This is a genomic window from Micromonospora sp. ATLC16 (assembly GCF_057196645.1).
Genome location: NZ_JBXUOW010000012.1, coordinates 1 through 55,900, shown reverse-complemented (window position 1 = coordinate 55,900; position 55,900 = coordinate 1). Strand labels below are relative to the sequence as shown.

Annotated in this window: 55 protein-coding genes and 5 pseudogenes (1 of these 60 cut by a window edge); 22 read left to right on the top strand and 38 right to left on the bottom strand. The window is 71.1% G+C overall.

The genetic code is table 11. The features are described 5' to 3' along the window. The 3 genes in view from AC2CHE_RS07725 to AC2CHE_RS07715 are tightly spaced (at most 3 nt apart) and all read right to left on the bottom strand, a layout consistent with a single transcriptional unit that may run on beyond the window. Positions 1-464: the 5' end (the start) of a glycosyltransferase family 4 protein gene (locus AC2CHE_RS07725; protein WP_484504195.1), read on the bottom strand. 571 nt of this gene lie to the left of the window's left edge; the window shows 464 of its 1,035 coding nt (coding positions 1-464); the start codon lies at positions 462-464; its stop codon lies off the left edge, out of view. 1 nt (position 465) lies between these two features. Continuing rightward, complete coding sequence (locus AC2CHE_RS07720; RefSeq protein ID WP_484504194.1) at positions 466-897, bottom strand: 6-pyruvoyl trahydropterin synthase family protein; 432 nt, start codon at positions 895-897, stop codon at positions 466-468. Between the two features lie 3 nt (positions 898-900). Continuing rightward, positions 901-1,881, bottom strand: a complete 981-nt coding sequence (locus AC2CHE_RS07715) for a zinc-dependent alcohol dehydrogenase (RefSeq protein WP_484504193.1) — start codon at positions 1,879-1,881, stop codon at positions 901-903. 59 nt (positions 1,882-1,940) lie between these two features. Here AC2CHE_RS07715 and AC2CHE_RS07710 point away from each other — a divergent pair. Beyond that, positions 1,941-4,542 (top strand): annotated as a pseudogene (locus AC2CHE_RS07710) (CDP-alcohol phosphatidyltransferase family protein). Positions 4,543-4,651: 109 nt separating this feature from the next. Here AC2CHE_RS07710 and AC2CHE_RS07705 read toward each other — a convergent pair. Then, entirely contained in the window at positions 4,652-5,695 is a 1,044-nt protein-coding gene (locus AC2CHE_RS07705) for a TRM11 family SAM-dependent methyltransferase (RefSeq protein WP_484504192.1), read from the bottom strand. A 334-nt stretch (positions 5,696-6,029) separates the two neighbouring features. Between AC2CHE_RS07705 and AC2CHE_RS07700 the strand changes: the two genes are divergently transcribed. Then, positions 6,030-6,860 carry an NPP1 family protein gene (locus tag AC2CHE_RS07700; RefSeq protein ID WP_484504191.1) on the top strand — a complete coding sequence of 277 codons (831 nt, stop codon included), beginning with the start codon at positions 6,030-6,032 and terminating at the stop codon, positions 6,858-6,860. Between the two features lie 58 nt (positions 6,861-6,918). Then, positions 6,919-7,035, top strand: a pseudogene (locus tag AC2CHE_RS07695) (esterase family protein); the annotation flags it as partial. A 71-nt stretch (positions 7,036-7,106) separates the two neighbouring features. On the opposite strand, the pseudogene AC2CHE_RS07690 reads toward AC2CHE_RS07695, so the two are convergent. The 4 genes and pseudogenes from AC2CHE_RS07690 to AC2CHE_RS07675 all read right to left on the bottom strand — a co-directional run. Then, positions 7,107-8,240, bottom strand: a pseudogene (locus tag AC2CHE_RS07690) (MFS transporter); the annotation flags it as partial. A 379-nt stretch (positions 8,241-8,619) separates the two neighbouring features. Next, a complete protein-coding gene (locus tag AC2CHE_RS07685) occupies positions 8,620-9,525 on the bottom strand; it encodes an ion transporter (RefSeq protein WP_484504190.1) in 906 nt (301 codons plus the stop codon). Positions 9,526-9,656: 131 nt separating this feature from the next. Further along, positions 9,657-10,688: an extracellular catalytic domain type 2 short-chain-length polyhydroxyalkanoate depolymerase gene (locus tag AC2CHE_RS07680; protein WP_484504189.1), complete on the bottom strand. Its 1,032-nt coding sequence runs from the start codon at positions 10,686-10,688 to the stop codon at positions 9,657-9,659. A 252-nt stretch (positions 10,689-10,940) separates the two neighbouring features. Beyond that, positions 10,941-11,210 carry a hypothetical protein gene (locus AC2CHE_RS07675; RefSeq protein WP_484504188.1) on the bottom strand — a complete coding sequence of 90 codons (270 nt, stop codon included), beginning with the start codon at positions 11,208-11,210 and terminating at the stop codon, positions 10,941-10,943. 384 nt (positions 11,211-11,594) lie between these two features. Here AC2CHE_RS07675 and AC2CHE_RS07670 point away from each other — a divergent pair, with 384 nt between their 5' ends. Beyond that, positions 11,595-12,473, top strand: coding sequence for a helix-turn-helix domain-containing protein (locus AC2CHE_RS07670; protein ID WP_484504187.1), 879 nt, complete (start codon positions 11,595-11,597; stop codon positions 12,471-12,473). A 1-nt stretch (position 12,474) separates the two neighbouring features. Then, the gene (locus AC2CHE_RS07665) at positions 12,475-12,663 is read left to right on the top strand and encodes a DUF397 domain-containing protein (RefSeq protein WP_484504236.1); all 189 of its coding nucleotides are present in this window, start codon (positions 12,475-12,477) and stop codon (positions 12,661-12,663) included. A gap of 86 nt (positions 12,664-12,749) precedes the next feature. On the opposite strand, the gene AC2CHE_RS07660 is transcribed toward AC2CHE_RS07665, so the two are convergent. The 4 genes from AC2CHE_RS07660 to AC2CHE_RS07645 all read right to left on the bottom strand — a co-directional run bounded on the left by AC2CHE_RS07660 (position 12,750) and on the right by AC2CHE_RS07645 (position 17,038). Then, positions 12,750-13,529, bottom strand: coding sequence for a M15 family metallopeptidase (locus AC2CHE_RS07660; RefSeq protein ID WP_484504186.1), 780 nt, complete (start codon positions 13,527-13,529; stop codon positions 12,750-12,752). Between the two features lie 40 nt (positions 13,530-13,569). Beyond that, the gene (locus AC2CHE_RS07655; RefSeq protein WP_484504235.1) at positions 13,570-14,751 is read right to left on the bottom strand and encodes a D-alanyl-D-alanine carboxypeptidase family protein; all 1,182 of its coding nucleotides are present in this window, start codon (positions 14,749-14,751) and stop codon (positions 13,570-13,572) included. A gap of 163 nt (positions 14,752-14,914) precedes the next feature. Then, positions 14,915-16,234, bottom strand: coding sequence for a D-alanyl-D-alanine carboxypeptidase family protein (locus AC2CHE_RS07650; protein WP_484504185.1), 1,320 nt, complete (start codon positions 16,232-16,234; stop codon positions 14,915-14,917). Positions 16,235-16,312: 78 nt separating this feature from the next. Further along, positions 16,313-17,038, bottom strand: a complete 726-nt coding sequence (locus AC2CHE_RS07645) for a MerR family DNA-binding transcriptional regulator (protein WP_484504184.1) — start codon at positions 17,036-17,038, stop codon at positions 16,313-16,315. A gap of 176 nt (positions 17,039-17,214) precedes the next feature. Between AC2CHE_RS07645 and AC2CHE_RS07640 the strand changes: the two genes are divergently transcribed. Further along, positions 17,215-19,488 carry an ATP-binding cassette domain-containing protein gene (locus tag AC2CHE_RS07640; protein WP_484504183.1) on the top strand — a complete coding sequence of 758 codons (2,274 nt, stop codon included), beginning with the start codon at positions 17,215-17,217 and terminating at the stop codon, positions 19,486-19,488. Between the two features lie 136 nt (positions 19,489-19,624). Here AC2CHE_RS07640 and AC2CHE_RS07635 read toward each other — a convergent pair. Continuing rightward, positions 19,625-19,804, bottom strand: a pseudogene (locus tag AC2CHE_RS07635) (protein-tyrosine phosphatase family protein); the annotation flags it as partial. Positions 19,805-19,862: 58 nt separating this feature from the next. Between AC2CHE_RS07635 and AC2CHE_RS07630 the strand changes: the two are divergent. Beyond that, positions 19,863-20,558 carry a carbon-nitrogen hydrolase family protein gene (locus AC2CHE_RS07630; RefSeq protein WP_484504182.1) on the top strand — a complete coding sequence of 232 codons (696 nt, stop codon included), beginning with the start codon at positions 19,863-19,865 and terminating at the stop codon, positions 20,556-20,558. Positions 20,559-20,588: 30 nt separating this feature from the next. Here the strand turns inward: AC2CHE_RS07630 and AC2CHE_RS07625 are convergent, their stop codons facing one another. From AC2CHE_RS07625 to AC2CHE_RS07605, 5 genes are all read right to left on the bottom strand, one after another. Next, on the bottom strand, positions 20,589-22,106 hold the full coding sequence (locus tag AC2CHE_RS07625) for a serine/threonine-protein kinase (RefSeq protein WP_484504181.1): 1,518 nt from the start codon (positions 22,104-22,106) through the stop codon (positions 20,589-20,591). A gap of 156 nt (positions 22,107-22,262) precedes the next feature. Next, entirely contained in the window at positions 22,263-22,469 is a 207-nt protein-coding gene (locus AC2CHE_RS07620) for a hypothetical protein (protein ID WP_484504180.1), read from the bottom strand. A gap of 2 nt (positions 22,470-22,471) precedes the next feature. Then, on the bottom strand, positions 22,472-23,527 hold the full coding sequence (locus tag AC2CHE_RS07615; RefSeq protein WP_484504179.1) for a LacI family DNA-binding transcriptional regulator: 1,056 nt from the start codon (positions 23,525-23,527) through the stop codon (positions 22,472-22,474). A 163-nt stretch (positions 23,528-23,690) separates the two neighbouring features. Beyond that, complete coding sequence (locus tag AC2CHE_RS07610) at positions 23,691-24,572, bottom strand: helix-turn-helix domain-containing protein (protein ID WP_484504234.1); 882 nt, start codon at positions 24,570-24,572, stop codon at positions 23,691-23,693. Between the two features lie 138 nt (positions 24,573-24,710). After that, a complete protein-coding gene (locus AC2CHE_RS07605) occupies positions 24,711-24,950 on the bottom strand; it encodes a DUF397 domain-containing protein (RefSeq protein ID WP_281562770.1) in 240 nt (79 codons plus the stop codon). A 253-nt stretch (positions 24,951-25,203) separates the two neighbouring features. Between AC2CHE_RS07605 and AC2CHE_RS07600 the strand changes: the two genes are divergently transcribed. Beyond that, entirely contained in the window at positions 25,204-25,851 is a 648-nt protein-coding gene (locus AC2CHE_RS07600) for a GGDEF domain-containing protein (RefSeq protein WP_484504178.1), read from the top strand. Between the two features lie 90 nt (positions 25,852-25,941). After that, positions 25,942-26,592: a flavodoxin family protein gene (locus tag AC2CHE_RS07595; RefSeq protein ID WP_484504177.1), complete on the top strand. Its 651-nt coding sequence runs from the start codon at positions 25,942-25,944 to the stop codon at positions 26,590-26,592. 70 nt (positions 26,593-26,662) lie between these two features. On the opposite strand, the gene AC2CHE_RS07590 is transcribed toward AC2CHE_RS07595, so the two are convergent. From AC2CHE_RS07590 to AC2CHE_RS07545, 10 genes are all read right to left on the bottom strand, one after another. After that, positions 26,663-27,145: a type II toxin-antitoxin system PemK/MazF family toxin gene (locus AC2CHE_RS07590; RefSeq protein ID WP_484504176.1), complete on the bottom strand. Its 483-nt coding sequence runs from the start codon at positions 27,143-27,145 to the stop codon at positions 26,663-26,665. A 75-nt stretch (positions 27,146-27,220) separates the two neighbouring features. Continuing rightward, complete coding sequence (locus AC2CHE_RS07585) at positions 27,221-27,577, bottom strand: DUF2267 domain-containing protein (RefSeq protein ID WP_484504175.1); 357 nt, start codon at positions 27,575-27,577, stop codon at positions 27,221-27,223. 143 nt (positions 27,578-27,720) lie between these two features. Next, on the bottom strand, positions 27,721-28,251 hold the full coding sequence (locus tag AC2CHE_RS07580) for a hypothetical protein (RefSeq protein WP_484504174.1): 531 nt from the start codon (positions 28,249-28,251) through the stop codon (positions 27,721-27,723). Further along, positions 28,248-28,994, bottom strand: coding sequence for a winged helix-turn-helix transcriptional regulator (locus AC2CHE_RS07575; protein WP_484504173.1), 747 nt, complete (start codon positions 28,992-28,994; stop codon positions 28,248-28,250). Before AC2CHE_RS07575 ends, AC2CHE_RS07580 begins: the two co-directional genes overlap by 4 nt. 178 nt (positions 28,995-29,172) lie before the next feature. Next, complete coding sequence (gene pstB, locus AC2CHE_RS07570; RefSeq protein WP_484504172.1) at positions 29,173-30,036, bottom strand: phosphate ABC transporter ATP-binding protein PstB; 864 nt, start codon at positions 30,034-30,036, stop codon at positions 29,173-29,175. Position 30,037: 1 nt separating this feature from the next. After that, positions 30,038-30,952 carry a phosphate ABC transporter permease PstA gene (pstA, locus tag AC2CHE_RS07565; protein WP_484504171.1) on the bottom strand — a complete coding sequence of 305 codons (915 nt, stop codon included), beginning with the start codon at positions 30,950-30,952 and terminating at the stop codon, positions 30,038-30,040. Further along, positions 30,949-31,941 carry a phosphate ABC transporter permease subunit PstC gene (gene pstC / locus AC2CHE_RS07560; protein ID WP_484504170.1) on the bottom strand — a complete coding sequence of 331 codons (993 nt, stop codon included), beginning with the start codon at positions 31,939-31,941 and terminating at the stop codon, positions 30,949-30,951. The genes pstA and pstC overlap by 4 nt, the downstream gene beginning before the upstream one ends. An 85-nt stretch (positions 31,942-32,026) precedes the next feature. Beyond that, positions 32,027-33,103, bottom strand: a complete 1,077-nt coding sequence (gene pstS, locus AC2CHE_RS07555) for a phosphate ABC transporter substrate-binding protein PstS (protein ID WP_484504169.1) — start codon at positions 33,101-33,103, stop codon at positions 32,027-32,029. 224 nt (positions 33,104-33,327) lie between these two features. Further along, the gene (locus AC2CHE_RS07550) at positions 33,328-33,915 is read right to left on the bottom strand and encodes a phosphate signaling complex PhoU family protein (protein ID WP_484504233.1); all 588 of its coding nucleotides are present in this window, start codon (positions 33,913-33,915) and stop codon (positions 33,328-33,330) included. 211 nt (positions 33,916-34,126) lie between these two features. Continuing rightward, positions 34,127-35,488 carry an MGH1-like glycoside hydrolase domain-containing protein gene (locus AC2CHE_RS07545; protein WP_484504168.1) on the bottom strand — a complete coding sequence of 454 codons (1,362 nt, stop codon included), beginning with the start codon at positions 35,486-35,488 and terminating at the stop codon, positions 34,127-34,129. Between the two features lie 104 nt (positions 35,489-35,592). Between AC2CHE_RS07545 and AC2CHE_RS07540 the strand changes: the two genes are divergently transcribed. The 7 genes from AC2CHE_RS07540 (at position 35,593) to AC2CHE_RS07510 (ending at position 41,537) form a co-directional block, all read left to right on the top strand. Continuing rightward, positions 35,593-36,195, top strand: a complete 603-nt coding sequence (locus tag AC2CHE_RS07540) for a class I SAM-dependent methyltransferase (RefSeq protein WP_484504167.1) — start codon at positions 35,593-35,595, stop codon at positions 36,193-36,195. Positions 36,196-36,280: 85 nt separating this feature from the next. Then, positions 36,281-38,026 (top strand): ABC transporter ATP-binding protein, encoded by a 1,746-nt coding sequence (locus AC2CHE_RS07535; protein WP_484504166.1) that lies wholly within the window; start codon positions 36,281-36,283, stop codon positions 38,024-38,026. Next, on the top strand, positions 38,023-39,774 hold the full coding sequence (locus tag AC2CHE_RS07530; RefSeq protein WP_484504165.1) for an ABC transporter ATP-binding protein: 1,752 nt from the start codon (positions 38,023-38,025) through the stop codon (positions 39,772-39,774). Before AC2CHE_RS07535 ends, AC2CHE_RS07530 begins: the two co-directional genes overlap by 4 nt. A 125-nt stretch (positions 39,775-39,899) precedes the next feature. Then, a complete protein-coding gene (locus AC2CHE_RS07525; RefSeq protein WP_484504164.1) occupies positions 39,900-40,193 on the top strand; it encodes a hypothetical protein in 294 nt (97 codons plus the stop codon). Between the two features lie 3 nt (positions 40,194-40,196). Next, the gene (locus AC2CHE_RS07520; protein ID WP_484504163.1) at positions 40,197-40,457 is read left to right on the top strand and encodes a hypothetical protein; all 261 of its coding nucleotides are present in this window, start codon (positions 40,197-40,199) and stop codon (positions 40,455-40,457) included. Beyond that, positions 40,454-40,831, top strand: a complete 378-nt coding sequence (locus tag AC2CHE_RS07515; RefSeq protein WP_484504162.1) for a hypothetical protein — start codon at positions 40,454-40,456, stop codon at positions 40,829-40,831. Before AC2CHE_RS07520 ends, AC2CHE_RS07515 begins: the two co-directional genes overlap by 4 nt. Before the next feature lie 292 nt (positions 40,832-41,123). Then, positions 41,124-41,537: a hypothetical protein gene (locus AC2CHE_RS07510; RefSeq protein ID WP_484504161.1), complete on the top strand. Its 414-nt coding sequence runs from the start codon at positions 41,124-41,126 to the stop codon at positions 41,535-41,537. A 27-nt stretch (positions 41,538-41,564) separates the two neighbouring features. Here AC2CHE_RS07510 and AC2CHE_RS07505 read toward each other — a convergent pair whose 3' ends face one another. After that, a complete protein-coding gene (locus AC2CHE_RS07505; protein ID WP_484504160.1) occupies positions 41,565-42,932 on the bottom strand; it encodes an NsdA family TPR-like regulatory protein in 1,368 nt (455 codons plus the stop codon). A 140-nt stretch (positions 42,933-43,072) separates the two neighbouring features. On the opposite strand from AC2CHE_RS07505, the gene AC2CHE_RS07500 reads away from it, so the two are divergent. From AC2CHE_RS07500 to AC2CHE_RS07490, 3 genes are read left to right on the top strand one after another with little or no spacing between them, the layout of a single operon-like run. Continuing rightward, on the top strand, positions 43,073-43,210 hold the full coding sequence (locus tag AC2CHE_RS07500) for a hypothetical protein (protein WP_281562751.1): 138 nt from the start codon (positions 43,073-43,075) through the stop codon (positions 43,208-43,210). Continuing rightward, positions 43,207-44,391, top strand: a complete 1,185-nt coding sequence (locus tag AC2CHE_RS07495) for a helix-turn-helix domain-containing protein (RefSeq protein WP_484504159.1) — start codon at positions 43,207-43,209, stop codon at positions 44,389-44,391. The genes AC2CHE_RS07500 and AC2CHE_RS07495 overlap by 4 nt, the downstream gene beginning before the upstream one ends. 31 nt (positions 44,392-44,422) lie before the next feature. Then, positions 44,423-44,854, top strand: coding sequence for a hypothetical protein (locus AC2CHE_RS07490; RefSeq protein WP_484504158.1), 432 nt, complete (start codon positions 44,423-44,425; stop codon positions 44,852-44,854). A 250-nt stretch (positions 44,855-45,104) separates the two neighbouring features. Here AC2CHE_RS07490 and AC2CHE_RS07485 read toward each other — a convergent pair whose 3' ends face one another. Next, complete coding sequence (locus AC2CHE_RS07485) at positions 45,105-45,680, bottom strand: dihydrofolate reductase family protein (protein ID WP_484504157.1); 576 nt, start codon at positions 45,678-45,680, stop codon at positions 45,105-45,107. Between the two features lie 120 nt (positions 45,681-45,800). Then, complete coding sequence (eccB, locus tag AC2CHE_RS07480; protein WP_484504156.1) at positions 45,801-47,177, bottom strand: type VII secretion protein EccB; 1,377 nt, start codon at positions 47,175-47,177, stop codon at positions 45,801-45,803. Positions 47,178-47,288: 111 nt separating this feature from the next. Between eccB and AC2CHE_RS07475 the strand changes: the two genes are divergently transcribed. Together AC2CHE_RS07475 and AC2CHE_RS07470 are read left to right on the top strand one after the other, a co-directional pair. Further along, positions 47,289-48,008 carry a polyamine aminopropyltransferase gene (locus AC2CHE_RS07475; RefSeq protein WP_484504155.1) on the top strand — a complete coding sequence of 240 codons (720 nt, stop codon included), beginning with the start codon at positions 47,289-47,291 and terminating at the stop codon, positions 48,006-48,008. A 27-nt stretch (positions 48,009-48,035) separates the two neighbouring features. Next, positions 48,036-48,287, top strand: a complete 252-nt coding sequence (locus tag AC2CHE_RS07470; protein ID WP_484504240.1) for a hypothetical protein — start codon at positions 48,036-48,038, stop codon at positions 48,285-48,287. Between the two features lie 124 nt (positions 48,288-48,411). On the opposite strand, the gene AC2CHE_RS07465 is transcribed toward AC2CHE_RS07470, so the two are convergent. Both AC2CHE_RS07465 and AC2CHE_RS07460 read right to left on the bottom strand, forming a co-directional pair. Further along, entirely contained in the window at positions 48,412-49,569 is a 1,158-nt protein-coding gene (locus AC2CHE_RS07465) for a fatty acid desaturase family protein (RefSeq protein WP_484504154.1), read from the bottom strand. A gap of 16 nt (positions 49,570-49,585) precedes the next feature. Then, the gene (locus tag AC2CHE_RS07460; RefSeq protein ID WP_484504153.1) at positions 49,586-50,680 is read right to left on the bottom strand and encodes a ferredoxin reductase; all 1,095 of its coding nucleotides are present in this window, start codon (positions 50,678-50,680) and stop codon (positions 49,586-49,588) included. Positions 50,681-50,764: 84 nt separating this feature from the next. Between AC2CHE_RS07460 and AC2CHE_RS07455 the strand changes: the two genes are divergently transcribed. After that, on the top strand, positions 50,765-52,030 hold the full coding sequence (locus tag AC2CHE_RS07455) for a PucR family transcriptional regulator (protein WP_484504152.1): 1,266 nt from the start codon (positions 50,765-50,767) through the stop codon (positions 52,028-52,030). Positions 52,031-52,052: 22 nt separating this feature from the next. Here AC2CHE_RS07455 and AC2CHE_RS07450 read toward each other — a convergent pair whose 3' ends face one another. The 5 genes and pseudogenes from AC2CHE_RS07450 to AC2CHE_RS07430 form a co-directional block, all read right to left on the bottom strand. After that, positions 52,053-53,627, bottom strand: coding sequence for a Na+/H+ antiporter (locus AC2CHE_RS07450; RefSeq protein ID WP_484504151.1), 1,575 nt, complete (start codon positions 53,625-53,627; stop codon positions 52,053-52,055). A gap of 83 nt (positions 53,628-53,710) precedes the next feature. Continuing rightward, complete coding sequence (locus AC2CHE_RS07445) at positions 53,711-54,499, bottom strand: IclR family transcriptional regulator (RefSeq protein WP_484504150.1); 789 nt, start codon at positions 54,497-54,499, stop codon at positions 53,711-53,713. Then, positions 54,496-54,876 carry a 4-carboxymuconolactone decarboxylase gene (gene pcaC / locus AC2CHE_RS07440; protein ID WP_484504149.1) on the bottom strand — a complete coding sequence of 127 codons (381 nt, stop codon included), beginning with the start codon at positions 54,874-54,876 and terminating at the stop codon, positions 54,496-54,498. Before pcaC ends, AC2CHE_RS07445 begins: the two co-directional genes overlap by 4 nt. Further along, positions 54,876-55,655, bottom strand: a complete 780-nt coding sequence (gene pcaD / locus AC2CHE_RS07435) for a 3-oxoadipate enol-lactonase (protein ID WP_484504148.1) — start codon at positions 55,653-55,655, stop codon at positions 54,876-54,878. Before pcaD ends, pcaC begins: the two co-directional genes overlap by 1 nt. Next, positions 55,652-55,900: pseudogene (locus AC2CHE_RS07430) on the bottom strand (hypothetical protein); the annotation flags it as partial. The gene pcaD and the pseudogene AC2CHE_RS07430, both read right to left, overlap by 4 nt.

Sequence of the window (55,900 nt, the reverse complement as noted above, 5' to 3'; positions counted from 1 at the left end):
CCGGGCGCCGGCGACGCCGGGTCCACCCCGGGCGGGGCAACGTGCACCCGTTCGACGGGCAACGGGTACCGCCGCAGCAGCGCGTCGCGGGTCCAGGCGCTGGTGGCCACCACGGCGGTGACCGCGGCCAACGCCCGGGCCTCGGTGTCGTCGTCCCGGGGCAGGTGCACCAGCGCGACCAGGCGCAACCGCCCGGAGTGGGCGGCCAGGACGTCCGGCACCACCGAGCCGACCAGGCCGTCGACCAGCACCAGCGCCCCGTCCGGCGTGCCGGCCAGCACCCGGGCCAGCGCGGCCCGCGCGGCCGGGGACGGTCGCGGCCAGTCACCGGCCACGGCGTGCTCGCGGACCGACCAGCCGGCGGCGGTGAGCCCGGCGCAGATCCGCCGGTCGTAGCCGTTGCCGCCGCTGGGTGACGCCGGGTCGTCGATGTCGCCCGGCAGGATCACGTGCAGGGTCGGCACGTCAGGCGGCACCCTCACCGACGGCGGTCGAGTCGGGCAGCGCCCGCTCGTAGCTGGCCCACGCCACGTGCGACTCGTGCAGGGTGACCGTGATCCCGGTCAGGCCCCGGGCGCCGCCGCCCAGTTGACCGGCGGCCACCCGCCCGGCGAGCCGGTCGGCGATGGTGCGGGCCAGCACCTCGGTGGTGGTGTTCTGCCCGGCGAACGCGGGATCGTCGTCGAGGTTGCGGTAGTTCAGCTCGCCGAGCACCGCCTTGAGCTGGTCGGTGGCCAGGCCGATGTCGACCACGATGCCGTCGTCGTCGAGGCCCGGTCGGCGGAAGGTGGCGTCGACCACGAACGTCGCGCCGTGCAGCCGTCGGGCGGGGCCGAAGACCTCACCACGGAAGCTGTGGGCGATCATGATGTGGTCACGGACGGTCACGCTGAACACGGTTCACTTCCCGTCGTAGGTGATGAGATGGCACAGCGCGGGCAGGTCGCCCCCGCTGAGTCGGGCGAGCACGTCGGGCAGTTCCGCGAACGGCGACCGGCCGGTGATCAGCACGTCGAAGGCCGGGTCGCCGAGCAGGTCCAGGGCGAGTGCCATCCGGTCGGCGTAGCTGCGACTGCCGCGTCGTGCCGGTGCCACCATGCCGACCTGGCTGCTGCGGATGTTCAGCCGTCCGGAGTGGAACGCGCCGCCGAGGGACAGCTGCACCGGCCGGTCGCCGTACCAGCTCAGTTCGAGCAGGGTGCCTTCCGGCGCGAGCAGGTCCAGGCCGCGTTGCAGGCCGGCGGCGCTGGCGCTGGCGTGCACCACCAGGTCACGGCCGCCGCTGGCGGTTTCGGGGGTGGCGAAGTCGGCGCCCAACGCGGCGGCCACCTCGGCGCGGGACGGATCGGTGTCGACCAGTTCCACCCGTACGCCGGGGAAACGGGCCAGCAGGGCGGTCACCGCACAGCCGACCATGCCACCCCCGATGACGGTCACCCGGTCGCCGACCAGGGGCGGCGCGTCCCACAGCGCGTTGACGGCGGTCTCCACCGTGCCGGCCAGCACCGCGCGGGCCGCCGGCACTTCCGCCGGTACGACGGTCACCGCCTCCGCCGGCACCACGTACGCGCTCTGATGCGGGTGCAGGCAGAACACCGTACGCCCGAGCAGGTGCGCCGGGCCCTGCTCGACCTCGCCGACGCTAAGGTAGCCGTACTTGACCGGGGCCGGGAAATCGCCATCCTGGAACGGGGCGCGCATCGCGGCGTACTGGCTGGCAGGCACGCCCCCGGTGAAGACCAGGGTCTCGGTGCCCCGGCTGACGCCGGAGTACCGTGCGCGGACGAGGACCTCGTCGGCGTCTGGTTCCGGCAGCGTCACCGGACGAATCTCACCCGCGCCGGGAGCCCGGAGCCAGAAGGCGAGGGCGGTACGCGTCACCGGATTTTTCTCCTTACCTGCGTCCAGACCGAACCGATCCGTCGTATTTTCCGTAGTCCCTGGTAGGGGTCGTCGATCATAATCACGGAGGCACGGTGTCCACAGTTCGAACCGGTCCGCAAATTGGGCTGATCGTCCAGATCGTGCTGCTGGCGGCGCTCGCCGCGACGGTCGGTCTCGGTGTCGCGGGCTGGCTGTCGGGCCTGGCGTACGGGGCGGTGACCTGCCTGGCACTCGTACGTGCGCTCCGTCACGCGGGCTCGGACCGACTGGGACCGGCCGACTGGGTGACGATGGGTCGCGGACTGCTCGTCGGGGCGGTGACCGCGCTCATCGCCGACTCAATGATCGGCGATCGCCCCGCGCCGGTGGCGCTGCTGGTGGCGATGACGGCGGTGGCCCTGGCCCTCGACGCGGTCGACGGCAAGGTGGCCCGCCGCACCGGGACGACCAGCGCCCTCGGCGCCCGGTTCGACATGGAGGTCGACTCGTTCCTGGTGCTGATGCTGAGCGTTCACGTCGCCCCGTCGATCGGTGCCTGGGTGCTCGCCATCGGCCTGATGCGGTACGCCTTCCTGGTCGCCGGCTGGCTGCTGCCCTGGATGAACGCGCAGCTGCCGCACCGGTACTGGCGTAAGGTGGTCGCCGCGGTCCAGGGGATCATGCTCGCGGTCGCCGCCGCCCAGGTGCTGCCCGGGATGCTGACCGCTATCGTGCTGGTGGCCGCGTTGGGCCTGCTGCTCGAATCGTTCGGGCGGGACGTCAGCTGGTTGTGGCGGCACCGACCGGTCCGGACCGCGCCGGCCCTGGTGGTGCCGGCGGTGCCGACCATGCCGACCGTGCCGATCGGGGTACGCCGGGCCGACCGGGTCGACGAGCGCGACCTGTCGACCGCCCCCGCCCTTTCGCTGCGCTGATCCGGGAGACCCAGTTGTCGATCGCCGACCCGGCGTGCCCGTCCGACGCCGACCAGTACCCAAACGCCACCGCCGACCCGCCGGTCACCAGGCGCCGTCGGATCCTCGCGCGGGTGGCCACGGCGCTCGCCGCGCTGCTGGTGCTGGTCGCGTTCACCCTGCCCAACCGGCCGTGGCAGCTGGAACCCGGCGCGTTCCTGCGGATCCCGCTGGAGGCGCTGCTGCTGGCCGCGCTGCTGCTCGCGCTGCCCGGTCGGCCCCGCCGGGTGGTGGCCGCGCTGGCCGGTGGACTGCTCGGGCTCGTCGCCGTGGTGAAGGTCGGTGACCTGGGCTTCTACTCGTCGCTGGGGCGTCCGTTCGACCTGGTGCTGGACTGGTCGCTACTGGACGAGGCGTTCACCTTCGTGGCCGAGTCGATCGGCCGGCCGGGCGCGATCGCCATCGCGCTCGGCGTCGGGTTGGTCCTGCTGGCCGTGCCGGTGCTGACCGCCCTGTCGGCGGTGCGGCTGTCCGGGTTGGTGACCCGGCACCGGACCGGCAGCACCCGGGCGGTCGCCACGCTGGTGGTGGTCTGGGCGGTGCTGGCCGCCTTCGGGGCGCGGATCGTGCCCGCCATGCCAATGGCCGACACCAACGCCACCATCCTGGTTCAGGAGCATGCCGCCGAGGTCCGGGACCGGCTCTACGACCGCCAGGCGTTCTCCAACGAGGTGGGGGTGGACCCGTTCCGGGACGTGCCCGCCGAGCAGCTGCTCACCGGCTTACGCGGCAAGAACGTGCTGGTCGCCTTCGTGGAGAGTTACGGCCGCGACGCGGTCACCGACGCCGAGTTCGCGGCCATTCCCCGGATGCTCGACGAGAGCGCCGATCGGCTGGCCACGGCCGGGTTCGCCACCCGCAGCGGCTTCCTCACCTCGCCGACGGTCGGCGGGGCGAGCTGGCTGGCACACGCCACCCTGCTCTCCGGCCTGTGGGTGGACAACAACCAGCGCTACCGGAACCTGCTCGCCACCGACCGGTTCACCCTCGGCGACGCGTTCCGGCGCGCCTCCTGGCGTACGGTCGGAGTGATGCCGGCGGTTAACCAGGCCTGGCCGGAGGGTGCCTTCTACGGCTACGAGCAGTTCTACAGCGGCCCCGACCTGGGTTACCAGGGCCCCAAGTTCGCCTTCGCCCCGATGCCCGACCAGTTCGCCATCCACCAGTTCCACGAGCGGGAGCTGGCCGGGCAGCAGGACCGTCCGGTCATGGCCGAGCTGGCCCTGGTCTCCAGCCACTCCCCCTGGACGAAGGTGCCGTCGCTTGTCGACTGGGACACCATCGACGACGGTGAGGTGTTCCGGCGGGGCATCATCGGTACGCCGACGGCGCAGGCCCGCACCGGTTACCGGCACTCGATCAGCTACACGCTGCGTACGCTCATCTCCTATGTGGAGAGGTACGGCGACGACGACACGGTGCTGGTCTTCGTCGGTGACCACCAGCCCGCGCCCGTCGTCACCGGTGAGAACCCGAGCCACGACGTGCCGATCCACATCGTGGCCAAGGACCCGGCCGTGTTCGAGCGGATCAACGACTGGGGCTGGCAGGACGGCCTGACCCCGGACGCCAACGCCCCGGTCTGGCCGATGCACGAGTTCCGCGACCGCTTCCTCACCGCCTTCGGCCCCACCCCCGCCCGCCCCCAAGCCCACCCCCGCTGACCCCCCCCACCCGCTCCGCCCCTACCCCTCTGCCGCGTTGATCATGAGGTTAGCGGCAGTTTCAGAGATCGACATCGCCGTCAACCTCATGATCAACGCGGAGGACGGGTGGGGTGGGGTGGGGTGGGTGGGTGGGTGGGGTTAGTGGGGTTAGTGGGGTTTTTGGGCTATCAGGATGTCGCGGATGATGGCCTGGTCGACGCGGTGGGATAGGGCGCGCCAGGGGCCGGTGTCCAGGACGGTGAGGCCGGCCGCGGCCAGCCGGGCGGCGGCCTCCTCCCGCCGCGCGACGTTGGTGTTCCACGAGATGCCCAGCGCGCCGCCGGGGCGCAGCACCCGTGCCCACCCGGGCACGGCGGCGGCGAGCAGCGCGAGCGGGTCACGGGCCAGGCCGGTCTCGGCGGTACGGCTGCCGTGCTGCACTCCGTACGGCGCGTCGGCCACCACGACGTCGACCGACTCCGGGCGGAAGAACTCACCGACCCGGGTGGTGTCGGCGCTCACCACGTCCACCGACTGCACGTCGCCGGCCTTGTGGGCCTCCTTCGATGCGGCCAGTTCCACCCGCAGCCGCCGCCCGACCACCTTGCGCTCCCGGCGGATCGGCCCGGACTCCAGCACGCGGTGCTTGATTCGCTTGCGCTTGAGCCAGGTGCTCAGAAACGTCTGGTACGCCTCGAAGTCCTTGCTGTCCCGGTCCAGACCGGCGGCGTCGAAGCCGTACATCATCGCCTGGTTGAGGGTGGTGCCCCGGCCACACAGCGGGTCGAGCACCCGGAACCGCCGGGTCAGCAGCTCGTCGGCCCCGTCCGAGGCGAGCAGCGTGAGGTTGAGCAGCAGCTTGGTGAACTGCTCGTTGGTCTTGCCCGGATACTTCTGGATGGTGAGCAGGTCGTCGTCGAAGCGGTCCAGCCGGGTCACCGGCACGGGCCGCAGCAGCTCGCCGACGAACTCGAAGATCGCGTACGCGCTGGAGAGGTTGCCCAGCAGCGCGGCGTCCCGCTCGCTCAGGCCCCCGGCGACCTCGAAGGTGATGTAGCGCGCCCCGCCGACGGTCGCGGTCGCCACGTCACCGATCCGCCCACCGAGCACCGCGTCGCCGAAGATCTCCAGTTCCGCCCGCGTCAACTCCACGGCCGCCCCCGAGTAAACCCGGTTACTCGACGGCAGACTGAGCACCCCATACCTCGCCACGACCGCCCACTATCCCACCCCACCCCGCGCTCCCCCGCACAACCCTCGCCGATCATGCAGGTGTGGCACCCGGAACATCTCGTTTCGGGGCGTTCGTGAGGCACCACAACTGCATGATCGGCGGAACTGTCAGGCGGGGAGGCCGCCGACCTGGGTCCGTCCCCAGCCGATGATCCGGGTGGCCGCTGGTGGTCGAGGACGACGCCTCCACACCGAACGTTAATGGGACTGCCTCGCGTTCAGCGTTGACCGGCTTCCTGCCGGCGTGAGATATAGATGCTCACGCATCAGAAAGGCGCGCCCGACAAGGCGCTCCGGCCCAGGAAGGCGACGAATGGATCCCGTGGCATCGCCGTCAACTCCCCCACCGACACTCACCACCGGCCAGCCACCGAGGTCCGACCGGCGCTGGCTGTCCCGGCTCGTCGCCGGGCTCGCCGCGCTCGGCATCCTGGTCCCGGCGGCACCGGCACACGCGAACTCACTGCCCAACCTGCCGCACAATGCCGGCGGCTACGAGTCGTCGTTCTCGCCCGCCTACGACTACGACACCGACGGCTGCTACGCCGTGTCGGCGATCAGCCCGGACGGGACGATCAACGGCGGGCTGAAGACCACCGGGGCGATCAACGGCAGTTGCCGGGACCGCTCCGATCTGGACATGTCGCAGACGTACGCCCGCTCCAAGTGCAACAACGGCTGGTGCGCGATCGTCTACGCCAGCTACTTCGAAAAGGACCAGGCCGTGCACGGCAGCGGTCTCGGCGGCCATCGGCACGACTGGGAGCACGTCATCTCCTGGGTCGACCAGGCGACCAACCGGGTCGAGTACGTCAGCACCACCCAACACAGCAGTCGGCGCACCTACCCTCGCACGCAGGTGCGGTTCGACGGCACCCATCCGAAGGTCGTCTACCACAAGGACGGCGCGTCGACGCACTTCTTCCGACTCGCCAACAACAACGACGAGCCGCCGGAGAACCATTACCACGTCTGGCACTACCCACCCGTGGTCGACTGGAACGGCTGGCCCAGCACCACGCTGCGCACCCGGCTGATGGACGCCGACTTCGGCGCCGCCACCATCAAGATCAAGGACGGCTCGTTCGAGTACCTGCTCGACGCCGCCAAGCCGGCCGGGATCCCCTTCGACCCGTACGGCTGACCGACCGCTCGGTTACCGGTTCTGGCGTTCGATGCCGCGACGGACGAGGCCACGGATGCCGGAGGCCGGGTACGACTTCCGGCTCGTACTCGGCGACGGTGGCCACAACCCCAACCACGGTGGCGTCCTTCTGCCCGACGCGCTGCGGTGGCTGTGGCGGTCGACCGACACCTGACCTACTCCACTGCTGCTGGCCGCGACGTCCGACGTCGCGGCCAGCAGCAGTGCCGACCCGGCCGCGAAGACTGCCGCGCCGAGATAGACCGTCCCGGGTGACGCATACGTCAGCGACCAGCCGAACACCGCTGCGGCCGTGACCGGTACGACGGTTTCCGCGACGGCGCCGATTCCGGTCAGCGCCCCCTGCACGGTGCCCTGCTCGTCGGCCCGGACGGTGCGGGAGATCCACGACTGCGCGGCAGCACCGGCGAGCGAGCCGAGCACACCGACCGCGCACAGGAGATAGAGCAGCCACGGCACGGACACGAACGCCGTACCGCAGAGCGAGGCGAGGCCGAGGAAGCTACCGAGCACTGCGGCGCGCTTGTCACCGAGACTCCGCACCAGCGGTCCCACCGCCTTGGCCTGGTAGACCGCGCCGGCGAGCGCGCAGACGGCCAGGACGATCCCGATCTGGGCGGTGCCGAAGGCGAACTGGTGGGTGAGGTAGAACGTCCAGGTCGACTGGTGCGTCATCCGCGCGACGTCGGCGCAGAATCTGGCGCGGGCGAGGCGACCGAGCACCGGTCGGCGCAGGACGGCAGCGATGGCACCTACCGGGTTCGCCAGCCGCAGGGTCACCGGGGTGCTCGGGTCACCGGGATGTGACTCCGGCAGGACAAACCAGCCGTACGCGGCGTTGGCGAAGCAGAGCACGGCGGCGGCGACGAACGGCAGCCGTACATCGACGGTACCGAGCAGGCCACCGAGAACCGGACCGGCGACGAAGCCGATCCCGAACGCGGCACCGATCAGCCCGTACGCCTGCGCCCGCCCCCCGGGTTCCGTGACGTCGGCGATGTAGGCGTTGACCACGGTGTCCGTCGCCGCGCAGGCACCAGCGGCAGCGTGGAACGCCAGCAGGATCCACGGGCTGGGCGACGCCGCGTGGGCCAGCCAGTCGACGCCGAGGCAGGTGAGCGACGCGAGCAGGACCGGCCGGCGGCCGAAGCGGTCGGACAGCCTCCCGAGCAGCGGCGCGACCACGAACTGAAGCAGGCCGTAGACCGAGCCGAGCAGGCCGGACCAGAAGACAGCGGCGGCGGCGTCCTCGGTGACCGAGGTCATCAGGGCCGGCATGATCGGCACGATCAGGCCGAGTCCGAGCATGTCCAGGAATACGGTGCCGAGGAGAACAGTGAAGGCGGGGACCTGGCGCATTGCGGCTCCTGAGTGGCGAGAGGGCAGGGCCCCCTCGCGACTCACGGTCTGCCGAAGGCACGGAGGATCAGGATATCGGGGCCGTCAAGCCGTTTTTGATGGTCGTCCTATGGGGTTGCCCACCGAGGGCGCGCCCGGGCGCTCTCGCCGGCATGCACCGGCATTCCGCCCGCGAGCTACGAAGTGTCGGGACCGGTTACGGCACCACCAGCGCCTGGCCCCTGCGCGGCGGGGCCACCTGGCACCCGCTCGCCTAGGCACCGGCCCCGGACTGACACGCGGAGATCACCACGGCGGGCAACGGGTACGGCCGGTGCCCACCCCCCGACGCACCTCAGCCCTCCACACAGATCACCTGCTTGAGGCGATCAGCACCTGCTCACTCCTTGCCGACCCGGCGGAGTCGGCCGTCGTCACGGTCGATGCGCAGCTCGCGTTCCAGCTCGACGATGAGCGTACGCAGGTCGTCGAGGCGTTGACTGATCGCGATCCGGTCCACCTCGTCGGGCACACCGTCCCCGTCGGAGTCGTAGCCGGGGCCAAGTCCCTCGGTCATCTCCAGTCGCCGTGCCTCCTCCATCGAGTTGACGAAGACCGCGATCAGGATGTTGAGCAGCAGATTGACGGTGATCACCACGTAGCTGCCGTAGTACAGCACCGTCCAGGGCGAGAACTCCATCCCCTGCTCGATGAGGTCGGGCAGGGTCTCCAACGACAACAGCACGAACAGCGTCAGCAGCGAGCGGCCGATGTCCCCGTACTGCTCCGGATAGACCTCGCCGAAGATCAGCCAGCCGGCCATGCCGTACACGTAGAGCGTCACCACGGCCAGGGCGAAGAAACCACCGATGCCGGGCAGGCTGCGCCACAACGCGGAGACGATCGTGCGCAGGCCGGGTGAGAACCGCACCAACCGTACGATCCGCAGCACCCGGACCACCCGCAGCAGCGCCGAGTCGCCGTGCAGGCCGGGGGCGAAGATCGCGGCGATCACCAGGAAGTCGAACACGTTCCAGCCGTGCCGGAAAAAGTCCTGCGGACGGCGGCCGTACGCCAGGATCCGGACGGTGATCTCGGCGACGAAGATCGCCCGGAAGACCCATTCCAACGCGCGCAACGCGACACCCGCCGGGCCGAGATCCGGATAGGTCTCCAGGCCGAGAACGACCCCGTTGGCGAGGATCACCACCACCATGGCGACCTCGAAGGAGCGGGACGCGGCGAGCCGGGCGCAGCACCCGAACAACGCGGCGCTGCGGGCCGGCCCGCCTCGCGGCGCGGGCACGGACGCGTTCCTCATCGTGCGGCCGGCCCCGGTGCGGACACCGGGGCCGGTGCGGACACCCACCGTGCGTCGGCGGTGTGCTGACGTACGGCAATCATGGGCGACAGCCTACGGTGCGACGAAGGCCGCGCTCAGCCGCCCAGCCGGCGCACCATGTTCATCACCGTCTCCACCTGGGCACCGCCCTTGATCGGGTAGTTGGTGGCGCCCAGGTAGCCCCACCAGTCCCAGCATCCGTTCGGATTGCTGGCTGCGGTGATGGCCTGCGGGTACAGCACGATCGTGGCGTTGGTGTCGGCGTACTGGTTGAGGTTGGCCCGGTCCACGAACGCGGTGCCGACCCGGCTGTAACCCTGGAGGCACCCGTGCAGGGCCACCAGCAGCCGGCAACTCGCGCCCGAGGCACAGGACGACGGGACGTAGGCGAAGCCGTTGGCGTCCATGCTCAGGCCGTTGGCCCAGCCATTAACCGCGAAGCTGTTCTGGTTGAACCGCACCAGCGTGCCGCCCAACGGCCCGGTGTTGGGCGGCTGGACCGACCCGAACAGTTTGCGTAGAAAGGTGTGCTGCGGGTCGGTACCGCAGTCGTTCAGGTACGGCGCGGCCGTGGCCGTGCAACCCACCGTCCCGTAGGGGGTGACCCAGCCGTGCCCGGCGGCCGAGCCGCTGTCGTACTGCACGCTGGCGCCGAAGTGCTGCTGATAGCGGACCAGGTCGTCACTGACCGACCGCTTCACCGTGCCGTCGGATCCGCCGTGGAAGACGTAGACCGGCTCGCCGGACAGCCCACTCACCGGGTCGACCCAGCCGTATCCGGCCCAGGTCCGGGTGTACGACTGCAACGTGCTCAGATATGTCGGGTAGATGTTGTCGCCGCAGCCGTACAGCGCCTGCGCGACGTTGTTCTGCGCGCAGTAGTAGGGCCCGGCGGCGAACAGCGCCGCTCCTCTGATCCGCTGCGAGTAGGCCACCTGGAGTTGGCCCGCCAGGTAGGCGCCGGACGAGACGCCGGCGACGTACACACCCGAGATGCGGTACGTCGACAGGCTGCCGGACACGGGCGTCTTGGTGTGCGGGGTGGCGGCGGCGTGGGCGGGTGCCACCGGCGTGAGCAGCAGGGCCGCGACGGCGGCGGCGACCAGCCGCGAGACAGGTCTGATCATGACGCTCCCTGGGGTTCGGTGAGCGCCGGCGGTGGTGTCGGCGTACGGCGACGCTAGCGTGACCTGCGTCACTGCCGACATGAGCGCGACCCACACCTCGCAAGGCCGCGCAGTGGTGCCGATCGCTGCTACCGACCACTCGGCGTCCTGTGACCACAAGGGAGCACCGTTGGTGATCACGGCGACACCACCGTCGAGACAAGATCTTGGACATTTTCGAAAAATGTCCAAGATCTTGCATTCGCGTTCCAGCTACCGGCCCGGGGGACTCCGCTCGACCGGTCTACCCACGTCGCACTCGTAGACGGCGCTCCAGAAGTTCGTCAGGACCGAGAGGCTGGAGCCGTGAGTGATGGCTCGGGACTCCGCACGGATCAGCCAGAAGTCGCCGTCCGGAAACACGAACGCCCAACCGATCGGCTCGTCGTCACGCATCAGGACGACGATCTCGGGCGTCGTATCCACCGGCATCTCCGGCAGATCGGCCACCTCGGCAGACCACAGTCCCGGCTCCCGGCTCACCGGCGGCTCCGCTGACTGCGTCGGCCGCTGGCGAAGGCCAATCGCCACCAGGCCGGCCGGTTCACCGATGACTGCTCGCTCGCTGTTGGTGCGGCAGGGCGGGCCCCGTTTCGGCCCGGCTGGCCATCCTGGCGGGCATATCTGGTCGCCGGCCGTAACAGGTCAATCGGTTCGTCAGGGCGTTGAAACCACTTCCGTCGGGTCATTACCGCGCCTCCCGCGAGATCGTCCAGCAAGCCTTCCACCAGCAACGATGGGCGGCAGGCAGCACGGAATGCAACGTCTCAGGGCGAATTTCGACCTCCGATATTGACGTCGTGTCAGGTGGCCCGAGATGCTGTTCCAAATGAGACACCGGCGTACGCCGAACCGAGACGAGGTGCGATGGCCGACATGGGATCTTCAGTGCCCCGGCGACAACTCGGCCGACTGCTGAGGCAGGCTCGGGAAGAGGCCGGGATAAATCTCGAGGCCGCCGCGGAAGCCCTCGAATGGTCTCGGGCGAAGATGTACCGACTGGAGAGCGGGCAGACCTCGCTGCGGACGCACGATGTGACGTTGATGTGTCAGCACTACGGCACCTCGACCGAACTTACCGAGGTGATGGTGTCCCTCGCCCGGGAAAGCAAGGCACGCGGCTGGTGGCACGCATACGGCGAGGTCATCCCGGCCTGGTTCGAGCTTTACGTCGGCCTGGAGGCATCCGCGAAGAGCATTCGGCATTTCGATCCGAACCTGGTACCCGGGCTACTGCAAACGCCGGAGTACATGGCGGCGGTGTTCGAGACTAAAGCGGACCGGACGCGTCAGGAAATTGCGCAGAAGGTCGCCCTGCGCCTGGAGCGGCAGAAGCTGCTGTCCCGACGCAGACCGACAGCGCCAACGCTGCACGCGATAGTGGACGAATCGGTGATCCGCCGACCGATCGCCGACCTGGAAGCGTGGCGCCTGCAACTCGCTCACCTGGCGAACGTGAACCAGCGGCACAACGTCAAGGTTCGGATCTTGCCGCTGTCGGTGGGACCACACATGGCGTCCGTTGCCGGTGCGTTCATCCTGCTTGACTTCCCACGGATCGGCACGCGCCCGGCGGAGCCCTCCACGGTGTACTGCGAGTCCTACACGGGCAGCCTGTACCTGGACAAGCCGAGCGAGGTCGCCTCGTACACGGAAGTCTGGTCGGCGTTGTGGGGGGTTGCCCTGGATGAGCGTGCATCGGAGGATCTAGTCAGCGACGTGATCAAGGAGAGCTACGGTGAGTGACATGCTCGATATGAAGTGGCGCAAGAGCACGTACAGCGGCAACGAGGGTGCCTGCGTCGAGGTGGCGGACAACATACCGAGCGTGGTCGGTGTTCGGGACAGCAAAGATGCCGCCGGGCCGGCGCTGTCGTTCGGCCCGTCCGCGTGGCGCTCGTTCGTCGAGTCGGTCAAGCTCGACGCGCTGCGCTGACCCGTCTTCGGAATGGAGGGGCCTACCCGTACCCGGGTAGGCCCCTCCATCGGGTCTCCGTCGCCTGCGGCGCGAGCCCGACGGCGTCAGCCGGCCGAGGATCGGGTCACCGGCAGGTCGAAGTAGGTGTCCGGCCAGGGTTCGTCGCGGTAGCGGAAGTGCCACCACTCCCGGTCGTAGCCGACGAAACCACCGTCGGTCATCAGTTGCCGTAGCTGTCGCCGGTTGTGCCGTGCGATGGGACCGACGCGGTCCGAGTCGGTGTGCGACAGCGGGTCGAAGCAGTCGAAGCCGGTGCCCATGTCGACGCTGTTGTCGGCGGAACGCTGCGCGTACGCGGCGGTGCAGGGCACCAACGGCTGACCCGGTTCGGAGCGGGCCCGGTCAGACGTTGACAGGTCGACCAGGGTGAGGTCGACGGTGCTGCCCCGGCTGTGTGCGCTGGGCGCGCCGAGATAGCCACGGTCGACCAGCTCCGTCTTGGCCACGCGAGGGTAGAACTCCGCCTTCATGGCGTCCTGCCCCGGCTGGGCGGCCCAGTCCAGAAAGTCGTCGGTGGCCCGCTGCGGGCGGTAGCAGTCGTACACCTTGAGGCTGCGGCCGACGGCGAGCGCCGCGTCCTGCACCCGGCGCAGCGCCTCGGCGGCACGGGCGGTCAGCAGGCACAGCGGTTCCTGGTAGCCGTCGACGCGGCGACCGACGAAGTTGTACGCCGTGGCGTACCGGATGTCGGTGAGGATGCGATCGTCGATAGCGGACAGGACGACGAGGCCGGGCGACACCGACGGCGACGCCGGTGGCGGTGCCGGCTGCGGTTCGTCGCTCTGCCAACAGCCACCGGTGACCATCGCCAGTGTCGCCGTCACCGTCAGGCCCACCCGGGCGAGGGGGCGCGGCGAGGTCACCTCACCGCCGGCCGGCGCGCGTCGCGGCGGTGCGGTGCCGCCAGCGACGGCGGCCGGCCAGACCGCCCGCGAGCAGCGTCACCCCGACGGCGAGGCCGATCAGGGAGGCCGACCGCAGGCGACCGGCCAGGACCGCCGCCTGCGATGTCTCCGCGCCGGACGCGCCGCCGGGCAACGCCTGCGGCGGTACGGCGGGCGGCGGCGCCGAGGCGGTGGCCGCACCCGGGCTCACCAGCACCCCCACCGAGGCCGCCGAGGGCAGCTCGAATCCCCAGTCGAGCAGGGCCGCGCCCTGTTGCCAGCCCCGCTTGTCGATCACGTCCGCACCCAGCAACGTCACCACGAGCCGCCGTCCGCCCCGCTCGGCCATCCCGACGTAGGTGTGTCGGGCCAGGTCGGTGTAGCCGGTCTTGCCGCCCAGCGCGCCGGGATAGTGGTAGAGCAGCTGATTGTCGTTGTCGATGGTGAAACCCTTGGCGCGCTGCCTCGGCTGGGCCGGGATGGTCGCCTCCCGGGTGGCCACGTAGCGCCGGAACCGTTCGTCGGCGAAACAGGCCCGGGTGATCAGCGCCAGGTCGTACGCGCTGGTGAACTGTCCGGGACCGTCCAGCCCGGAGGGCGTCGCCGCGTGCGTCTGGTACGCGCCGAGCAGTTTCGCCTGCTCGTTCATCGCCCGTAGCCCGCCGACCATGCCGTCCGCGCCGCCGCCGAGGCGGGCCAGCGCGTTCGCCACCTCGTTGCCCGAGCGCAGCAGCAACCCGAGCCAGAGCGTCTCCACCCGGTACCGGCCGCCCGCCACCAACCCCACCGCGGAACTGCCCGGCTCGATGTCAAGATCATCCGCAGTGATGGTGACGACATCGCTCGGGTCGAGTTTCGGCAGCATGGTCGCGGCCAGCAGCAGCTTCTGCACGCTGGCCGGGGTCGCGTACTCGTGCGGACCGCAGCCACCCAGCACCTCACCGGTGTCCAGATCGGCCACCAGCCACGAGGTCGCCGACACCTTCGGCGGTTTCGGTACGCCCGGGGGCACCACCAGACCGGACGTGGCCAGTCGCGGCCCGCCGACGGCCCGCTGCACCGGGTCCGGGGACGGAGCCGCCGCAGGTGTGGGGCCGGGAGCTGGCGGCGCCGAGCGCGGACACGGGACCGGCGCTGCCGCGTGGGCGTCGGCGACGGGCATCAGCGGCGTCGTCAGCAGCGCGGCAGCCACTGCCACCTTAAGTACGGGATAACCCACAATAGATGACGCTATCGGGCAAATTCCAGCGAGGCGCGCAAATCGGTCAGCACTTAACCTCGGATCCTGGCTCCACCCCCCGATCAGGGTGGTTGCCGACCTAGCCCTACTCGGTGGGGCTGGTCCGGCGGGCGACGAGAAGTGCCACGGTGATCGCGAGTACTCCGATGGCCAACGCCACCAGCATCCCCGCGCCCGGCCCGCCGGTGGCCGGGGCGGTGCCGGCCGGCTGAGCCGCAACGGCACCGGCCGGCGGCGGCGCGACCGGCGGTGTCACCTCGACCGGCCCAGTCACCGCCGGTGACGGTTCGGCGTCCAGCTCCCCCGGCTCCACCAGCCGTCCGACACTGGCCTGCCGAGGCAGCGCGAAGCCCCAGTCGAGCAACGCGGCACCCTGCTCCCAGCCGCGTTGCGGTCGCGGCTCGGCACCGAGCAGCGTGACGACCAGTCGGCGACCATTCCGCTCGGCCGCACCCACGTAGGTGTGCCGTGCGTAGTCGGTGAAGCCGGTCTTGCCACCGAGCGCACCGGGATAGCGGTACACCAGTTGGTTCTCGTTCTGGATCTCGAAGCCCTTGCCCCGCAACGCCTTCTGCGCCGGAATGCGGGTGCGCTCCGTGAGCACGTACCGCCGGAAGGCCGGATCGGCGAAGCAGACCCGGGCGATCAGGGCCAGGTCGTACGCGCTGGTGAACTGGCCGGGGGCGTCCAGCCCGGACGGGGTGACCGCGCGGGTCTGCCCCGCACCGAGTCTGCGGGCCTGCTCGTTCATCGCCCGCACGCCACCGGCCACGCCGTCGGCGCCACCGCCGAGGCGGGCCAGCGCGTTCGCCGCCTCGTTGCCGGATTGCAGCAGCAACCCGAGCCAGAGCGTCTCCACCCGGTACCGGCCGCCCGGCAAGAGCCCGACGGCCGAGCTGCCGGGGGCGATGTCCAGATCCTCCTCAGTGACCGTGACAACCCGGGCCGGATCAAGTCTGGGCAGCATGGTCGCGGCCAGCAGCAGCTTCTGCACGCTGGCCGGGGTCGCGTACTCGTGCGGACCGCAGCCACCCAGCACCTCACCAGTGTCCAGATCGGCCACCAGCCACGAGGTCGCCGTCACCTTCGGCGGTTTCGGTACGCCCGGGGGCACCACCAGACCGGACGTGGCCAGTCGCGGCCCGCCGACGGCCCGGTGTTCCGGAACGGGCGGCGGCGGCGTCGGCTTCGGCGACCGGGTCACCTTCGGCGCCACCGCCTTCGGGCAGGGCACTGCCATCGACGCGGCGGGCCCCGGCGCGGATGGTGGCGTCACGGCAACGGCCCGTGAAGCAACCGAGGTGGACGATCCGGAACCGATGGTGATCGCCGCTACACCGGGAGTCGCGGGAATCGTCACGACGGCGAGGGCGGCGCAACCGGCGGCGAGGGCCCGGATTCTCATGAACACGCAGACTAACGGCAGGACATGAATACGTCCGATTGACATCACCGCCCTGGTCCATGTGCCCGCCCAGCGGTATCAGCCGGCCAGGTGGCACAGATAGTCGTGCAGAGTCGCCGAGGCGGCCAGCCGTCGCCGGCTGCGGCGGTGCAGTTCCTGCTCGCGGCGGGCCAGCTCGGCGCGGACCCGCTGCGGGCTCCCCGTGGTCCGCATCTCGTCGAGCACCGCTGTGATGATCTCGAACGGGTACGCGCCCCGGCGCAGCAGCGTCACCACCTGCGCGACACGCTGCTCGACCTCGTCGTACACCCGGTAGCCGGTGCCCGCCTCGCGGGCCGGACGCAGCAGGCCGCGCGCCTCCCACGAGCGCAGTTGCGAGGTGCGGACCCCGACCAGGTCGGCGACGACGCCGACCCGCACCGCCCGGCGTGGCACGGCGGTGTGCCGGCGCGGACTGGTCACCACGGTCTCGAACGCGCCGAGCACCATCCGGATCTCCGCCCGTTCGCGGTCCAGTTCGGCATGGCCCGCGTCCAGCGACGCCAGCGCCGTCGGCAGGTCACTCCGGTGGACCGCAGCCATGATCTCCCGGGTACGCGTCCAGCCGTGTCCGTCGGCCACCGCGCGGGCCACCGTCAGCGCCCGCGCATGCGCGTCGGTGAAGATCCGGTAGCCGCTCGGGGTGCGTTCCACCGGGGGCAGCACACCAAGGTCAACGTAGTTGCGCACCTGTTGAACGGAGACACCCACCGTGGCAGCGAGATCCACCGCGCGCAGCCGTCCGCTTCCCCGACGATCCACCACCGCGTCAGCATAGCCCTCTCGCGTCGTTTGAGACTTCGCGCGACCAAACGGACCGGCTTCACGCTCAGGATGCCGCGAAAGTCTCCACATGCACGTTAATGAGACAATTGAATCCGGCCAGGCCATCGGAAGCCAGTTCCCGGGCGGAGTCCGTCCACGATCTGCGAAGGGTTCGCATGCAGCAGCCAGCACGTTCCGCCGCCGACAGCCACGACATCATCGAGGTACGCGGCGCGCGGGAGAACAACCTCGATGACGTCTCGGTCGACATCCCCAAGCGCCGACTGACCGTCTTCACCGGCGTCTCCGGGTCCGGCAAGTCCTCGCTGGTCTTCGGCGCCATCGCCGCCGAGTCCCAGCGACTGATCAACGAGACCTACAGCGCCTTCCTCCAGTCGTTCATGCCCAATCTCTCCCGGCCCGAGGTGGACTCGCTGCGCAATCTCACCCCGGCCATCGTGGTCGACCAGGAGCGGATGGGCGCCAACTCGCGCTCCACGGTCGGCACCGCCACCGACGCGTACGCCATGCTGCGCATCGTGTTCAGCCGGCTGGGTGAGCCGCAGGTCGGCGGTGCCGGCGCCTTCAGCTTCAACCTGGCCGAGGGGATGTGCCCCACCTGCGAGGGCCTGGGCCGGGTCTCCGATCTCGACGTCAACGAACTGGTCGACGTGGAGAAGTCGCTCAACGACGGAGCGATCACCGTGCCGAACTTCGCCGTCGACACGTGGTACTGGCAGACCATCGTCGGCACCGGCCTGTTCGACCCGGACGTCAAGCTTCAGGACTTCACCCCGCAGCAGTGGCAGGACCTCCTGCACAAGCCCGCCACGAAGATCAAGGTGGGTGGCACCAACCTGACCTACGAGGGTCTGGTCGTCAAGGTGCGCCGGCTCTATCTCACCAAGGACCGCGAGTCCATGCAGCCGCACATCCGGGCCTTCGTCGACCGGGCGGTCACCTTCACCACCTGCGCCGGCTGCGACGGCGCCCGGCTCAACGCGGCGGCGCTGTCCTGCCGCATCGCCGGGCACAACATCGCCGAGTGCGCCGCCATGCAGATCAGCGACCTGGCCGAGTTCATCCGCAGCATCGACGATCCGTCGGTCGCACCGTTGACCGTCAACCTTCGGGAACTGCTGGACTCGCTGGTCGAGATCGGTCTCGGATACCTCAGCCTCGACCGGGAGTCGGCCACCCTCTCCGGTGGTGAGGCGCAGCGGGTCAAGATGGTCCGGCACCTGGGTTCCAGCCTCTCCGACATCACGTACGTCTTCGACGAACCCACCGTCGGCCTGCACCCGCACGACATCGCCCGGATGAACGACCTGCTGCTGCGGCTGCGAGACAAGGGCAACACGGTGCTCGTGGTCGAACACAAACCGGAGACCATCGCGGTGGCCGACCATGTGGTCGATCTCGGTCCGGGTGCCGGCACCGCCGGTGGCCGCATCTGCTACACCGGCGACGTGGCCGGCCTGCGCCGCTCCGACACCCGCACCGGACGGCACCTGGACCACCGGGTACGGCTGCGGGAACCGGTCCGCACGCCTCGGGGGCATCTCGCGATCCGGCACGCCGACCTGCACAACCTGCGGGACGTCAGCGTGGACGTCCCGCTCGGCGTACTGACCGTGGTGACCGGGGTGGCCGGCTCCGGCAAGAGTTCCCTGGTGCACGGCTCACTGCACGGCCGCGACGATGTGGTGGTCGTCGACCAGGCGCCGATCCGTGGCTCCCGGCGCAGCAACCCGGCCACCTACACCGGTCTGCTCGACCCGGTACGTACCGCCTTCGCCAGGGCCAACGGGGTCAAGGCCGCTCTGTTCAGCGCCAACTCCGAGGGGGCCTGCCCCACCTGCAAGGGCATCGGGCTGGTCTACACCGACCTGGCGATGATGGCCGGCGTCGCCTCCGTCTGCGAGCAGTGCGAGGGTCGCCGGTTCACCGACGAGGTGCTCACCTACCGGCTGCGCGGGCGCAACATCAGCGAGGTGCTCGGCATGTCGGTGGCCGAGGCCCGGGACTTCTTCCCCAGCGGCCCAGCCCGGGTCATCCTGGACCGGATGGCCGACGTGGGGCTGAGTTACCTCACCCTCGGTCAGCCACTGACCACGCTCTCCGGTGGCGAACGACAACGGCTCAAGCTGGCCATCCACATGGCCGACAGGGCCGGCACCTATGTGCTGGACGAGCCGACCACGGGACTGCACCTGGCCGATGTCGACCAGCTGCTCGCGCTGCTCGACCGGCTCGTCGACGCCGGCAACACGGTCATCGTCATCGAGCACCACCAGGCGGTGATGGCCCACGCGGACTGGCTGATCGACCTCGGTCCGGGCGCAGGTCACGACGGCGGCCGGATCGTGTTCACCGGCACCCCCGCCGACCTGGTCGCGCAGGGCGGCACGCTCACCGCCCGCCACCTGCGCGACTACGTGACCGGCTGACCACCGCCGGAGCCGGTGGCGACGCCGGCCGGCTCCGGCCCCCGTCGCCTGACCGCAAATGGGTGCTCCTGCGGCGTCGACGCTGCGGACGCTGCGCATCCCGCCGGACCGACCAGCACAGCGGCGGTCGGTCCCGTTACGCCGCGGAGAGCCGGCGCAGCCAGCGCCGCTGCCAGGGCGTCTCGACCGCGCCCGGCCGGTAGGCGGCCCGTACCCAGTCGACCGCATCCTCGGCAGGCAACCCGTCGAGGATGGCCAGCGCCGCCAAGGCGGCGCCGGTCCGCCCCGTGCCACCCCGGCAGGCCACCTCCACCCGACATCTCCCGAAGCAGCCGGCACGGCCGAAGCCGGATGCGCGAGCCTATACTGCGCTGGTGTCGCGCCCGCCACTGACCATCGCCGTCGCTCAGCCCCGGTGCGTTTCGTACGACGTCGACACCAACGTGTCGACGCACGCGGCGATGGTCCGTACCGCCGCGGCCCGGGTGGTGATCTTCCCGGAGCTGTCGCTGACCGGTTACGAACTCGACGCCACACCGGTCGACCCGTCGGACCCCCGGCTCGCGCCGCTGGTCGCCGCGTGTGCGGCGACGGGGACGCTCGCGCTGGTCGGCGCACCGGTGGCCGGAGAGCACATCGCCACCCTCGCCGTGGACGGCGTCGGGGCCCGCGTGGCGTACCGCAAGATGTGGCTCGACGATGTCGAGGCCCGCCGGTTCCGCCCCGGACCGGCACCGGTCGTGCTGGACGTCGACGGCTGGCGCATCGGCCTGGCGATCTGCAAGGACACCGGGGTCGTGGCACACGCGGCACGCACCTGCGCTGCCGGCGTCGACGTGTACGCGGCCTCGATCGTCGACGCCGCAGCCGAGGCGCACGTGCCGGACCAGCGGGCGGCGCGGATCTGCACGACCCACCGGGTCGTGGTCGCGGCCGCCAGCTTCGCCGGCTCCACCGGTGGCGGCTTCACCGAGACGGCCGGACGGTCGGCGATCTGGGCGCCGGACGGTTCCGTCCTCGCCCGTGCCGGGACCGCACCCGGTGAGTTCGTGCGGACGACCCTGACCTGATCCTGGCTGATCGGCGGTGCCGGTCGGGGCTCAGTCCTCCGGCAGGTTCGCCTCGAACCGGTCCAGTACGTCGTCCACCCGGTCGGCGAAGTCAGCCGGGACGCGGCCGCGGTCCACCTCGTCGTCGAGACGCTTCCGCAGATCCTTTAGCCGCTTTTCCTGCTCCTTCGGCCGGCCGCCGGCCAGCTCGGTCAGCTCTTTACGCAGCCGGTCGGCGGCCTTGCGGTCGATCTCTCCGGTGAGCTGTGCCTCGGTGAGCGACGCGATGAGTTCGACCGCTGCCCGTCGCAGGCTCACCGGCTCCGGCCGGTTGGCCGGCGAGCTGGCGGTGGGTCGTGATGAGGCGGGCGCGGAGGAGGTCGGTGGGGCGGCCGGCGGCGTGGTGGGACTCGCCGTCGGCTGCCCGTCGCCGCGGTCGCCGAGGACGAGGGCCACGCCCATCCCCAGGAGCAGGACCAGCGCGAACGTGACCAGCGCACCCATCGGCGGGCCGCTCTGCCCCCGTCGGCCCGGCGGCCGTCCGGGTGCCGGCCGGGGTCGGCCACGGCCAAGCGGTGCTCCGCGCGTCGCGGATCGTGGGGCGACGCCGGACACGGTCTCGGGCCGGATCGTCGGCTCGATCAGGGTCGGTGGATGGTGACGCACCGGCCGGGTCTCCGGCGTCTGCTGCCCGTCGGCCGCCGGTGCGTCGACCGTGGCCGCCGCCACCCCGACGGCACCGGCGCGGAACCGGGTGGCCAGTCGGCCGGCCGTGGGGCGGCGTTCCGGATCGGGGTCGAGGCAGGCCAGCACCAGATCGGCGAGGTCGGCCGGCAGGCCCGGCACCCGCGGGGGTGCGACGGCCGGCCGGTTGGCGTGCACCCTGACCGCGTCCGGCCAGCTACGCACGGGCAGCGGGACGTCACCGGTGAGGGTGCGGTACAGCAATGCGCCGAGGGCGTACACGTCGCTGGCCGGATGGGGCGGGTCGGCGCTCAACCGTTCCGGCGCTAGGTAGGCGGGAGTACCCATCAGAGGGCCGCCCGCCGGGCGGGCGCCGGGCGACGGCGCACCGGCGAGCGCGGCGATACCGAAGTCGAGCACCTTGGCACCGTTGTCGGTGAGCATGACGTTGCCCGGCTTGATGTCGCGGTGCACCACGCCCAGACGGTGCGCGGCGGCCAGGGCGGCGGCCACCTCCGCGGCCATCCGCAGGGCCGGCCGCCAGGGCAGCGGCCCGTCGGCCAGCCGGTCGGCGAGATTCCGCCCGTCGACCAACTCCATTACCAGGTACGGCACGACACTGCCGTCGGTCAGCGCCGCCTCGCCGTAGTCGTACACCTGCGTGACGTGCGGGTGGGCCAGGCGTGCCGCCGCGCGGGCCTCCCGCCGGAGGGTGGCCCGTAGGTCCGGGTCGACCGCGAACATCCCGGCGAGGACCTTCACCGCGACCGACCGACCCAGGACCTCGTCGTCGGCGCGCCACACCTCGGACATTCCGCCGAGGCCGATGCGATCGTGCAGCACGTAGCGGTCGTGCAACCGCAGGCTGGGGGTGAACGGCGACATGGGCCCCCAGTCTGCCTGCTGCACCACCCGGCGCACCACCCGCCCGGGTCGCGGACCGATCGTGCGGCGAGTGGGCCGGGTAGGCGCAGACTCGGGCAACCGCCCGCCGACGAGCCTCGACGCCCGGCCGGTCCGGCCAGGGGCATCGTTCCCGCCCTACGTACGGCAGGCGGGCCGGGCGGGCACGGGACACGGCTGGATGCGGTCGGCGAGTCGGCGCAGCGCCCCGGCGGCGAGCCGGCGGGTGGCCACCAGCCGCGCCGGCCGGGGTACGTCGGGCCGGACCGGTGCGTCCGGCCGGGCGGACATGACATGACGGTTCACCGCGTCGACGGCCATCACGAAGCCGGTGGACTGTTCCATGGTCAACTCCTCGGGGCAGGTCCGGAGCTGCTCCGGACGACGAGCGTGGTGGGTAGCAGAATCTGGCCCGCGGCGGCGTCAGCGGGCGGGTCGAGCAGCAGCGTGGCGGCGCTTCGGCCCTTCGCATCACCGGGTTGGCGGACGGTGGTCAGGCCGGCCGGAGCGGCCTCGGCGACGTCGTCGAAGCCGGTCACGGAGACTCGCCGCCCCCGCTCGCCGTCGGCACGCAGGACGTCGAGCGCACCGAGGGCGAGCACGTCGGAGCAGGCCAGCACCGCGGTGGGCGGTTCGGGCAACTGCGCCAGCGCGCTGACTGCGTCGGCGCCAGCGGCGCGGGTGTTGTCGGTCGCGGAGAGCACGGTCAGGTCGGGCCAGGCGACGCCGACCGCCGCGAACGCCTCGGCGAAGCCGGCCAGCCGGTCCCGGGTGGTGGGGTGCGGCACGTCGGCCACGTCGGCGACCCGCAGCGGCCCGGCCGGTGCGCCGGGCAGCACGTCGTCGCCGAGCAGGGCGACCCGGCGGTGGCCGAGCGCGGTCAGGTGTGCCGCGGCGGACCGGGCGGCGGCGCGCTCGTCGATGCCGACCCAGAGGTCCCCGGCCCGGGGCCGCGACGAGGTGGTGACGAAGGGCAGGCCACGGCCGCGAATCGTGTCGAGGATGCCCTCCTCGTCACCGGCACAGTAGACGCAGAACCCGTCGACGGCGGCGTTCTCCACCGCCGTACGCGCGCCGGCCGCGTCGTCGGGCAGCGGTATCAGCAGCAGGTTGCTGTCGTGGCGTTCGGCCGCCTCGGCGACGCCGGTCAGGAACCGGACGGCGAAGGGGTCGGTGAACGCGTACGACAGCCGGGAGGTGAACAGCACCCCGATGGCACCGACGAATCCCCGCCGCAACGAGCGCGCGGTCGGGTCGGGCCCGGGGTAACCCATCTCCCGCGCGGTTTCCAGGATGCGTTGGCGCAACTGCGGTGAGAGCTGGTCCGGGCGGCCGTAGGCGTTGGAGACGGTGCTGCGCGAGACACCGACGGCCTCGGCCACGGCCCGCAAGGTCGGCTTCATCCGCACACTCCGTTCTGGATCGATCCAGCAACTGGATCGATCCAGACACTAACCCGACGACCCGCCCCCGTCAACCCTTCCCCACTCCGCTGGGCTGGCGCGCGTCTTGTCGCCCCGGTGGGGGTATGCGCGCCGCGGGATGAGGGTTGGGAGGTGGGGAAAGTCAGCTGGGGTCGAGGTCGGCGATCATTCGCTCAAGGATCTCGGGCGTACGCTCCGGTGGCTCGGCCTCGACACAGAGGCGTTCCATGGCCACCGCGTAGAAGTCGAGGTCCTCGCGCTTGTCCAGGTAGATGGCGCTGGTCAGCTGCTCGATGTACACGATGTCGGGCAGATCCTGATCACCGAAGCGCAGGATCGTGAAGGCGCCGCCAGCAGCGGCGTGCCCACCGGCGGCGAACGGGATCACCTGGAGCCGCACATTCGGCGTACGCGTCGCCTTGAGCAGCGCCTCCAGTTGACCGCGCATCACCTGGGGACCACCGATCGGTCGGCGCAGCGCCGCCTCGTCGACGACCGCCCACAGACGCGGTGGGCGCGGCCGGGACAACAGTTCCTGCCGACGCATCCGCAGATCCACCCGGCGGTCGATCTCGTCGGGACCGGCTGTGCTGTGGCCGAGCAGCACCACGGCTCGGGCGTACTCCGGGGTCTGCAACAGACCCGGGACGAACTGGACCTCGTAGCTGCGGATGAGGGCGGCCGCCGCCTCCAGGCCGAGGTAGGACTGGAACCACGACGGCAGGACGTCGCCGTACCGGTGCCACCAGCCCGGGTTGTTCGCGTCCCTGGCCAGCTTGAGCAACGCAGTGCGCTCCTGCTCGGCGGTGACACCGTAGAGGGTGAGCAGATCGGCGACGTCGCGCTCCTTGAAGCCGACCCGACCCAACTCCATCCGGCTGATCTTGGACTCGGAGGATCGAATCTCCCAGCCGGCGCTCTCCCGGGTGACTCCCCGCGACTCCCGCAGCCGGCGCAGTTGTGCACCCAGCAGCATCCGCAGCACGGTCGGGCCGGCCGCCGGGCCCTCCTCGGCGGAAACCATGGTCACCTACCGTCCTCCGCATGCTGTCAGCGGCCGAACCGGTTGACCTACTCGACCGACGTGTAAGCATGCCATGAACCGTCAGTGAGGTGAACCGCCCATCCCGTGCGAGAAAAATCCCGTCGATGGGATGCGGGGTCAGCCGATCAGGTGATCGAAGTCACCGTCCCGGGCACCGAGCACGAACGCGGCGATCTCGTCCACCGTGTAGATCAGCGCGGGTCCTTCAGGGTGCCGGGAGTTACGCAGGGCAATGCCCGCCCCACCGGGCAACTCCGCCAGTTCGACACAGTTCCCACTGGGATTGCTGCGCCGACTCTTCTGCCAGGCGAGGGGAGGCAAATGGTTGACGGAAACACCGTTGGGCGGCTGCTGCATGAGGGGCTTCTGTTCTCTCCGATTGGCGCCGGTGCCGTGGGAGGAGCGGTAGCGGCTTGACGGATGTCGGCTCGTTATGCACGTGCATCTGCTATTGCATCTGCAATGGACACCGGGGATGATAACGCACGTGCGTGATGCCTACCTGCTCACGTTCTGTCCCGCGAACCTGACAACCATCAGGGGAAACGAGGTGTCTGGCAGCGTCCGCCGATCCGTGTGCGGGCGTGTGTCGCGGAGAAGGGAGATGGTGGTGCCGGATCCGCTGACCGTCGCGTCCGGCATCTGCGCCGCAGGAGCACTGCTCTCCTCCTGGCAGTTGGGACGCCGGGCCGTGCGGGCCGAGGCGGAGATCGGGCGTCTCCAGGCGGAACTCACCGCCGAGCGGCACGCCGCCAGCCACGATCCGCTGACCGGCCTACCGAACCGGCGGGCCTTCTTCCGCCTCGCCACGACGCTGCTCACCGACCGTTCCGGCTGCCACCTGATCGCCGTGGTCCTCGATCTCGACGACTTCAAACAGATCAACGACCGGTACGGACATGCCGCAGGCGATCAGGTGCTGGTCAGCGTCGCTGAGCGGCTGGCCAGCTTCGCCGGCGACAACCTGGTGACCCGCCTCGGCGGTGACGAGTTCGCCGGGCTGCTGACCAGCCCGACCCTCGACCGGCGGTGGATCGACCACGCGACCCGGCGGCTGTACGACATACTGGCCGCGCCGATCCCGATGGGCGCCGTAACCCTCCGGGTGACCGCCTCGGTCGGTCTGGCACCCGTGCAGGACAGTCAGCTCAGCGAGGCGCTCAACCGCGCCGACGCGGCGATGTACGAGGCCAAGGCGCTCGGCAGCGGCCGACCGGGTCGGGCCCTGCGCGACACCGCGTACCTCGCCGAGTGCTGACCCCCCCCCGGTCGCAGCGCCGGACCGTGCGTCACCGGTCTACAGGTGGGTACTCCACCGGAATCAGGCCCGTACGGCGGAGGGAACATCGTGGCGGACATCCGGGCATTGGTCCTCAACTGCACCCTCAAACGCTCCCCCGCCCGGTCCAGCTCCGAGGTGCTGGGCCGGGAGGTGCTCGACGCTCTCGGCGAGCAGGGAGTCACAGGCGAACTGATTCGGGTGGTGGACCACGACGTCCGCTTCGGTGTCTCCACCGACGAGGGGGATGGCGACGCCTGGCCGCAGATCCGGGCGAAGCTGATGGCCGCGCAGATCTTCGTGATCGCCACGCCGATCTGGCTCGGCCAGCCCTCGAGCGTGTGCAAGATGGTCCTGGAACGGCTCGACGCCGAGCTCAGCGAGACCGACGACCAGGGCCGGCTGGTCACCTACGGCAAGGTCGGCGGCGTGGCGGTGGTCGGCAACGAGGACGGCGCGCACCACACGATCGGGCAGGTGCAGCAGGCGCTCAACGAGGTCGGCTTCACCTGCCCAGCGGCGGGCGCGACGTACTGGGTCGGCGAGGCCCTGCACAAGACCGACTACATCGACGCGCGCCCCAAGCCCGACACCACCGGTCGGGCCACGAAGGCGCTGGCGCTCAACAGCGCCCACCTGGCACGGTTGCTCGCCGAACAGCCGTACCCACCGTCGGACGCCCTCGACGCCGCGGTCGGCCCGGCCCAGCGGCCCGGCTGAGGCCACCGACCGGGCCCGGCCCGGGCCAGCGGTCGGACCGACGCCACCGGCTCCGCGGCGAGTCGGACGGTCAGCGCCAGCCGTACCCGGCGCGCAGGGCCTGGCCCACCCGGTCGAACCGGGGCCGGTCCAGCACCGCGCCCTCGCGCCGGATGCTGTCCTCCCGCATGGTCAGCACCCGGTCCAGGCGCACCCAGCTCGGCCGCCGCTCACGGTCCCAGTCGCCCGGCCCGAGTGCCAGCCAGTGCCGGTCACCGTGTCGGTCCTGCTGGCTGGAGAGCATCAGCCCGAACAGCGTCCGGCTGTGCCGGCCCACCACCAGCACCGGCCGGTCCTTGCCCTGCCGAGGGTCATCCTCGTAGGACACCCAGGTCCAGACGATCTCCCCCGGATCGGCCTGGCCATCGGGCTCCGGGGCGTACGACAACTCGCGGCGCTGCAACGCGCTGACCTGGCGCGGCCGCGCGAGCCTGGCCGCGGACGGACCGGCCGCGCGCGGCCTCGGGATGACCGCGCCGACACGGGACGCCATGCTCCTGAACAGACCTGCCACGGCGGCAGCCTATCCGCTGCCACCGGTCCCCCGGACGGCAGGGAGTGTGCCCTGAGCCGCGCGACGGCCGGGGCCTCATCCGACGATCGGGTCGCTGCCACCGCCGGCGGTGTGCAGCCGTCCCACCATCTCCTGGAACTCGCCGACGGTCACCGTCTCGCGCAGGGTGGCGAACACGGCCGCAGCCCCGGCAGCCGCCGTGCCCTCGTCGACTCCGGCCCGCTCACCGACCCGGCGGAGGAAGTCCGCCGGCCCGCCCGGCGACCCCGCGTCGGTCAGCTCGGCCGGCAGATACCCGGTCGGGTCCGTCGACGGCGAGCCGGTCATCCGCTCCACGACGGTCTGCAGGACCGCGCGCGCGACGCTGGCCGCGGGTTCGGGCGCCAACCCGGATCGCCGGGACACCGCGGCGACGAACAGCGGAAACCGCACGGCGCCCTCCTGTCGTCAACGGCGCGCTGGTTACCCCCGCCGGCACCGGACAAACGCCGGCCCCGGATGCCCAGGTCGGTCCCGTGCGGTCGGCCGGGATCTACCCGACGACGACCTCGTCCACCTGCTGGCTGGCTGCGCGCTTACCTCCCGGCTGTCTCCGGGCCTCGGTGCCGTGCCTCCCGCCAACGCGCGGCGCGTACCCGGTCCACCGTGTAACACAGCTCCCGAGGGGCCTCCGGCCGGCCGGGCACCCGGTCGAACGGGAAACCCCGACCGGCGTAGTCGTAGTGGGCCTTGAGCAGCCGGGTCAACCCCGCCATCGCACCAACGATCTTCTTGCGCGGCCGTCCCGTCGCCTCGGCCAGGTCGTCCACCGTGAACGGCCGCTCCGGCTCGGCGGCGAGCGCGTCCAGCACGGCGGCGACCGTGCGATGGGTGGCGCTGCGTCCTTGGCTGAGTCGGCGCAGATCCTCGACCGCCCAGTCCGACTTCGCCGGGCGGGGCATCGGGTCGGCTCGCCGACGGGGCACCGGCCCCACCCGGTGCCGGGCGTCGAGGTCGGCCAGCAGACGGGCCACGTGCGGAACGTACGCCAGCGGGACCGCCACCAGCACCATCCCCTCCGTCGGCGTCCCCGACGGCGGGTACGGCGGCAGCGCCGGCAGGTTCACGACGTCGACGGCGTTGCCGTGGCCTGGGCGGGTACGAACCGATAGCCCAGGCCGCGTACGGTCACGATCATCGGCGCCCGGTCGCCGTCCAGCGCCAGTCGCCGACGAAGCCGCTTGATGTGCACTGTCAGGGTGTTCGACGTGTCGTCGGAGATACCACCCCAGACGGCGGCGAGCAGTTGCTCGCGGGTGACCGTCCGCTCCGCGTGGCTCATGAAGAAGTACAGCAGTCGGAACTCCTTCAACGGCAGGGCCACCGTCCGGCCGTCCAGGCTCACCTCGAACGTCGCCGGATCCACCCGCAGCCCGCCCAGCTCGATCGGCGGATCGAGCGCGCCGGAGGTCTCCGGCCGGATGGCCCGCAGGATCGGCAGTACCTCCTCGGCACGGTAGGGACGCCGTACGCAGGCCGTGGCACCGACCTTGAGCGCGGCGGCAGCCACCCCGCCGTCCTCGTCCCCCACCCCGACCACCGTGGGAATGCCGGCCCGACGGGCGAGCAGCCGCACCAGCTCGGTGCAGCTCATGGTGGACAGGCCGGCGGCGACCACGGCCGCGTCCGGTTGGAGTGCCCCGGCGGCCAGCAGCGCCTCGGCGGCGTGCGCGAAATGGTGGCCGCGTACCCGGTGGTCGGCCAGTTGGGCGACCAACGCGTCACCGACGCTCTCGTCGTCCACCACGAGCAGCACGAAACGCCCGTCGGATCGATGGTCACCCCTGGTGGCCACGACGAGATTGTTCATCGCACACCGGCTCCGGTTCAGTTCAGGCCCGCCACGACACCCACGGTCGCGCAGGGCGATCCCCCGCACTACAGGTCGGCGACGGTCGGCCGGGCGCGGCTGGGCTCACGACGAGCCAGCCACTCCCGGTGGGTCCCCCTGACCAACGGCGACCCACCCTCGACCGTCACGTTCGGCCTCAGCCGAAGCGACCGGTGATGTAGTCCTCCGTACGCTTGTCGGCGGGGTTGGTGAACAGCTTGCCGGTCTGGCTGAACTCGACCAGCTGCCCGTGCCGCTCCTGCGCCTCGTCCACCTCGGCGGTGAAGAACGCGGTGTGGTGGCTGACCCGGGCCGCCTGCTGCATGTTGTGCGTGACGATCACGATGGTGTAGTCGTTCGTCAGCTCGAAGATCAGGTCCTCGATCTTCGCCGTGGCGATCGGGTCGAGGGCCGAGCAGGGCTCGTCCATCAGGATCACCTCGGGCTTGACGGCGATCGTCCGGGCGATGCAGAGCCGCTGCTGCTGGCCACCGGAGAGCGCCAGGGCGCTCTTGCGCAGCTTGTCCTTGACCTCGTCCCAGAGCGCGGCCTTGGTCAGCGCCTCTTCGACGTGGTCGTCGAGCCGGCCCTTGATGCCGTTGATCCGCAGCCCGTACGCGACGTTGTCGTAGATGGACTTGGGGAACGGGTTGGGCTTCTGGAACACCATGCCGATGCGGCGGCGCACCTGGATCGGGTCGACGTCCTTGGCGTACAGGTCCTGGCCGTGGAACAGGACGTCGCCGCTGACCCGGGCTCCGGGGATCGGGTCGTTCATCCGGTTGAGCGCCCGCAGCACCGTGGACTTGCCACAGCCGGACGGCCCGATCATCGCGGTGACCTGGTTCTGCTGGATCGGCATCGTGGTGCCGCGGACTGCTTCGTAGCTGCCGTAGTAGACGCTCACGTCGCGCAACTGCATCACCGACGCGTTGGCGGAGTCCGCACCGGAGACGGTGGTGCCGGGAGCGTGCACCGCCACGGACGGGCGAGTGGTGAGGTTGGTGTCGTTGCTGGCCATGTCAGCGCTCCTTGATGGCGAACCGGCTGGAGATGAAACGGGCGATGATCGTGAAGCCGAGCACGATCACGATGAGCGTCAGGGCCGCACCCCAGGCCCGGTCCTGGGCGGCGGGGAAGGGCTGGCTGGCGTTACGGAAGATCTGTGCCGGCAGCGCCGTGTTGGAGCCGTCGAAGAGGTTCCAGTTGGGCGAGAAGACGATGCCGGTGACGATGATGATCGGTGCGGTCTCGCCGGCGGCGCGGGCTACCGCCAGCAGCGAGCCGCTGGTGATGCCGGAGATCGCCGCCGGCAGCACCACGGTCAGCGTGGTCTTCCACTTGCGGGCACCGAGCGCCATGCTGGCCTGCCGCAGTTCGTCGGGGACCAGCCGGAGCATCTCCTCGCTGCTGCGGATGACCACCGGCAGCATCAGGCAGGCCAGCGCCAACGCGCCCGCGAAGCCGGTCTGTTCGCCGACGAGCAGCACCCAGGAGATGTAGATGAACAGGCCCATCACGATCGACGGCACGCCGGTCATCACGTCGGCCATCAGCCGGATGACCCGGGCCAACGGCCGCTGCTTGCCGTACTCGTTGAGGTAGATCGCGCCGAAGACGCCGAGCGGGATCGCCATCAGGGCGGCCATCCCGGTGATGAGCAGCGTGCCGACGATCGCCGGGCCCATGCCTCCACCGTCACGGCGGTAGGAGTTGGGGATGTCCTCGTTGAGGAACGACAGGCTCATCACCCCACCGCCCTTGGCGATGACCGTGTAGGTCACCAGGGCCAGCGGGATGACGGCGAGCAGCACGGCGACCCAGATCGACGCCGTGGCGAGGTGGTTGGTGAACCGGCGGCGGCCGGAGAGCGCGGCCCGGGTCAGATCGGGCCCGCCGGCGGTCGGCCGGGCGGCGGGTGGTGCGGTGAGAGTCACGCGACGCTTCCCTTCATCCGGGCCTCGGCCCGACGGACGACCACCTGGGCGAGCACGTTGATCAGCACCGTCATCGCGAACAGCACCACGCCGAGACCGATCAGCGCGGCGGTGAAGGTGCCGGTGGACTCGCCGAACTGCTGCACGATGACGGCGGCCATCGAGTTGCCGGGGGCGAACAGGTTGGCGGTGATGTTCGTGGCACCGCCGATGACCAGCGCGACCGCGATCGTCTCGCCCATGGCCCGGCCCAGGCCGAGCATCACCGCGCCGACCACCCCGCCGAAGCTGTGCGGGAAGACCGCGCCCCGGATCATCTCCCAGCGGGTCGCGCCCAGGGCCAGCGCGGCGTCCTTGTCGGCGCGCGGCACCGTGCTGAACACCTCACGGGTGATCGACGTGATGATCGGCGTAACCATGATCGCCAGAATCAGGCCGGCGGTCATGAAGTTGCGTCCGCTGGCCACCGGCCCGAAGAGGCGGCCGAGCAGCGGAACGCCACCGAGGAGGTCGTGCATCCACTGGTAGATCGGGACCAGCGCGGGCGCCACGACCAGGATTCCCCAGAGGCCGAAGACCACCGACGGCACGGCGGCCAGCAGGTCGATCACCGTGACCGCCGGGCCACGCAGCCGACGCGGCGCCAACTCGGTCAGGAACAGTGCGATGCCGACCGACACCGGCACCGCGAACAGCAGCGCGATGAGCGACGAGACCGCGGTGCCGTACGCGAACGACAGCGCGCCGAAGATGGCGTCGCCGGTGGCCGGGTTCGGGTCCCAGACCCGTTCGGTGATGAAGCGCAGGCCCATCGCGTCGAACGCGGGCCAGGCCTCCCGGACGGTGGTGATCAGGATCAGCCCGAGGATGGCCAGCACCAGCAGGCCGGTGCCGAGCGTCCACCAGGAGAAGACGCGGTCGCCGAGGGCGCTGGCGCCGCGCTTGGTCAACGTCGGCTTGGCGGTGGGAGGGTCATTCGTCAAGGTCATCTTCACTCCAGCTCAGGTACCCCGCTAGGGACGGGATCGACGTGATCCCGTCCCTAGCCGGAACGCCCTAGCGATCTTGATTTGATCAGCCCTGGATCTTCTCGACCTGGGCCAGCGCCTTCTCCTTGAGAGAGGCCGGCAGCGGTGCGAAGTCGACCTCCTCGGCCACATCCTGACCGTCGTTGAGCAGGTAGGTGAGGAAGCCCTTGACCAGCGCGGCCTTGTTCGTGTCGTCGTAGGAGGTCTTGACGATGATGAAGGTCGGCGCGGTGATCGGGTACGCGGAGGCACCGGCGGCGTTGAGCGGGTTGTAGCTGAGGTCCTCGGCGATCTCGGCACCCTCCAGGCCCGCGGTGGTGCCCTCCAGCGACGGCTCGACGAACTGGCCGTCCTTGTTCTTGATGGCGGCGAACTTCAGACCGGTGGCCTTCGCGTCGCTCAGGTCGACGTACCCGACGGCACCGTTGGTCTGCTTGACGATCTGGGCGACACCGGTGTTCTTCTCGCCGCCCTGGGTGCTGGCCGGCCAGGCCACCGTGTCACCGCTGCCCAGTTTCCAGGTGCCCGCGGCGGCGGCGTCGAGGTACTTGGTGAAGTTGCTGGTGGTGCCGGAGCCGTCCGAGCGGTGGGCCACCACGATCGGGGTGTTGGGCAGCTCGACACCCGGGTTGTCGGCCTTGACGGCCGCGTCGTCCCAGGTCTTGATGTCGGTCTGGAAGATCTTGGCGAGCGTCTCCGGGCTGAGCTGAAGCTTGTCGACGCCCTCGACGTTGTAGGAAACCGTGATCGGGGCCGCCACCGTCGGCACGTACATGAACGAGTCGGCGGTCACGCCGTCGGTGTCCTTCACCAGGCTGTCGGTGCCGGCGAAGTCGACCAGACCCTCACCGAACTGCTTCTTGCCGGTGCCGGAGCCGGTCGCATTGTAGGTGACCGTCACGTCGGAGGCCTCGGCCTTGAAGGCTTCGACGACCTCTTGGTAGTAGGCGTCCGGGAAGCTGGCGCCCGACGCCTTCAACTCACCGGACAGGTCGGCGTAGGCGCCATCGCCGCCACTGCCGCCCGGCTCCGAGCTGTTGTCATTGCTACCACAGCCGGTAAGCGCGAGCGCGGCAAGCGCGACGCCGGCAAGGACGCGCCGCGAAAGCACGTTGCGGTTCACCAGGTAAGCCTCTCTATCGGGGTGCATCAGCCCGTCCGGGCCGTACGCGAGTCAAGTTAGGAGGCGCAGGTAGCCGGACGCCCGGACCCAGGTGAACGAAAAGTGAACTTGCCGGCTCGGTAGTGGCCACCGGGGAGCCGGGATGTGACGTTGCGGGCGCGGCGTACCGGGATGTCCGGAAAAAACTGCCGCCGACCGCCGGCCGCCGGCCCTCGCGTGCCTCGTCAGAGCCGGATCGTGCCGGTCACCAGGTAGACGACCTGACGGGCGACGTTCACCGCCTGGTCGGCGTAACGCTCGTAGTAGCGGCCGAGCAGGGCCAGGTCGATCGCGGACTCCACCCCGTACGGCCAGCCGGAGACCAGCAGCGACAGCAGGCGTTCCTGGGCGGCGTCGACCTCGTCGTCGTCCAGCCCGAGTTGCATCGCGCCGAGCCGGTCCCGGGTGGCCAGCACGAGTGCGCACTTGTCCGCCACCTGCGCCGCCGCCTCGGCCAGCGCCGTCATCACCGGCATCGCCGGCTCCGGAACCACCCCGACCGGATGCCGGCGCAGCGCGACCTTCGCGACGTGCACCGCGAGGTCACCCATCCGCTCCAGGGCACCGGCGATCCGCAGCGCGCACACCACCAGGCGCAGATCCGAGGCGACCGGTTGGTGCCGCACCAGCACCTCCGGGATCATTGCCTCCACCTCGGCCCGCCGAGCGTCCAGCACGGCGTCACCGGCAAGCACCGTCTCGGCCGCGCCCCGGTCGACCTCCAACAGCGCGGTGCTGGCCCCCCGGATCGCCGCGCCGGCATCCCGGCTCATCAACGCCAGTACGCCGGCGAGCCGGTCGAGCTGCTCGTCGAAGCTGTCCCGGCTCAATGCGCGTACCTCCCCGTCCCACCGGGGCCGCCCGCCAACGGTGGCGCCCGGAACCGGCGCGGCAGCCGGCCGACTCTGGACAGCAACCTACCTGCCTTCGGGCAGCGCCACCCGACGCGCCACCCGCGGGGCGCCGGCAGATCTCGCCGCACGGTCAGTCGGTCAGCACGTCCAGCAGCAGTGCCGCCGTCCAGCTGAACTCTGGCGAGCCCAGGCCGGCACCGGTGTCAGGGTGGAAGTACTCGTGGCATCCGGCCGCCGTGACCAGGTCGATCATGGAGGAGCGGAGTCCGGCCGCCAACCGGTCGTGTCCGTGCCGCAGCAGTCCATGCCGGATCAGCCAGGTGATGTTCATCCAGCTCGGGCCGCGCCAGTAGCGCAGCGGCTCGAAGTCGGTGGCGGTGCGGTCGTGGCTGGGCAGCGGCCGGGTCATCCGGGCAGCGAGCCCGAAGCGGGCCGAGCGGGCCTCGGTGAGCACCGCTTCGATCTGTCGCGCCGGCAGGCCGGGCAGGATCAGCGGGGTCAGGCCGAGCACCGTACGGGCCGGCGTGAGTCGGCCGGTACGCAGGTCACGCGGGTGGAAGGTACCGCTGTCCGGATCGTACAGCCGGGTCACCACGGCCTCGGTGATCCCGACGGCCCGGTCCCGGTGCGGGCCCGGGTCGACGCCGACCACCTCGGCGATGCCGGCGAGCGCCACCTCCGAGGCGCCCATGGCCGCGTTGAACAGCGGACACTCCAGCAGGAACGGATGCCGGTCGGCCAGGCTGTCGTCGCGGAAACCGTCCGCCCGGTACGTGGTGACCATGGTGACGTACCGCGCGTAGTCCAGGTCGGTGGGTCGGTGGGCAGGGTCGGCGTGCACGGTGTCGCGCCGCCGGTACGCGCGCATCACCGCCGCCTCGGCCGACACCGCGCACATCGGTGCGTCCCAGGCCGGGCTGTTGTCCAGACCGGACTCCCAGGGATGCACGATGCTGGCCAACCCGGCACCGCCGACATCGCGACAGGTGGCGAGGTAGCGCTGCTGCGCCACCAGGCGCGGATAGAGCCGTCGCAACGCGGCGCGGCCTTCCTCCGACGGCACGCGACGGTACGCGTGCCAGGCGGCCAACGCGTGCACGGGCGGCTGCACCAGGCCGGAGGTGGCCACCGGGGGTGTTCCCTCGACGGTGTCCGACGACCAGAATCCGGGCCCCGGAAAGTAGGCGCCGCCAGCCACCGCCGGGTTGAACACGATGTGTGGCACCCGACCGTCACGCCACTGGGCGCGGAACAGGCTGTCCAGCTCCGACCAGGTGCGGTCGGGGCGCAGCTGGGCCCAGCCGATCGCGTTGAAGGCCGAGTCCCAGCTCCACTGGTGCGGGTACAGGGTGCGCGACGGCACCGTGTGTCCGCCCGCCCAATTGCCGTCGAGGGTGTCGCGGGCCAACCCCCACAATCGGCCGTGTTCGCCCACGGCATCGGCGCCGACGGCCGGGCCCGGGCTTGCCGGCGGAACAGTTCGGTTCACCATGAGTCACGACATGGTAGCGCGCGAGATGGTCCCCGGACACCTGCCGTTGGTCCGGTTCCGGCGGCCGGACGGCTTCCCTGGGCCGGTCCGGATACGGTGCAGACATGACCAACAGGACCCGATGGGCCACCGATACCGGTCCCGAGCACTCGCAGTGGTACGTCGACCGGTTCCGGCGGTTGGCGGCCGAAGGCGCGGATCTGGCTGGTGAGGCCCGGCTGCTCGACACGCTGGTGCCGCCGGCCAGCCGGATCCTCGACGCCGGCTGCGGCACCGGTCGGGTCGGCGCCGAGTTGGCCGCACGGGGTCACACGGTGGTCGGGGTGGACGCGGACCCAGTCCTGATCGACGCCGCCCGCGCCGACCATCCCGCGCCCCACTGGCTCGTCGCCGACCTGGCCGAACTGGACCTTGTGGCGGCCGGCGAGGGCGAGCCGTTCGACGCGGCGGTGCTCGCCGGCAACGTGATGGCCTTCGTCGCCGCCGGCACCGAACGCCAGGTGCTCAGCCGGGTCGCCGCGCACCTGCGCCCGGACGGCGTCGTGGCGGTCGGATTCGGCACCGACCGGGGATATCCGGTCGCCGAGTTCGACGCCGACGCGGTCGCCGCCGGACTGCGCCTGGAACACCGCTTCGCCACCTGGGACCTGCGCCCGTGGCGCGAGGACGCGGAATTCGCCGTGACCATCCTGCGCCGCCCCACCTGATCGCCGCTCCCCCGCGTCCGCCACGCCGCCCGACCCGGCTGATATCGGCGTGGAAGCGTCACGCGCCTCACCGTAGCCTGGACCGATGCCCATACAGCTCCCTCATGCCGAGCCGGGCACGCCGGACACGAGGGGGCCACTGAGATACATCTGGTGGCTGGTCCGCTGTCAGCCGTGGCGGGTGCTGCGCGGCGGTCTCATCGGCACCGCCTGGATGCTCGGGTTGTCGGCCCGGCCGTACCTCGTCGCCCGCGCCATCGACGATGGACTGCGCGCCGCGGACCACCGGGCGCTGCTGTGGTGGGTCGCCGCGATCGTCGTCGCCGGGGTGGGCCTGGCCTACCTGGGCATCATGCGGCACCGCACGATGACGTTCGTCCGGGAGGACGCGTCTGCCCGGTCCGCCGCCGTCCTGCTGCGTCACCTGTCCCGGATCGGTGCCGTGCTGCCCCGCAGGCTCGCCGCCGGGGAGGTCGCCACGGTGGGCGGCGCCGACATCATCCACACCTCGGCGGTGCTGACGATGACCGGACCCGGCGTCGGGGCCGTCCTCGCGTACGTCTTCGTCGCCTTACTCCTGTGGTCGGTGTCCCCGTTGCTGGCGGCGTTCGTGCTGCTCGGCGTGCCGACGGTGGTGCTGCTCGTCGCGCCGCTGCTGCGCCGCCTCGAGCGGGTCGAGTCGGTCTACCGTCACCAACAGGGCCTGCTCACCACCCGGGCCGCCGACATCGTGGCCGGGCTGCGCGTGCTCGCCGGGGTCGGTGGGCGGGGACTGTTCGCGCGCCGGTACGCGGTCCGCTCGCAGCGGCTGCTGACCGAGGGGTACCGGGTCGGCGCCGTGAACAGCTGGATCGAGTCGCTGGCGATCGTCATTCCGGGCGTGTTCCTGGCAGCCGTGGTGTGGCTGGCGGCGCGGATGGCCGCAGCGGGGGACATCACCATCGGGCAGATGGTGGCCGTCTACGGGTACGTGGCGGTCCTCATCGTGCCGGTGTGGTTCCTGCTCGAAGGCGGTTACCAGGTGATCCGGGGGCGGGTCGCCGCCCGCCGGATCGTCGCGCTGCTCAACCTGCGGCCGGACGCGGCCGGCCCGACGTCGCCGGGTGGCGGGACGCGTCAGGCACCGGACCGGCCCGCCGACCTGCACGATCCCGCGTCCGGGCTGACCGTACCCGCCGGGCGGCTGCTGGCCGTCGCCGCCGACAACCCGGCCGATGCCATCGCGTTGGCCGACCGGCTCGGGCGGTTCGTCGCCAGCGACGTGACCTGGGGTGGGGTACCGCTGGCCAGCATGGCGCTGGCCGAGGTGCGGGCCCGGATCCTCGTCGCCGACCACGACTCCTACCTGTTCGCCGGGACACTGCGCGAGATCCTGCGGATCCGGACGGACCTCGCCGACTCCGAGCTGCGCACGGCGCTGCGGACCGCGTCGGCGGCGGACGTGGTCGACGCCCACCCGGACGGGCTCGCGATGCCGGTCGGCACCCGGGCCCGGACCCTCTCCGGCGGCCAGCGGCAACGCGTACGCCTGGCCCGCGCCCTGCTCGCCGAGCCGGACGTGCTGATCCTGGTCGACCCGACCTCGGCCGTGGACGCGCACACCGAGGCGCGCATCGCGCGGCAGCTCCGGGCGGCGCGGGCCGGACGGACCACCATCGTGCTGACCACCTCACCGCTGCTGCTCGGGCGCGCCGACCTGGTCGCACACCTGCGCGACGACCGGATCACCGCCGCCGGCAGTCACGTCGAACTGCTCGCACAGGATCCGCGCTACCGGGCTCTGGTGTCCCGGGACGGCGAGTCCGCCGACGCGGACGGACCACTGCGGTGAGCGGGCTGCCCGTCGCGGACCGGCACATCGTCCGCCGCTCCGCGCGGGGCCTGATCGCCGCGGACCGCCGTGCGGTCGCCGTCGTCCTGGTGCTGCACGGTGCCGCCGCGGTCGCCGGGCTCGCGCCGCCGTGGCTGTTGGGCAGGATCGTCGACGAGGTCACGGCCGGTGCCGGCGCCGCGGCCGTGGACCGTCTGGCCTTCGCGATCGGCGGCTGTGTGCTGGCCCACGGGCTGCTCGCCCGGTACGCCCAGTACGTCGGTCACCGGTTCGGTGAGCGCGCCGTCGCCCGGCTCCGCGAAGCATTCGTCGCGCGAGCGCTGGACCTGCCCATCTCCGTCATCGAACGCGCCGGCACCGGTGAACTTGCCACCCGCAGCTCGGTGGACGTGGCGACCGTCGGGACGACGGTGCGGGACGTGATGCCCGTCATGGTCATCGCCGGGACGCAGTTGTCGCTGCTCTTCGGCGCGATCTTTCTGCTGCACCCGCTACTCGGCCTGGTCGCCCTGACCGGGCTACCGTCGATCGTCGCGGTCACCCGCTGGTATCTGCGTCGCGCCAGGCCGGCCTACCTTGCCGAAGGGGCCGCGACCGCCGAGCTGACCGAGGCGTTGACCACGACCGCGGAGGGTGCCCGCACCGTCGAGGCACTCCGCCTCGGTGCCGACCGCACCACGTACGGCCGGCAGCGCATCGGCCGGGTGTGGGCCACCCGCCGGGCGACCCTTGCGCTGCGATCGGTCTTCTTCCCGGTGGTGGAGGCGAGCTACGCGCTCCCGATCGCGGTGGTGCTGCTGTTCGGCGGTCTTCTGCTGGACCGTGGGATGGTGACCCTCGGCCAGGTGGTCGCGGCGGCGCTCTACCTTCAGCAGGCGGTCGAGCCGCTGGACCGACTGCTTCAGTGGATGGAACAGGCCCAACGCGGCCTCGCCTCGTTCGCCCGGGTCCTCGGTGTCGGCCAGCAGACCGAAGCCGCAACCGCCGCCGGCACACCGCGACCACGCGTGCCGACGCCCGCCCGGTCCGGGCGGCTCGTGGTGCGCGGTGCCCGCTTCTCGTACGCCGACGGCCCCGACGTGCTGCACGGGATCGATCTGGTGGTGCGTCCTGGCGAACGCCTCGCCATCGTCGGCCCTTCCGGGGCGGGAAAGTCCACTCTCGCCCGGCTGCTCGCCGGAATCGACGTGCCGCGCGAGGGTGTGGTGAGCCTCGACGGCCTCGCGGTCACCGACCTCGACCTGGCCGAGCGGCGTCGCCGGATCGCCCTGGTCACCCAGGAACATCACGTCTTCATCGGTACGCTGCGCGACAATCTCGCCTTCGCCGCCCCCGACGCGTCCGACGAGCAGATGCGCGCCGCACTGGTCGCGGTGGGCGCCGACTGGTACGCCGCCCTGCCCGACGGACTCGACACGCAACTCGGCGACGGGGCTCGTGAACTCGGTGCCGCCGACGCCCAACAGCTCGCGCTGGCCCGGCTGGTGCTCGCCGACCCGCAGATCCTGATCCTCGACGAGGCGACGGCCGCGCTCGACCCGACGACCGCCCGGCGCACCGAACGGGCCCTCGCCGCCGTGGTCAACGGGCGTACCGTCATCGCCATCGCCCACCGGCTCAACACCGCGCACGACGCCGACCGGGTGGCGGTGCTGGAGGACGGCCGGATCACCGAACTCGGCAGCCACGACGACCTCGTTCTCGCCGGTGGCGCCTACGCCGCCCTCTGGCGGTCCTGGCACGGCTGAGCCCGTCCCGCACGGATGCCCCGCCGCCACGCCGATTCGGCTTCGGGGTGGGAACCACCGACAGGGGCTGCGGAGGACGATTCATGTTGGATAGTGTCTGCCTCGCCACGAAACGTGACTGACCAGTGACCCGTGCGGTGGACCGGAAGGACGCCATGGCCAGCATCGAGCAAGTGAAGGCCGAGCTCGCCCAGGCAGCCGAGCAGTGCAACGCGACGACGAACCAGATCCGGGCCGCCATCGACGGCACCGAACAGGTGATCTCTCGGCTGCGGGCGGTCGCGGCCGGCACCGGTCATCCCGCCATCGGCGAGGCGATCAACCGGGCCGAGCAGAGCAAGCAGCGGCTGGTCGAGGCGGCGACGGTGCTCCAGGGCAGCACCCAGGCGGCCCGGCAGTACATCAGCGTGCTCGGGTGACCCGTGAGCATCGGCGAGGTCAAGGCCGCCCTCGATGAGGCGAACCACCTGCTCGACCAGGGCAAGGTCACGATCGAGGGCGTCGGCGCGGCCCTGGACGAGGTATCCGGGCTGGCGCTCGCCACCCTGCACGACAGCAGACGGGCCGAAGCGGAAGAGGCCCGCACGGCGATCGCGGACGCCATCCGCGAGGTCACGTTGACCCTGCGGGTCATCGGCACGGCCCAGGAGAACGGCAGCGCGTACCGGAAGCTGCTGGGGTGAGCGGCCCGCTCGCTCAGGTCATCGCCCAGCTCCGATCTGCAGTTGACCAACTGGACGGTCTCGCGGTGCAGGCGGCGCGAGCCGCCACGGACGTCGCCGAGGCGAACACCCGATACGCGACGGCCGGCAGAGGCTCCGACCACCCGACCATCCGCACGGCGGTGAGCCACAGCCGCACCGGTGTCGACAAGGCCCACCGGCTCGCCCGGCTGAGCAGCGAGGCCGCCCGGAATGTCACCGCGTACCTGAACGCCATCGCCCGGGCTCGGTACCGCAAGCAACCGTCGCCCCGTCCGGCCCACCCTCCGGCGAAGACCTCGTGTCCGACAGCGACCGCCGCGACCTCGGCCGCCAACGGATGCGGGGAATCCTGAACCGGTCCGTACGGAAGGCAGACGAGCTACAGGACAACGCAGTTAACGCGACGGACGCCGCACAGCAAATGGTCAAGTTGCTCCGGGGCCCCAAGGGCTCCTCCGACGGGACGCACTCCACCGGGACCGGTATCCCCACGATCCCCAACCAATCAGCACGACCGAAGATTGACAGCGCAGAGGCTGCCGGGAATCTTGTGATAGTCGGCCTGCTGGTAGGCGTGGGTGCGCGATGGTTCGCGAAGACGATCGGCAAGACGATAGCGAGGTTGAGGCGTTGACGGTCCAGGCGTTGAGCGATCTGATCCGGGCCTTGGCCCGAGCTGACTGGGACGCCGCCGAGGCTCTCGTCGCCGAGATTGGCCGGGGTGGCTGGGTCGGCGGCCTCCAGGTCATTGGAGCGGCATTCACCCTCGCCGTCCATCGGCACTTTCCTACCGAGGCCACTCCCAGCGATGTGGCCGCCTGGGTGTCCGCGACCCGGGCCCGCTATCCGGACGGGGACACACTGCCGGCCCTGGAGATGGAGGGTCTGATCCGCGCCGCCCTCGGCGAACCGGAGCTGATCGACAATATCCCCGCCGAGACCATGCTCGCGGCCGAGGTATTCGTCCTGGGACAGCTGCTACTTGAGAAGAGACTGACCCCAGCAGAACTCGACGAGTTCGTGGCGGAGGCGGAGGCGGTCGCGGCAGAGTACATGTGAAGCCACTGCGCACCGCCGTATGCAGGGTCACGCGGAGATGAGTTCCCTGGCGTCCAGACAGAAGCGACGGACGGCGGGGGTACGCCGATAGGGAGCGAGAGCGCCGACCAGATTGCGTACGTGTTTGGTGCACCTGGCGGAGGTGACCTGACCGGTGAGCGTCCGGACGGCCCGCTCGCCAAGAGCCAGTGCCCTGTCAAGGTCAGGCTGCGCCTGCCGCACGTAGGTGGTGGCGAGCAGAGCGTTGCGCAGGGCGGCCTCCCGGCTGTACTCGCTGCTCTGTAGCCGCAGCGCTGCTCGCAGGTGCTCCCGTGCACGGGACCAGTGTTCGAGCTTGACATAGCAGTATCCGGCCTGGGCGTGAGCCTGCGCCTCGTTGATCCAGTAGGACCAGTCCGGGTCGCCGTACTCCGGTGGGCTGTCCGTCAGCCGGTCGAAGGCGCTGTCGAGCGCCCGGCGGGTGTCGGTCACCGACTGGTTGTTGGCGTACGCCTCCGCAGCCCTCAGGTCGAGAATCGTGGATACCTTCGGGCTCGATTGCGGATAGCTCGCTCGCGCGGTCTCGGCAAGAGTGATGGCCTGACGGAGTTGACCGAGGTCTTTGGCCTGGCAGGACATGAACCCGAGGATGTTTGCCCCGAGGCCGCGGTCGCCGGCCGTATGGGCCTGGTAAAGCCCGGCGATCCAGAAACGCTGGGCCTGGCTGTGATGGCCACCGTCGAACGAGAGCCAACCAGCAAGCCGCAGCAGTTCCCCAGCGGTGGAGTGGAGGCGTCGGCCGACGCTGTCGGTGTAGCTGCGATCGCGCAGCACATCGACCACCGTGCTCAGATGCTGGCGGACCATGCCGAGGGTCTGGCCGCTGCCGAGATGATCGTCCATGCGACGGAGGCTGGCGGTCACCGTGTCCAGGTGGTCGACAACCTCGCCGGAGATCGGTCGGCCTCTGGACGACGCCACTGCTCGCGGAGGTTGGGAGATCAGCCATTCGTGCGCAGGTGAGGTCAGTGCGGAACCGAGCAGAGTGAGAAACATCCGTCGGTGCATCATCCCCTCAGGTTCGTTCACCACCTCGGCAGCCCGCAAGGCCCCGGCTGGGCACCAGGGCAGTTCCAGACCAGCCGAGGCGGGTACCGCCTCGAAACCGTCATCGGGCCAGCCCAGCTCATCACGAGTAATCGTCCGTTGCAACTGCTCGGACAGCAGGGCGGCGGTCAGCGAGGGCCAGGGGTTACGAGGCGCGTCGCCCTTCTTCCACTTGTACGGAGTCTTGACATGCAACCGCTCCGTGCGGCCATGCCGTTCGGCGCACTCATTCAGACGTCGGGCGAGTTGTTCGGGCTGCCAGCCCACCTCGGCCAGCAGCCGGGTGATCACCTCTCCGCTGGATACCACGCCTCACCCCTCACCTGCGACGGTCGTCACACGGAGAGTAACGGAGAGGTGCGGACGAAAGCGCCCTCGCCACCGGTCCGCACCGGTAGGCACCACGCGCACCTCCTCACATGACTGTCGCGACTGGCTGAACTGACCACATGAGAGTGGCGATGATGGTGCTCGGTGGCGTACTGCTGGGGTTTCTCGCCGGGCTGTTCGCGTTCAAGGTGAAGGCGCGGTGGTGCCCGCGCTGCGGAGCGTCCACGGAGGCCATCGGTCCGGCGGCGCGGCGATGACCGGCGGTGGCCGGCAGGAGCTGCCGATCGGGCGGCGCATCGCGCAGCTACGGGTCCGCCGTGGGATGAGTCAGCAGGTCTTCGCCGACCGGATCGGCAAGTCGAAGAGCTGGGTCGACAAGATCGAACGGGGTGCCCGCCGGCTCGACCGGCTGTCGGTGATCGAGACGGTCGCCGGGGCGCTCGGGGTCGCCACCGGCGTGCTGGTCGGCCGGGACGGCCCGCAGCCGACGGTCACCGAGATGAGCGTCGCCGTGGAACGGGTGCGCGAAGCCCTGGCCCGGTACGAACCGGCCACCGGCTGCGTCGCCTCGGCAGGCCTACACCGTCAGGTCGAATACGCGCTCGCCGCGTACCGGCACGCCCAGTATCCGCAGCTGCTCCGGATCCTGCCCGACCTGCTTGCCGACGCGCGACCCGCCTCCGGCGTCGGCATGCCGGTGTCCACTGGCGACCTGCTGGTACGGGTGTACCGGTTGGCCGCGCAGGTCCTGGTCAAACTCGGTGAACCCGACCTGGCCTGGCTGGCCGCCGACCGCGCGATGACCGCTGCCGGCGACGACCCGCGGCGTACCGCGATCGCGGTGGTCGGCCTGGCGCAGGCGCTGCGTGCCGTGCGGCGCGGCCGGCTGGCGCTGGCCGTCACCCGTACCGCCCTGCACCGGCTCGACCCGACGCCCTCCCCCACCAGCCCACCGGAGGACCTCGCCCTCACCGGCACTCTGCTCGTCGAAGCCGCCCTCGCCGCCGCCACCTGCGGCGACGCCACCACCGCCGGCAACCTGACCGATCAGGCCGCCTGCCTCGCCCACCGGCACGGCCGCAGTGGTGGGTTCGGGCCGACTGTGGTTGACCTCGCCCGCGCCCTGATCGCCACCGGCCTCGGTGACAACGGCCTCGCCATCGCCACCCACAAACTCGCCGTCAGCACCGATGCCTGGCATCGGCTGCCTGCCGAACACCGCGCCGGTCACCTGATCGACATCACCCGAGCCCACCTTGCCCTTGGCGACCCTCAGGCCGCCGGACGCGCCCTGATCGCCGCCGACCGCATCGCCCCCGCTGAAGCACGCGTGCGGCCCGCCGGACGCGCCGCGCTCGCTGCCGTGCTTCGCGCGGGCAACTCCCCAGCCGACGTCACCCGGCTCGCCACGCTCGTCGGCCTGACCCGACAGGCGTGACCCGCGAACCGCCCTACCCAACGAATGAGGCATGGTGCACGAACAGCCGTACAGCGATCTCATCCGGGCCATGGCTCGGGCCGACTGGGACACCGCCGACGCACTGTGCGACGAGATCCGCCGAAGCGGCCAGGCCGGCGCCCCCTACGTCATCGGAGCCGCGTTCGCCCTGGCCGTCAACCGGCAGTTCGCCCCCGACGCGACGCCCACCGACGTCGCGGCCTGGGTGTCGACGATCCGTGCCCGTTACCCAGACGGGGGCACCCCGCCGGCCCTCGACATGGAGGGTCTCGCCCGCGCTGCCCTCGGCGAGCCGGAGCTGGTCGACACCATGCCCGCCGAAACCGTGCTCGACGCCGAGATCTTCGTCCTCGTCCAGATACTCCTCGACAAGAACCTGACCGACGCCGAGCTGGACGAGTTTCTCGCCGAGGCGGAGGACGTCGCGGCCGAGTACCAGTAGGCAACCGTCAGCCCGGCAAGCAGCGCCCCGGAACCTCGCCTTCGGCGTCGGCACAACGACCACGGCGGGCCTGCTCGTGGAGCGTCTCCCATGCCAAGGTGGTCGACCCCGAGGACGTCGGTTACCTGCTGACGCAGGTCGTCGGCTCGTTGGGTACATCTGTTGTCGTCGGAGCGACAACAGATGTACCCACCTCGGTTCGACGGTCACGCGGGACGGATCGGCACCACCGGCGGGTCCGGTCGACCGGTCAGCGGACGACGTCGTAGACCAGCTTCTGGATGCCGTTGGAGTAGGACTCGCTCTCGACGAGCTTGAGGTTCTGCTTGTCCCGGTCGGTGTCGGAGAACAGCCGCTTGCCCGCGCCGAGCAGCACCGGGAAGACCAGCAGGTGGTAGCGGTCGATCAGGCCGGCGTCGGAGAGGTTGCGGTGCAGCGTGGCGCTGCCGTGGATGCTGATCGGGCCGCCCTCGGTCTGCTTGAGCGCGGCGACGTCGTCGAGCGAACGGAGAATGACGGTCTCCCCCCAGTTGGACACCAGGTCCTGCTCCTTGAGGCTCGTCGACACGACGTACTTCGGCATCGCGTTGTAGCCGGCGAACTCCTCGGTCATCTTCGGCCACACCGGCGCGAACGCCTGGTAGCTGACCCGGCCCAGCATCATCGCGGTGGCCTCGTCCTGCTCACGGCCCTTGATCTCGTAGGCCGCCTCGTCGAACGCGATGTCGTTGAAGGTCCAGCCCGAGTTGCGGTAGCCCGGTTCTCCGCCGGGGGCCTCGACGACGCCGTCGAGCGAGACGAACGCGGTGGCGATCAGGGTACGCATCTGGTTGCTCCTTGAGGTTGGTCTGACGTGCCGTCGTCAGTGCGACGAGCGAGAGTCTCCGGATTCGACAACCCGCGCCAAGAAATTTCCTACCACTTACGCGGCGCGTGTCCGAGCACGTCAGGCGGGGGCGGCGCGCTGGCGGGCCGCGCCCGGGTCGAGCGGCGCGCCGGCGGGTACGAGGCTGACCACGCCGGCGGGCAGCCGGACGGGTCGCACGTCCGCGTAGCCGAGCATGCCGGTCACCTCGGGGCCGGCGAGCGCGTACCGGCGGCCGAGGTCGGTCACCACGGAGATCGCGCCGCCGGTGGCACCCGGCGTGGCGACCGATTCGACGAGCGCGCCCCGCCCCGGCTCCACCAGCACATGGTCGGCGGTCGTCGAGTCGGCCGGCTGTTCCGGGCCGGAGGCCGGCACCGGCAGTTCCACACCCCGCCGCACCTCGACCGCGCCGGTGTCATCAGCCACTCGCACGCAGATCGTCGCCGGGTCCGGCGTGGCCAGCCGGGGCGGAGCAACCGGCGGCGCGTCGGGACCGGCGGGGACGAGGTCGGGCAACTGTGGCAGGGCGGCGAACCGGCCGAGGCTGATCTGCTCCGGCTTTCGCTGACCGGTGCGGGCGAGCAGCAGACCGGCCTGTAGCTCGGTGATGCCGGCGAGCCCGTCACGCAGCACCACCGCGTACTGCCGCCCGCCGCCGGAGTTGCTCACCACCAGCACGTCACCGATCCGGGCGTCGGCGACCCGGGTGGACCGCCGGCCCAGGTCGGGCGGGTCCAGTGGGGCCAGGTCGAGACCGGCCGGCACGGAGTTGAGCAGCGCGGCGGCCACCGGCACCGACCGGGAACGGGTGGTCACCAGCGCGGCCAGCACCCGGTCGGTGTCCCGGATCAGGTGTCGCTGCTGCTGCGAGAGCAGGTGCAGCCGGCCGTCGGGAGCACGCAGCAGCAGCGCGTCCCGGCCCAGCGGCCGGCCGCCGGTGCCGCCGGCGCCCACCAGCAGCACCGAGCGTGCCGCCGCTGCGGGCTCGGTCGGGGGCACCGAACAGACCGTCCACGGTGCGGTGGCCAGCCGGGCCGCCGTGGGCAGCGAATCGGGAGCGTCGCGGATGCCCAACGGCAACCCCCTCGGCACCCCGTCGATCGACCGCCGGGACACCAGAACGGTCTTCGGCCGCTGCGTATCGATGATGAGCAGCGCGGAGGCGTAGTTGAGCACCGGATGCAGCTTTTCCTCCCGGTAGACGAACCGGGCGCCGGACTCCTTCTCCACGATGACCACACCGGCGTCGCGCCACTTCGCGCCGCCGCCGGTGAAGAGGCCGTACAGGGCGGCGGCCCCCAACCCGATGACCGCCACCAGGACGCCGGCCATCCCGGCTCCGGCGAGCCGACGCATCGGGGACTGCGCCGGATCGGTCTCCCGCGTCACCAGCGCGGCCACCGTCCGCTGGACGGTGAACTGGTACGAGTGCAGCTGATCCTGCCGCGACGGCATCGCTTTCCCTCCGGCGAGACGAACGGGGCACAGGATATGCGCTGCGTCGATGTCTCGGGGACCGGGCGTCACGCTGCCCGCGGCAGCTCACCGGCCGGTAACATGCCGGCGGTGAGCGTACGTTTCGAGGAACTGGCCTGGCGTCCGACACCGATTGGCGAGATCAGTCTGCGGCGGCGTCGCGATCCTCGGCTCGACGTGGAGGTGTACGAGGTCAAGCTCGACGACGAGTTCCTGATGTCGAGCCTGTTCACCGTCGGTGAGGTCGAGCTGGCCCGGTTGGGGTTGGCGGCGCTGGCCGGTGACCGTCTCGACGTCGTCGTCGGCGGGCTGGGCCTCGGCTACACCGCCCGCACCGCGCTGGCGGACGACCGGGTCGCCTCCCTGCTGGTGGTGGAGGCGGTCGAAGACGTCATCGACTGGCATCGGCGCGGCCTGCTGCCCTTCGCCGCCGGACTGGCCGAGGACCCGCGTACCCGGCTGGTGCGGGCCGATTTCTTCGCCCGGGTGGCCGGTCCGGAGGGCCTCGACCCCGACGACGCCGGGCGTCGTTTCCACGCGGTGCTGCTGGACGTCGACCACTCCCCCCGGCACCCGCTGCACCCGAGCCACGCCGCCTTCTACCGGCCGGACGGGTTGCGCCGGCTGGCACGGCTGCTGCATCCGGGCGGAGTGTTCGCCCTCTGGTCGGACGATCCACCGGACCCGGACTTCGAAGCCGACCTGGCCGCCGTCTTCCCCACCCACCACAGTCACGTGGTGCGGTTCGCCAACCCGCTGACCGGCGGCGCGTCCGCCAACACCGTCTACCTGGGGAAACTTCCTGACTGAATCGGGTCGCTCACCCACACGGACGGCATGATGCGGTCGGAAACGGGTAGCCGGGCCAGCAACCGCGCCCGGACCGGCCGGGCGGCCGGGTGGGAGGTGGAGATGCGTGCCCTGCTCTGGGTCGTCGGCGTCGTCGCCGGGGCGCTGGTCCTGCTCGGGCTGCTTCTGGAAGCGGTCCGCTGGCTGGTCATCATCGGCATCATCGCGCTCGCCGCGGTGATCGTGCTGGCCTTCGTCAAGGGCCGCCAGTCCACCCACAACTACCCCAACCGCCGCTGAGCCTGACCTCCGCCCCCGCAAACGCTCCCCGCTGAGCAACTTCAGGGTCGTTGCAGGGTCAGCGGGACCAGTAGGCAGCAACAACCCTGAAGTTGCACGCCGAGACGAGGTGGCGGCGCGGCGGTCAGGCGGCGACGAGTTCCCGGGTGGGGTGGCTGGTGGAGTCGTCGAGTGGGGTGGCGGGGGCCGCTGGCTGGCGGCGGTTCGGCAGGGCGAGCCGGAAGACCTTCTTCCACGCGGAGAAGACCTGCCGGGGCAGCGAGCCGGTGGTGTACTTCAGCCCGTACCTGTCGAACAGCGCCCGCACCTCCGGCGCGATCTCCTGGTAGCGGTTGCTCGGCAGGTCGGGGAAGAGGTGATGCTCGATCTGGAACGAAAGGTTGCCGGTCATGATGTGCATCAGCCGGCTGCCGCTGATGTTGGCCGAGCCCAGCATCTGCCGCACGTACCACTCCCCCCGGGTCTCCCCCTCGATCGAGGTCTTCTCGAAGGTCTCCACCCCCTCCGGGAAGTGCCCGCACATGATCACCGAGTGGCTCCACAGGTTGCGGACCAGGTTCGCGGTGAAGTTGGCGGCCAGGGTGTGCAGGAACGACGGGCCGGACAACGCCGGGAACAGCAGGTAGTCCTTGAGAAACTGGCGGCGGATCTTCCGGCCGACCGCGCGGACCCGGCGCCGGAACTCGGGGTCCTTGTGCCCCCCGTCCTTCAGCTTGTTACCCAGGTCGAGGTCGTACGCGGCGATGCCGTACTCGAAGAAGCAGGCGTTGAGGAAGTTGTAGAGCGGCTGCCCGAGATGAGCCGGGTGCCAGGGCTGGTCCTCGTCGACCCGCATGATGCCGTAGCCGAGGTCGTTGTCCTTGCCGACCACGTTCGTGAACCGGTGGTGCAGCTCGTTGTGCGACTGCTTCCACTGCTCGGCCGGGGCGACGTGATCCCACTCCCAACTGGTTGAGTGGATCTTCGGGTCGCGCATCCAGTCCCACTGGCCGTGCAGGACGTTGTGCCCGATCTCCATGTTCTCCAGGATCTTCGCCACCGACAGCCCGGCGGTGCCGACGATCCAGGCCGGCGGAAACAGCGAGAACAGCAACACCACCCGGCTGCCGATCTCCAACTTCCGCTGCGTCGAGATCACCTTGCGGATGTACGCGGCGTCCCGTTCGCCCCGGGAGGCGATCACCCGCTCCCGGATGGCGTCGAGTTCCTTGCCGAGGGTCTCGATGTCCTCGGCGGTGAGGTGAGCGATCGGGTTCTCGGCCTTTTTCTGAATCACGGTCACGTCGGTGGGTCTCCGATCAGATCTCGAGTTCGCACGGGCCGGCGGCGGCGGACACACAGGTCTGCACGCGTACGCCGTCGCCCGGCAGGGCGGTGGTGAGTTGGCCGTTACGCAGGTCGCGGACCGCGCCCTGCCGCAGCGGCAGCACGCAGCCGAAGCAGATGCCCATCCGGCAACCCGACGGCATCAGCACGCCGGCGTTCTCGCCGGCGTCGAGCAGCGGGGTGCCGCCCGCCGCCGCCACGGTCACCGACGAGCGGGTGAAGGTGACGGTGCCGCCGTCACCGGCGGTGATCACCGTGGGACGGAACCGCTCGGTGTGCAACCGGGCCGCGTGGCCGCGTGCCGACCAGTGTTCCTCCGCCGCGTCGAGCAGCCCGCGCGGGCCACACGCCCAGGTCTGGCGTTCCAGGTGGTCGGGGACCAGGGTGTCGAGTTCGGCCACCTCCAGCAGGCCCTCGACCGCGGTGTGCCGCTCCACCAGGCGGATGGCGCCGCGTTCGGCGAGGCCGCGCAGCTCAGCGCCGAAGACCACGTCCGCGGCGGTGGGCGCCGAGTGCACCAGCACCACGTCGCTGCCGGCCAGCGCCCCCGAGCGCAGCATCCCGGCCACCGGGGTGATGCCGCTGCCCGCGGTGAGGAACAGCACCCGCGACGGTACGCGCTCCGGCAGCACGAAGTCCCCGCGCGCCTGGTCGAGCTGCACCATCGTGCCCGGCCGGATCCGGCGCACCAGGTGGTTGCTCACCACGCCGTCGGGGATCGCCTTCACCGTCACCGAGATCGGTGCGGTACCCCGGCCGCCGAGGGCCGAGGTGACCGAGTAGGCCCGCCACTGGCGCACCCCGTCGACGTCGACACCGAGCCGGACGTACTGGCCGGGAACGTGGCCGCGCCAGCTGCGGCCGGGTTGGATCAGCAGGGTCGCCGCGTCCGGGGTTTCCGGGTGCACGGCGACGATCCGGCCACGCAGGTCGGCACCGGCACGCAGCGGGGCGACCAGGTCGAGGTAGTCGCCGGGTAGTACCGGCGTGGTCACCGTCTCGACGAGCCGCCACAGACGGCGCCGAAACGATCTCGTCGTGCCCGGTGGTGGAACGGTGGCGGTCATACGACGATGGTCGCGGCACTTTGGCATAAACTCTTGGTCTGCGAAGGTAAAGCGATCCACCCCTTTTGTGCGGAGAGAACAACCGTGGCGGAACCATCCGGAACGACCAATCGGGCGGCCCGCATCGAACTGGACCAGCGGGTGGCCCGAGAACTGCGCGACCGGCTGCCGCTGGTCGCCGGGCAGACCGTCACCGCGATCACGGCCGAGGTGCCCAGCTACTCCGGCACGCTCACCGGACAGATGCGGGACAAGATTGAGAACGCGGTGCAGATCGCGTTGGGCACCTTCCTGCAAATACTCGAACAGTCCCAGGCCGCCGACCGTCCGCAGGTCAACGACCCGAGCACCCCGTTGGTCCCGGCGCTGGAGGCCGCGTACGCCCTGGGCAGCGGCGAGGCCCGATCGGGCCGCAGCGTGGACGCGCTGCTGGCCGCGTACCGGGTGGGTGCCCGGGTCTCCTGGCGGGAGCTGGCCGCCGCCACCGTGGCGACCGGCCTGCCCGCCGCCACGGTGGCCGAGTTCGCCGAGTTGATGTTCGCCTACATCGACGAGCTTTCGGCCGCCAGCGTCGCCGGGCATGCCGACGAGTTGGCCAGCGTGGGCCGGGCCCGGCGGCGGAACCTGGAACGGCTCACCCAGCAGCTACTCGCCGGTGAGGCGGAGGACGTGTTGCTGCGCAGCGCCGCGCGGGCCGACTGGCCGGTGCCACAGACCCTCACCGTGGCGCTGCTGCCGCAGGCGAAGCTGCGCGGGGCGCTCGCCCTGCTGGGCGAACACACCCTGGAGAGCAGCGAGGAACTGCCGGCCGGCGAGCCCGGCGAGGAGACCGCGGTGCTGCTCGTACCGGACATGCACGGTGACCGTCGCCGGCAGCTCGCCCGAGTCTTGCACGGACGTCACGCGGTGCTGGGGCCCGCCCGTCCCTGGGCTCGGGTCTGTTCGTCGTACCGGCGGGTGGTCCGGGTGGTCGCGCTCGATGTCGCCCGACCCACCGAAGGTGAACCTCTGGATACCGAAGCGCACCTGGCCGAGCTGCTGCTCAGCGCCGACGTCGAGGCGCTCGCCGATCTGCGTACCCGGGTCCTGCAACCGCTCGCCGCGCTGCCCGCCGCCACCGCCGAGCGACTCACCGAGACGCTGCGTTCCTGGCTGCTGCACCAGGGACGGCGGGACGACGTCGCCGCCGACCTCTTCGTCCACCCGCAGACCGTGCGTTACCGGATGGGTCAACTGCGCCAACTCTACGGCGACCGGCTCACCGACCCCAGCAGTCTGCTCGACCTCACGGTCGCTCTCGCACTTCCGGCAGGCGGGGGCGGCAGCCGGCCGAGCGGGCTCGCCGGCTGAGCGGCAGCCCGCCGAGCAGCCGTCACTCGGAGGCCATCGGGCCGAGCAGACGGATCTCCTCGACGTCCAGCCGGGCCTGCAACTCCTGCAACACGGTGTCGTCGATCTCCCGCCGGTCGCGCATCCCGGTGATCTCGCGTCGCTTGTGTTCGACGGCGGCCAGGCGCAGTTGGCGCTCGACCTCCCGGTCGGTCAGCGACTCGTCCTCCGGCTCAACCTGCATCGCGTTGAGATGACCCGCGTACTCGGCGCGGAGCCGGTGCAGGATCTCCGCCTCGGCACCCACCCGGTCGGCGAGGTCGGGCAGCGCGTCGAGGGTGGCCTGGGTGGCATTCAGCTGCGCCCGCCGCGACTCCGCGGCCCGTGCCGGATCACCGTGCAGCCCGGCCCAGGTCATCAGGAACGGCAGGGTGGTGCCCTGCACCAGCAAGGTCACCAGGATCACCGTGGCGACGGCGAAGATGATCAGATCCCGTTCCGGCACCGGGCTGCCGTCCTGGGCGGTCAACGGCACGGCGAGCGCCGCCGCCAGCGAGACCGCACCACGGAAACCAGCCCAACCCGCTACGGTACGCGCCCGCCAGTTGACCTGGCGCGCGAGCTGCGACTCACGCCGCTCCACCAGCCGGGCCACGCCGGCGATCAGGTGCAGCCACAGCATCCGCACCGCCACCAGCACCCCGGCCACCACGAGCGCGATCACGACGGCCCGGCCCACGGAGACGCTCGTGACGTTCTGCACCGCACGCGGAATCTGCATGCCGACCAGCACGAAGAGTCCACCGTTGACGAGGAAGGTGGTCAGGTCCCAGAAGGACAGCGCGAGGATTCGGGACCGGGCCCGGATCACCCGGGGACCGGCGTAGGAGAGCATCAGACCGGCGACCACCACCGCGAGCACCCCACTCTCATGGATGCTGTCGGCGAGCAGGAAGGCGGCGAACGGGGTGAGCACACTCAGCGCGCCCTCCCGCAGCGGATCGTCGAGGCGCTTGCGGATCAGGATCACCACCGTGCCGACCACCATGCCGGCGGCGATGCCGCCGAGGAAGGACAGGCCGATCCGCTCGACGAGTTCGAAGGCGTTCGGTGCGGCGCCCCCGCCGAGCAGACCGAGCGCGATGGCGAACAGCACCAGGGCGGTACCGTCGTTGACCAGGCTCTCCGCGCGCAGGGTGGTCAGCAGCCGGCGAGGCATCCGCTTGGCCAGCCCGGCCACCGCCGCGGCGTCGGTCGGGGCGAGCACCGCGCCGAGCACCCAGGCCACCGCCGGGTCGACGCCGAAGCGCTGCACGACCAGCGACACCGCGACCATCGTGACCCCGACCAGGCCGATCGCCAGCAGGGCGATGACCACGATGTTCGCTCTGATCTCCCGCAGGCTGGTGACCAGGCTCTCCCGGTACAGGATCGCCGGCAGGAACAGCAGCAACACCACCTCGGGTGCCAGTACCACGTGCGAGAACGGGGGCAGCAGCGCCACCAGGGCACCCAGGCTGATCAACAGCACCGGCGGGGCGACCCGGTACCGGCCGCCGATGGTGGTGCCGACCAGCACGACGACGCCCAGCGTGATGACCAGCAGCAGCTCGCGCATCTCGCCCCCCGTTCGCCGTCCCCCACATGGTGGTACGCGGACGGGCCGCCCCGGGCCGATTCGCCGTGGCGCACAGACCGGGGTCAGCGACCGGGACCGGCGCTCAGGTCCTCCTCGATGCGCTTGGCGGTGGCCAGCAGCGGTGGCAGCAGCTCCTTGCGGATCATCTCGAACGAGCCGCGGCTGGCATGGGCGGAGACGTTCACCGCGGCCACCACCGAGCCGTTGTCGCCGTGGATCGGCGCGGCCAGCGACCGCAGCCCCTCCTCCAGTTCCTGGTCGACGAGGGCGTACCCCTCGGTGGCGATCCTGGTCAGGATGTCGCGCAGCTTCGCCGGATCGGTCACGGTGCGCCGGGTCAGCGGGCGCAGCTGCGCCGTGGCGAGATAGTCGTCGCGCCATCGGGGCGGCTGCCCGGCGAGCAGCACCCGGCCCATCGACGTGGCGTACGCGGGGAACCGGGTGCCGACACTGATCCCCACCGTCATGATCCGCTTGGTGGGCACCCGGGCGACGTAGACGACCTCGTCACCGTCGAGGACCGACACGGAGCAGGACTCGTGCACCTGCGCCACCAGCGCCTCCATGTGCGGCCGGGACACCTCGGGCAGACTCAGGCTGGACAGGTAGGCGTAGCCGAGGTCGAGGATGCGCGGACGTAACGAGAACAGCCGCCCGTCGGTGCGTACGTAGCCGAGTTCGACCAGGGTGAGCAGGAAGCGGCGGGCGGCGGCCCGGGTCAGCCCGGTGGCCCGGGCCACCTCGCTGAGGGTCAGCTGCGGATGTTCGGCGTCGAAGGCCCGGATCACCGCCAGACCGCGCTCCAGCGACTGGACGAACTCGCCGGGTCGGGCCGACGCCTCGTCGTTCACCGGGCCTCCTGCCGCAGCGTCTCCTGGGCCACCTTGAACGCCCGGTTCGCCGCCGGCACACCAGCGTAGACGGCCACCTGGAGCAGCACCTCCCCCACCTCGTCGGAGGTCAGGCCGTTACGGAGGGCGGCGCGTACGTGCATGGCCAGTTCCTCGTCGTGGTGCAGGGTGGCCAGCACGGCGAGGGTGATGCAGCTGCGGGTACGCCGGTCCAGCCCCTCCCGGGTCCAGATCTCGCCCCACGCGTACCGGGTGATCAGGTCCTGGAAGTCGGTGGTGAACTCGTCGGTGCCGGCGATGGCGCGGTCGACGTGCGCGTCGCCGAGCACCTGCCGGCGTACCGCCATCCCGGCCTCGTGCCGCTGCTGGTCGGTCATCAGCTCACCGCGCCTTCCGGGTCGAGATGGTCCACGAGCAGTCGGGTGACGGCCTCGGGTTGCTCGACGTTGGCCAGGTGCGCCGCGCCGGCGAGCAGCACCGGGCGGGCCGACGGGATCCGCTCGGCGATGGCGGCCGCCTGCTCCGGCGGGGTCGCCGGATCGTCGGCCGCGCCGACCACAAGCGTCGAGGCCCGTATCGTGGCCAGGTCCGGGCGCAGGTCCATCGCGGCGATGGCCGCACAGCAGCCGGCGTACCCGGCGGCGGGCGTGCTGACCAGCATCTTCCGGTAGGCGGCGACGGTGTCCGGATGGGTCGCGGCGAAGGCGGGGGTGAACCAGCGCTCGACGATCGCGTCGGCGATGCCGTCCAGCCGACCGGCACGGACGGCGGCGGCCCGAGCCCGCCAGCCGTCCGCCGGCCCGAGCAGTGCGGAGGTGCACAGCAGGGCGAGGCGGTCGATCCGCTCGGGGGCGTGCGCGGCCAGCCACATGCCGACCATCCCGCCGAGGGAGAGCCCGGCATAGTGGACCCGGGTCACGCCCAGGTCGTCCAGCAGCCGCAGCACCTTCCGGCCGAGCAGGTCGATGGTGTACGGCCCGGCCGGCACCGCCGAACCGCCGTGGCCGAGATGGTCGTAGCGGACCACGCGGTACCGCTCGGCCAGCTTCGCCACCTGCGGCTGCCACATCGCACCGGTGGTACCCAGGGAGCTGCCGAGCAGCAGCACCGGCGCATCCGGCGGGCCGTCGACGGCGTAGTGCAGCGCGCCGGTCACGACTGCGCCTCGCGGTGCGGTCCGGCGGTCACGCTCGGGCCTCGGATCGCCTCGCGGTGCAGGTCGAGGGCGCGGTCGACCAACTGCCCGGCGCTGCCGAGCCAACCGGCCGGGTCGAGGGCGGCGTCGACGTCTGCCTCGGTCAGGTGGGCACGCAGTTCCGCCTCGGCCAGCAGCGCCGCCCGGAAGTCGGGGCGGCCGGCGGCGCGGCGGACCAGGTCGTGGGCGGCGGCGCGGCCCAGGGC

Bases quoted from the DNA above. Each gene is read 5' to 3' on its own strand.
- AC2CHE_RS07450 (WP_484504151.1), bottom strand. From the start codon at position 53,627: ATGCGCGAGCTGCTGCTGGTCATCACGCTGGGCGTCGTCGTGCTGGTC.
- AC2CHE_RS07460 (WP_484504153.1), bottom strand. From the start codon at position 50,680: ATGACCGCCACCGTTCCACCACCGGGCACGACGAGATCGTTTCGGCGC.
- AC2CHE_RS07670 (WP_484504187.1), top strand. From the start codon at position 11,595: ATGGCCGACATGGGATCTTCAGTGCCCCGGCGACAACTCGGCCGACTG.
- AC2CHE_RS07700 (WP_484504191.1), top strand. From the start codon at position 6,030: ATGGATCCCGTGGCATCGCCGTCAACTCCCCCACCGACACTCACCACC.
- AC2CHE_RS07620 (WP_484504180.1), bottom strand. From the start codon at position 22,469: ATGGAACAGTCCACCGGCTTCGTGATGGCCGTCGACGCGGTGAACCGT.
- AC2CHE_RS07640 (WP_484504183.1), top strand. From the start codon at position 17,215: ATGCAGCAGCCAGCACGTTCCGCCGCCGACAGCCACGACATCATCGAG.
- pstB (WP_484504172.1), bottom strand. From the start codon at position 30,036: ATGGCCAGCAACGACACCAACCTCACCACTCGCCCGTCCGTGGCGGTG.
- pcaC (WP_484504149.1), bottom strand. From the start codon at position 54,876: ATGACCGACCAGCAGCGGCACGAGGCCGGGATGGCGGTACGCCGGCAG.
- AC2CHE_RS07550 (WP_484504233.1), bottom strand. From the start codon at position 33,915: ATGAGCCGGGATGCCGGCGCGGCGATCCGGGGGGCCAGCACCGCGCTG.
- AC2CHE_RS07500 (WP_281562751.1), top strand. From the start codon at position 43,073: ATGAGAGTGGCGATGATGGTGCTCGGTGGCGTACTGCTGGGGTTTCTC.
- pstC (WP_484504170.1), bottom strand. From the start codon at position 31,941: ATGACCTTGACGAATGACCCTCCCACCGCCAAGCCGACGTTGACCAAG.
- AC2CHE_RS07610 (WP_484504234.1), bottom strand. From the start codon at position 24,572: ATGGTTTCCGCCGAGGAGGGCCCGGCGGCCGGCCCGACCGTGCTGCGG.
- AC2CHE_RS07625 (WP_484504181.1), bottom strand. From the start codon at position 22,106: ATGTCGCCGTTCACCCCCAGCCTGCGGTTGCACGACCGCTACGTGCTG.
- AC2CHE_RS07545 (WP_484504168.1), bottom strand. From the start codon at position 35,488: ATGGTGAACCGAACTGTTCCGCCGGCAAGCCCGGGCCCGGCCGTCGGC.
- AC2CHE_RS07655 (WP_484504235.1), bottom strand. From the start codon at position 14,751: ATGCCCGTCGCCGACGCCCACGCGGCAGCGCCGGTCCCGTGTCCGCGC.
- AC2CHE_RS07665 (WP_484504236.1), top strand. From the start codon at position 12,475: ATGCTCGATATGAAGTGGCGCAAGAGCACGTACAGCGGCAACGAGGGT.
- AC2CHE_RS07650 (WP_484504185.1), bottom strand. From the start codon at position 16,234: ATGAGAATCCGGGCCCTCGCCGCCGGTTGCGCCGCCCTCGCCGTCGTG.
- AC2CHE_RS07485 (WP_484504157.1), bottom strand. From the start codon at position 45,680: ATGCGTACCCTGATCGCCACCGCGTTCGTCTCGCTCGACGGCGTCGTC.
- AC2CHE_RS07680 (WP_484504189.1), bottom strand. From the start codon at position 10,688: ATGATCAGACCTGTCTCGCGGCTGGTCGCCGCCGCCGTCGCGGCCCTG.
- AC2CHE_RS07495 (WP_484504159.1), top strand. From the start codon at position 43,207: ATGACCGGCGGTGGCCGGCAGGAGCTGCCGATCGGGCGGCGCATCGCG.
- AC2CHE_RS07615 (WP_484504179.1), bottom strand. From the start codon at position 23,527: ATGAAGCCGACCTTGCGGGCCGTGGCCGAGGCCGTCGGTGTCTCGCGC.
- AC2CHE_RS07540 (WP_484504167.1), top strand. From the start codon at position 35,593: ATGACCAACAGGACCCGATGGGCCACCGATACCGGTCCCGAGCACTCG.
- AC2CHE_RS07605 (WP_281562770.1), bottom strand. From the start codon at position 24,950: ATGCAGCAGCCGCCCAACGGTGTTTCCGTCAACCATTTGCCTCCCCTC.
- AC2CHE_RS07470 (WP_484504240.1), top strand. From the start codon at position 48,036: ATGATGCGGTCGGAAACGGGTAGCCGGGCCAGCAACCGCGCCCGGACC.
- eccB (WP_484504156.1), bottom strand. From the start codon at position 47,177: ATGCCGTCGCGGCAGGATCAGCTGCACTCGTACCAGTTCACCGTCCAG.
- AC2CHE_RS07490 (WP_484504158.1), top strand. From the start codon at position 44,423: ATGGTGCACGAACAGCCGTACAGCGATCTCATCCGGGCCATGGCTCGG.
- AC2CHE_RS07535 (WP_484504166.1), top strand. From the start codon at position 36,281: ATGCCCATACAGCTCCCTCATGCCGAGCCGGGCACGCCGGACACGAGG.
- AC2CHE_RS07575 (WP_484504173.1), bottom strand. From the start codon at position 28,994: ATGAACAATCTCGTCGTGGCCACCAGGGGTGACCATCGATCCGACGGG.